This is a genomic window from Chromatium okenii (assembly GCF_002958735.1).
Classification (GTDB): domain Bacteria; phylum Pseudomonadota; class Gammaproteobacteria; order Chromatiales; family Chromatiaceae; genus Chromatium; species Chromatium okenii_A.
On sequence record NZ_PPGH01000035.1, the window covers coordinates 207,294 to 264,071 of the forward strand.

62 protein-coding genes, 1 other RNA gene and 5 pseudogenes (2 of these 68 running past the window's edge) are annotated in these 56,778 nt (G+C 50.9%); 44 read left to right on the forward strand and 24 right to left on the reverse strand.

Annotation, left to right across the window (positions count from 1 at the left end):
- The 15 genes and pseudogenes from CXB77_RS09225 to ffs all read left to right on the forward strand — a co-directional run.
- Positions 1-144, forward strand: partial view of an IS607 family transposase gene (locus CXB77_RS09225; protein ID WP_105073655.1) — the end only. Its footprint begins 471 nt before the window's first position; only the last 144 of its 615 coding nucleotides appear in the window; its start codon lies off the left edge, out of view; the stop codon is at positions 142-144.
- On the forward strand, positions 125-1,174 hold the full coding sequence (locus CXB77_RS09230; RefSeq protein ID WP_197711031.1) for an RNA-guided endonuclease InsQ/TnpB family protein: 1,050 nt from the start codon (positions 125-127) through the stop codon (positions 1,172-1,174). Before CXB77_RS09225 ends, CXB77_RS09230 begins: the two co-directional genes overlap by 20 nt.
- A 15-nt stretch (positions 1,175-1,189) precedes the next feature.
- On the forward strand, positions 1,190-1,954 hold the full coding sequence (locus CXB77_RS09235; RefSeq protein WP_105073656.1) for a class I SAM-dependent methyltransferase: 765 nt from the start codon (positions 1,190-1,192) through the stop codon (positions 1,952-1,954).
- A pseudogene (rnhA, locus tag CXB77_RS19225) lies at positions 1,947-2,369 on the forward strand (ribonuclease HI); the annotation flags it as partial. The gene CXB77_RS09235 and the pseudogene rnhA, both read left to right, overlap by 8 nt.
- A gap of 24 nt (positions 2,370-2,393) precedes the next feature.
- A pseudogene (dnaQ, locus tag CXB77_RS09245) lies at positions 2,394-3,046 on the forward strand (DNA polymerase III subunit epsilon).
- 90 nt (positions 3,047-3,136) lie between these two features.
- Positions 3,137-3,682, forward strand: a complete 546-nt coding sequence (locus CXB77_RS21720; protein ID WP_242445594.1) for a hypothetical protein — start codon at positions 3,137-3,139, stop codon at positions 3,680-3,682.
- Entirely contained in the window at positions 3,655-4,035 is a 381-nt protein-coding gene (locus CXB77_RS21725) for a hypothetical protein (RefSeq protein WP_242445595.1), read from the forward strand. The genes CXB77_RS21720 and CXB77_RS21725 overlap by 28 nt, the downstream gene beginning before the upstream one ends.
- Complete coding sequence (locus CXB77_RS21730; protein ID WP_242445596.1) at positions 3,929-4,315, forward strand: histidine kinase dimerization/phospho-acceptor domain-containing protein; 387 nt, start codon at positions 3,929-3,931, stop codon at positions 4,313-4,315. Before CXB77_RS21725 ends, CXB77_RS21730 begins: the two co-directional genes overlap by 107 nt.
- Positions 4,312-4,731 (forward strand): sensor histidine kinase, encoded by a 420-nt coding sequence (locus CXB77_RS21735; RefSeq protein WP_242445597.1) that lies wholly within the window; start codon positions 4,312-4,314, stop codon positions 4,729-4,731. Before CXB77_RS21730 ends, CXB77_RS21735 begins: the two co-directional genes overlap by 4 nt.
- Positions 4,728-4,898, forward strand: a complete 171-nt coding sequence (locus CXB77_RS19710; protein ID WP_172452611.1) for a response regulator — start codon at positions 4,728-4,730, stop codon at positions 4,896-4,898. Before CXB77_RS21735 ends, CXB77_RS19710 begins: the two co-directional genes overlap by 4 nt.
- Complete coding sequence (locus tag CXB77_RS19715; RefSeq protein ID WP_172452612.1) at positions 4,835-5,110, forward strand: response regulator; 276 nt, start codon at positions 4,835-4,837, stop codon at positions 5,108-5,110. The genes CXB77_RS19710 and CXB77_RS19715 overlap by 64 nt, the downstream gene beginning before the upstream one ends.
- Positions 5,097-5,711 carry a sigma-54 factor interaction domain-containing protein gene (locus CXB77_RS09255; protein WP_277949385.1) on the forward strand — a complete coding sequence of 205 codons (615 nt, stop codon included), beginning with the start codon at positions 5,097-5,099 and terminating at the stop codon, positions 5,709-5,711. The genes CXB77_RS19715 and CXB77_RS09255 overlap by 14 nt, the downstream gene beginning before the upstream one ends.
- Positions 5,647-5,919: a hypothetical protein gene (locus CXB77_RS23075; RefSeq protein WP_277949386.1), complete on the forward strand. Its 273-nt coding sequence runs from the start codon at positions 5,647-5,649 to the stop codon at positions 5,917-5,919. The genes CXB77_RS09255 and CXB77_RS23075 overlap by 65 nt, the downstream gene beginning before the upstream one ends.
- Positions 5,892-6,044 (forward strand): helix-turn-helix domain-containing protein, encoded by a 153-nt coding sequence (locus CXB77_RS21740; protein WP_242445660.1) that lies wholly within the window; start codon positions 5,892-5,894, stop codon positions 6,042-6,044. Before CXB77_RS23075 ends, CXB77_RS21740 begins: the two co-directional genes overlap by 28 nt.
- 33 nt (positions 6,045-6,077) lie before the next feature.
- Positions 6,078-6,173: signal recognition particle sRNA small type (gene ffs / locus CXB77_RS09260), an RNA gene on the forward strand.
- Between the two features lie 76 nt (positions 6,174-6,249).
- On the opposite strand, the gene CXB77_RS09265 is transcribed toward ffs, so the two are convergent.
- Positions 6,250-6,678, reverse strand: coding sequence for a hypothetical protein (locus tag CXB77_RS09265; protein ID WP_105073659.1), 429 nt, complete (start codon positions 6,676-6,678; stop codon positions 6,250-6,252).
- 207 nt (positions 6,679-6,885) lie between these two features.
- Between CXB77_RS09265 and CXB77_RS09270 the strand changes: the two genes are divergently transcribed.
- The 4 genes from CXB77_RS09270 (at position 6,886) to CXB77_RS09285 (ending at position 13,635) form a co-directional block, all read left to right on the forward strand.
- Positions 6,886-9,246, forward strand: a complete 2,361-nt coding sequence (locus CXB77_RS09270; protein WP_242445598.1) for a hypothetical protein — start codon at positions 6,886-6,888, stop codon at positions 9,244-9,246.
- A gap of 37 nt (positions 9,247-9,283) precedes the next feature.
- Positions 9,284-10,546, forward strand: a complete 1,263-nt coding sequence (locus CXB77_RS09275) for an HD-GYP domain-containing protein (RefSeq protein WP_105074015.1) — start codon at positions 9,284-9,286, stop codon at positions 10,544-10,546.
- Complete coding sequence (locus tag CXB77_RS09280; protein ID WP_105073661.1) at positions 10,543-13,002, forward strand: sensor domain-containing protein; 2,460 nt, start codon at positions 10,543-10,545, stop codon at positions 13,000-13,002. Before CXB77_RS09275 ends, CXB77_RS09280 begins: the two co-directional genes overlap by 4 nt.
- 120 nt (positions 13,003-13,122) lie before the next feature.
- Positions 13,123-13,635 (forward strand): retropepsin-like aspartic protease family protein, encoded by a 513-nt coding sequence (locus CXB77_RS09285; RefSeq protein WP_105074016.1) that lies wholly within the window; start codon positions 13,123-13,125, stop codon positions 13,633-13,635.
- On the opposite strand, the gene CXB77_RS09290 is transcribed toward CXB77_RS09285, so the two are convergent.
- Positions 13,622-14,929: a DUF3422 family protein gene (locus tag CXB77_RS09290; protein WP_105073662.1), complete on the reverse strand. Its 1,308-nt coding sequence runs from the start codon at positions 14,927-14,929 to the stop codon at positions 13,622-13,624. The genes CXB77_RS09285 and CXB77_RS09290 overlap by 14 nt on opposite strands.
- Positions 14,930-15,109: 180 nt before the next feature.
- A complete protein-coding gene (locus tag CXB77_RS09295; RefSeq protein ID WP_105073663.1) occupies positions 15,110-15,664 on the reverse strand; it encodes a glutathione peroxidase in 555 nt (184 codons plus the stop codon).
- Positions 15,665-15,813: 149 nt separating this feature from the next.
- Between CXB77_RS09295 and CXB77_RS09300 the strand changes: the two genes are divergently transcribed.
- Both CXB77_RS09300 and CXB77_RS09305 read left to right on the forward strand, forming a co-directional pair.
- Positions 15,814-16,557: a ferredoxin--NADP reductase gene (locus CXB77_RS09300; protein WP_105073664.1), complete on the forward strand. Its 744-nt coding sequence runs from the start codon at positions 15,814-15,816 to the stop codon at positions 16,555-16,557.
- Entirely contained in the window at positions 16,554-17,447 is an 894-nt protein-coding gene (locus tag CXB77_RS09305; protein ID WP_105073665.1) for a phosphoribosylaminoimidazolesuccinocarboxamide synthase, read from the forward strand. The genes CXB77_RS09300 and CXB77_RS09305 overlap by 4 nt, the downstream gene beginning before the upstream one ends.
- Positions 17,448-17,562: 115 nt before the next feature.
- Here the strand turns inward: CXB77_RS09305 and CXB77_RS09310 are convergent, their stop codons facing one another.
- Together CXB77_RS09310 and coaD are read right to left on the reverse strand one after the other, a co-directional pair.
- Positions 17,563-17,814 carry a YfhL family 4Fe-4S dicluster ferredoxin gene (locus tag CXB77_RS09310; RefSeq protein WP_105073666.1) on the reverse strand — a complete coding sequence of 84 codons (252 nt, stop codon included), beginning with the start codon at positions 17,812-17,814 and terminating at the stop codon, positions 17,563-17,565.
- A 49-nt stretch (positions 17,815-17,863) separates the two neighbouring features.
- Entirely contained in the window at positions 17,864-18,340 is a 477-nt protein-coding gene (coaD, locus tag CXB77_RS09315) for a pantetheine-phosphate adenylyltransferase (protein WP_105073667.1), read from the reverse strand.
- Positions 18,341-18,463: 123 nt separating this feature from the next.
- Here coaD and CXB77_RS09320 point away from each other — a divergent pair, with 123 nt between their 5' ends.
- The 8 genes from CXB77_RS09320 (at position 18,464) to CXB77_RS09355 (ending at position 24,013) form a co-directional block, all read left to right on the forward strand.
- Entirely contained in the window at positions 18,464-19,216 is a 753-nt protein-coding gene (locus CXB77_RS09320; RefSeq protein WP_105073668.1) for a Nif3-like dinuclear metal center hexameric protein, read from the forward strand.
- Positions 19,217-19,416: 200 nt separating this feature from the next.
- Complete coding sequence (petA, locus tag CXB77_RS09325; protein ID WP_105073669.1) at positions 19,417-20,013, forward strand: ubiquinol-cytochrome c reductase iron-sulfur subunit; 597 nt, start codon at positions 19,417-19,419, stop codon at positions 20,011-20,013.
- On the forward strand, positions 20,013-21,257 hold the full coding sequence (locus tag CXB77_RS09330) for a cytochrome b (RefSeq protein ID WP_105073670.1): 1,245 nt from the start codon (positions 20,013-20,015) through the stop codon (positions 21,255-21,257). Before petA ends, CXB77_RS09330 begins: the two co-directional genes overlap by 1 nt.
- Positions 21,254-21,985 (forward strand): cytochrome c1, encoded by a 732-nt coding sequence (locus tag CXB77_RS09335; protein WP_105073671.1) that lies wholly within the window; start codon positions 21,254-21,256, stop codon positions 21,983-21,985. Before CXB77_RS09330 ends, CXB77_RS09335 begins: the two co-directional genes overlap by 4 nt.
- Positions 21,986-22,250: 265 nt before the next feature.
- On the forward strand, positions 22,251-22,859 hold the full coding sequence (locus CXB77_RS09340; protein ID WP_105073672.1) for a glutathione S-transferase N-terminal domain-containing protein: 609 nt from the start codon (positions 22,251-22,253) through the stop codon (positions 22,857-22,859).
- Positions 22,856-23,317, forward strand: a complete 462-nt coding sequence (locus CXB77_RS09345; RefSeq protein ID WP_105073673.1) for a ClpXP protease specificity-enhancing factor — start codon at positions 22,856-22,858, stop codon at positions 23,315-23,317. The genes CXB77_RS09340 and CXB77_RS09345 overlap by 4 nt, the downstream gene beginning before the upstream one ends.
- Positions 23,318-23,326: 9 nt before the next feature.
- Positions 23,327-23,683 carry a hypothetical protein gene (locus tag CXB77_RS09350; protein WP_146108778.1) on the forward strand — a complete coding sequence of 119 codons (357 nt, stop codon included), beginning with the start codon at positions 23,327-23,329 and terminating at the stop codon, positions 23,681-23,683.
- A 3-nt stretch (positions 23,684-23,686) separates the two neighbouring features.
- On the forward strand, positions 23,687-24,013 hold the full coding sequence (locus CXB77_RS09355) for a DMT family transporter (protein WP_105073675.1): 327 nt from the start codon (positions 23,687-23,689) through the stop codon (positions 24,011-24,013).
- A gap of 8 nt (positions 24,014-24,021) precedes the next feature.
- Here CXB77_RS09355 and CXB77_RS09360 read toward each other — a convergent pair whose 3' ends face one another.
- The 5 genes from CXB77_RS09360 to CXB77_RS09380 all read right to left on the reverse strand — a co-directional run bounded on the left by CXB77_RS09360 (position 24,022) and on the right by CXB77_RS09380 (position 30,375).
- Positions 24,022-24,420, reverse strand: a complete 399-nt coding sequence (locus CXB77_RS09360) for a hypothetical protein (RefSeq protein WP_242445599.1) — start codon at positions 24,418-24,420, stop codon at positions 24,022-24,024.
- Positions 24,417-26,333 carry an ATP-dependent DNA helicase gene (locus CXB77_RS09365; RefSeq protein ID WP_105073677.1) on the reverse strand — a complete coding sequence of 639 codons (1,917 nt, stop codon included), beginning with the start codon at positions 26,331-26,333 and terminating at the stop codon, positions 24,417-24,419. Before CXB77_RS09365 ends, CXB77_RS09360 begins: the two co-directional genes overlap by 4 nt.
- Before the next feature lie 20 nt (positions 26,334-26,353).
- The gene (locus CXB77_RS09370; RefSeq protein ID WP_242445600.1) at positions 26,354-27,325 is read right to left on the reverse strand and encodes a tetratricopeptide repeat protein; all 972 of its coding nucleotides are present in this window, start codon (positions 27,323-27,325) and stop codon (positions 26,354-26,356) included.
- A 39-nt stretch (positions 27,326-27,364) separates the two neighbouring features.
- On the reverse strand, positions 27,365-29,818 hold the full coding sequence (gene mrcB / locus CXB77_RS09375; RefSeq protein WP_105073678.1) for a penicillin-binding protein 1B: 2,454 nt from the start codon (positions 29,816-29,818) through the stop codon (positions 27,365-27,367).
- A gap of 179 nt (positions 29,819-29,997) precedes the next feature.
- Complete coding sequence (locus CXB77_RS09380) at positions 29,998-30,375, reverse strand: VOC family protein (RefSeq protein WP_105073679.1); 378 nt, start codon at positions 30,373-30,375, stop codon at positions 29,998-30,000.
- Positions 30,376-30,632: 257 nt separating this feature from the next.
- Between CXB77_RS09380 and CXB77_RS09385 the strand changes: the two genes are divergently transcribed.
- Positions 30,633-30,980: a calcium-binding protein gene (locus tag CXB77_RS09385; protein WP_105073680.1), complete on the forward strand. Its 348-nt coding sequence runs from the start codon at positions 30,633-30,635 to the stop codon at positions 30,978-30,980.
- A gap of 292 nt (positions 30,981-31,272) precedes the next feature.
- On the opposite strand, the gene CXB77_RS09390 is transcribed toward CXB77_RS09385, so the two are convergent.
- Positions 31,273-32,583, reverse strand: a complete 1,311-nt coding sequence (locus tag CXB77_RS09390) for a hemolysin family protein (RefSeq protein WP_105073681.1) — start codon at positions 32,581-32,583, stop codon at positions 31,273-31,275.
- Positions 32,584-32,942: 359 nt separating this feature from the next.
- Here CXB77_RS09390 and dapC point away from each other — a divergent pair.
- The 7 genes and pseudogenes from dapC (at position 32,943) to lnt (ending at position 39,547) form a co-directional block, all read left to right on the forward strand.
- Positions 32,943-34,176: pseudogene (dapC, locus tag CXB77_RS09395) on the forward strand (succinyldiaminopimelate transaminase).
- A 5-nt stretch (positions 34,177-34,181) separates the two neighbouring features.
- Positions 34,182-34,538 (forward strand): GNAT family N-acetyltransferase, encoded by a 357-nt coding sequence (locus CXB77_RS20305; RefSeq protein ID WP_197711032.1) that lies wholly within the window; start codon positions 34,182-34,184, stop codon positions 34,536-34,538.
- A 244-nt stretch (positions 34,539-34,782) separates the two neighbouring features.
- Positions 34,783-35,603, forward strand: a pseudogene (gene dapD, locus CXB77_RS09405) (2,3,4,5-tetrahydropyridine-2,6-dicarboxylate N-succinyltransferase).
- Between the two features lie 54 nt (positions 35,604-35,657).
- Positions 35,658-37,229, forward strand: coding sequence for an ExeA family protein (locus CXB77_RS09410; RefSeq protein ID WP_242445601.1), 1,572 nt, complete (start codon positions 35,658-35,660; stop codon positions 37,227-37,229).
- Between the two features lie 61 nt (positions 37,230-37,290).
- The gene (locus CXB77_RS09415) at positions 37,291-37,530 is read left to right on the forward strand and encodes a hypothetical protein (RefSeq protein WP_105073682.1); all 240 of its coding nucleotides are present in this window, start codon (positions 37,291-37,293) and stop codon (positions 37,528-37,530) included.
- Between the two features lie 63 nt (positions 37,531-37,593).
- On the forward strand, positions 37,594-38,040 hold the full coding sequence (locus CXB77_RS09420) for a hypothetical protein (RefSeq protein ID WP_146108779.1): 447 nt from the start codon (positions 37,594-37,596) through the stop codon (positions 38,038-38,040).
- 7 nt (positions 38,041-38,047) lie between these two features.
- Positions 38,048-39,547: an apolipoprotein N-acyltransferase gene (gene lnt, locus CXB77_RS09425; RefSeq protein ID WP_105073684.1), complete on the forward strand. Its 1,500-nt coding sequence runs from the start codon at positions 38,048-38,050 to the stop codon at positions 39,545-39,547.
- A 1-nt stretch (position 39,548) separates the two neighbouring features.
- Here the strand turns inward: lnt and CXB77_RS09430 are convergent, their stop codons facing one another.
- From CXB77_RS09430 to CXB77_RS09485, 12 genes are all read right to left on the reverse strand, one after another.
- Positions 39,549-41,807 carry a hypothetical protein gene (locus CXB77_RS09430; RefSeq protein WP_172452613.1) on the reverse strand — a complete coding sequence of 753 codons (2,259 nt, stop codon included), beginning with the start codon at positions 41,805-41,807 and terminating at the stop codon, positions 39,549-39,551.
- Complete coding sequence (locus CXB77_RS09435; RefSeq protein WP_105073686.1) at positions 41,719-42,045, reverse strand: hypothetical protein; 327 nt, start codon at positions 42,043-42,045, stop codon at positions 41,719-41,721. Before CXB77_RS09435 ends, CXB77_RS09430 begins: the two co-directional genes overlap by 89 nt.
- The gene (locus CXB77_RS09440; RefSeq protein WP_172452614.1) at positions 42,042-42,437 is read right to left on the reverse strand and encodes a hypothetical protein; all 396 of its coding nucleotides are present in this window, start codon (positions 42,435-42,437) and stop codon (positions 42,042-42,044) included. The genes CXB77_RS09435 and CXB77_RS09440 overlap by 4 nt, the downstream gene beginning before the upstream one ends.
- Positions 42,376-42,624, reverse strand: coding sequence for a hypothetical protein (locus CXB77_RS09445; RefSeq protein WP_146108780.1), 249 nt, complete (start codon positions 42,622-42,624; stop codon positions 42,376-42,378). The genes CXB77_RS09440 and CXB77_RS09445 overlap by 62 nt, the downstream gene beginning before the upstream one ends.
- Positions 42,625-42,639: 15 nt before the next feature.
- A complete protein-coding gene (cysM, locus tag CXB77_RS09450) occupies positions 42,640-43,533 on the reverse strand; it encodes a cysteine synthase CysM (protein WP_105073689.1) in 894 nt (297 codons plus the stop codon).
- 27 nt (positions 43,534-43,560) lie between these two features.
- On the reverse strand, positions 43,561-44,097 hold the full coding sequence (locus CXB77_RS09455; RefSeq protein ID WP_172452615.1) for an Hpt domain-containing protein: 537 nt from the start codon (positions 44,095-44,097) through the stop codon (positions 43,561-43,563).
- A 23-nt stretch (positions 44,098-44,120) separates the two neighbouring features.
- On the reverse strand, positions 44,121-44,669 hold the full coding sequence (locus CXB77_RS09460) for a response regulator (protein ID WP_172452616.1): 549 nt from the start codon (positions 44,667-44,669) through the stop codon (positions 44,121-44,123).
- Positions 44,591-45,295 (reverse strand): ATP-binding protein, encoded by a 705-nt coding sequence (locus tag CXB77_RS09465; RefSeq protein WP_105073692.1) that lies wholly within the window; start codon positions 45,293-45,295, stop codon positions 44,591-44,593. The genes CXB77_RS09460 and CXB77_RS09465 overlap by 79 nt, the downstream gene beginning before the upstream one ends.
- A complete protein-coding gene (locus CXB77_RS09470) occupies positions 45,244-45,972 on the reverse strand; it encodes a sensor histidine kinase (protein WP_146108781.1) in 729 nt (242 codons plus the stop codon). The genes CXB77_RS09465 and CXB77_RS09470 overlap by 52 nt, the downstream gene beginning before the upstream one ends.
- 5 nt (positions 45,973-45,977) lie before the next feature.
- Entirely contained in the window at positions 45,978-47,651 is a 1,674-nt protein-coding gene (locus CXB77_RS09475; RefSeq protein ID WP_105073694.1) for a PAS domain S-box protein, read from the reverse strand.
- Positions 47,642-47,926 (reverse strand): hypothetical protein, encoded by a 285-nt coding sequence (locus CXB77_RS09480; RefSeq protein WP_146108782.1) that lies wholly within the window; start codon positions 47,924-47,926, stop codon positions 47,642-47,644. The genes CXB77_RS09475 and CXB77_RS09480 overlap by 10 nt, the downstream gene beginning before the upstream one ends.
- Before the next feature lie 73 nt (positions 47,927-47,999).
- The gene (locus CXB77_RS09485; protein ID WP_242445602.1) at positions 48,000-48,242 is read right to left on the reverse strand and encodes a hypothetical protein; all 243 of its coding nucleotides are present in this window, start codon (positions 48,240-48,242) and stop codon (positions 48,000-48,002) included.
- Positions 48,243-48,401: 159 nt separating this feature from the next.
- Between CXB77_RS09485 and CXB77_RS09490 the strand changes: the two genes are divergently transcribed.
- The 3 genes from CXB77_RS09490 (at position 48,402) to CXB77_RS09500 (ending at position 51,442) form a co-directional block, all read left to right on the forward strand.
- A complete protein-coding gene (locus CXB77_RS09490) occupies positions 48,402-49,631 on the forward strand; it encodes a nitrate- and nitrite sensing domain-containing protein (RefSeq protein WP_105073697.1) in 1,230 nt (409 codons plus the stop codon).
- A 307-nt stretch (positions 49,632-49,938) separates the two neighbouring features.
- Positions 49,939-50,967 carry a methyl-accepting chemotaxis protein gene (locus CXB77_RS19465; RefSeq protein WP_242445603.1) on the forward strand — a complete coding sequence of 343 codons (1,029 nt, stop codon included), beginning with the start codon at positions 49,939-49,941 and terminating at the stop codon, positions 50,965-50,967.
- 40 nt (positions 50,968-51,007) lie between these two features.
- Positions 51,008-51,442, forward strand: a complete 435-nt coding sequence (locus CXB77_RS09500; protein WP_105074018.1) for a flagellar basal body-associated FliL family protein — start codon at positions 51,008-51,010, stop codon at positions 51,440-51,442.
- Between the two features lie 90 nt (positions 51,443-51,532).
- On the opposite strand, the gene apbC is transcribed toward CXB77_RS09500, so the two are convergent.
- Entirely contained in the window at positions 51,533-52,624 is a 1,092-nt protein-coding gene (apbC, locus tag CXB77_RS09505; protein WP_105073699.1) for an iron-sulfur cluster carrier protein ApbC, read from the reverse strand.
- 192 nt (positions 52,625-52,816) lie between these two features.
- Between apbC and metG the strand changes: the two are divergent.
- The 4 genes and pseudogenes from metG to CXB77_RS09525 form a co-directional block, all read left to right on the forward strand.
- Positions 52,817-54,855, forward strand: a pseudogene (gene metG / locus CXB77_RS09510) (methionine--tRNA ligase).
- A 59-nt stretch (positions 54,856-54,914) separates the two neighbouring features.
- Complete coding sequence (locus CXB77_RS09515; RefSeq protein WP_242445604.1) at positions 54,915-55,850, forward strand: NapC/NirT family cytochrome c; 936 nt, start codon at positions 54,915-54,917, stop codon at positions 55,848-55,850.
- Positions 55,847-56,476: a cytochrome b/b6 domain-containing protein gene (locus tag CXB77_RS09520; RefSeq protein WP_105073700.1), complete on the forward strand. Its 630-nt coding sequence runs from the start codon at positions 55,847-55,849 to the stop codon at positions 56,474-56,476. Before CXB77_RS09515 ends, CXB77_RS09520 begins: the two co-directional genes overlap by 4 nt.
- Positions 56,473-56,778: the start of a multiheme c-type cytochrome gene (locus tag CXB77_RS09525; RefSeq protein ID WP_105073701.1), read on the forward strand. 1,830 nt of this gene lie beyond the right edge of the window; the window shows 306 of its 2,136 coding nt (coding positions 1-306); the start codon lies at positions 56,473-56,475; its stop codon lies beyond the right edge, outside the window. The genes CXB77_RS09520 and CXB77_RS09525 overlap by 4 nt, the downstream gene beginning before the upstream one ends.

Below are 56,778 nucleotides of genomic sequence, written 5' to 3' on the forward strand. Positions count from 1 at the left end.
GACTTGCTCAATATCCTACACGTCTTCAGTTGTAGAATGCCTGGACTTAGAAATTACAAAAAGCAAGTTGCTCAAGCTATATCCAACCGCGCAGAACAGAGCGCAATTCAAGCACTGGATGACAGTGAGCCGCTACGTTTATAACGCCACGATTGCCTTGTTACGCGATTATGAGGGAGCAAAGCCATCATGGATGGACATTAAAAAGATGTTCACCCGTTTATTGCCTGCATGGACAAAAGATACGCCTTTTCAAATTAAAGGCACTGCCATTAAAGATGCACACAACGCTTTTTGGAAAACGTGCAAAGCCAATAAAGGCAGTGGCAAGCCTGCGACCTTTCGCTTTCGTAGCCGCAAAGACCCGATACAATCCTGCTTTATTCCCAAAACTGCTATTAGCAATAAAGGTATTTACCCACAAGTCTCTGGCAAAGGTTTGGGTTATGCCGAATCTTTGCCAGAGTCTTTTCGTGACTCCCGGCTGGTATGGAAAGCTGGCAAATTTTACTTAGCCGTCCCCACAAAACACCTTGTACCTTATGGCGAGAACCAAGCCCTTGGTGTGGTAGCGATTGACCCCGGCGTAAGAACGTTTGCGACTTTCTATTCAACTGATTCATGTGGCTTGATTGGCAGTGGCGATTTTTCACGCATTCAACGCATGGCGCATTACCTTGATGATTTGCTTTCCCGTGCATCGAAAGCAGGGAAACAAAAAAAGAAAAGAATGTTGTTAGCGGGTTTACGAATGCGTCAAAAGGTGCAGAATCTCATTGATGAACTGCACCACAAAGCCGCGTTGTTTTTTGTAAAAAACTTTGATTGTATTCTGCTGCCCACTTTTGAAACTTCGCAAATGGTCGGTAGAGCAGGTAGAAAAATCAGAAGTAAAACCGTCCGCAATCTGTTGACCTTTGCCCATTATCGCTTTAAGCAGTTCTTGAAAAATAAAGCATTTGAGTATGGAAAAACAGTGTTAGATGTGTGTGAAGCGTATACCAGTAAGACTCACCCCAAAACGGGTGAAATAAAACAAATTGGTGGCGCAAAAAGAATACGATTACTCTCTGGAGATTGGGTTAATAGAGATGTTGTCGGAGCGCGTAATATCCTGTTACGCGCCTTGGTAGATATACCCCACGTTTTTAACGTGGCAGTTAACGAAAGTTAAGAAAAATGTATCGGTATGACGGTTTCTAACGACCACAAATCTCCATTCGCAGGTCTACAACACTGGTATCGCTCACCACTCGGGCGTCGAGTAGCGCAGCTTGAAGGTCTATGTGTGCGCCGCTTACTCAGCACCAGCTTTGGTTATTACTTGTTGCAAATCGGCTTAACGGAATTGTGGTGGGAAGCACTGGCAACCTGTCGGATTCGGCATCAGGTGTTACTGACTTCAGCGCCAGCAAATAGAAGTGCTGGGTTGACGATTGCGGGCGCGGAAACAGATTTACCGCTTGCTGCCGATAGCATCGACGCAGTGTTATTACCACACACGCTTGATTTCACGACTGATCCTCGGCGAGTGCTGTGCGAAGTCGAACGGGTGTTAATTCCAGAAGGACGCGTGATTGTGGTGGGTTTTAATGCGGTGAGCTTTTGGGGCTTGTGGCATTTGGCGCTGGGGTCTCAGCAGCAAATGCCTTGGTGCGGACGCTTTAGAACTGCCGCGCAGATTGAAAGCTGGCTTGAAAGCGCCGGATTTGTGGTTGAGGTTTGCGAACATCTGTTGTTTTGTCCACCGCTGCGTCAGGTTTACGGCGCTGGCTGTTCGCCATTGGAAGCACTAGGACAACGCTTGTGGCCATTCTTTGGCGGAGTGTATGTGATTCGCGCTGTCAAACGAGTCGCCACGCTCACGCCACTCAAACCAGCGTGGTCACGGCGTTGTCCAGTATTACCGGGCACTGCCGTGCGCCCCACCACTCGCGGTAACGATCATGGCTGATTGTGTTCAGGTATTCACCGACGGCGCCTGCAAAGGCAATCCCGGACCGGGCGGCTGGGGCGTGTTATGGCGTCGTGGCGCAGTGGAACAGGAACTTTATGGCGGCGAGCGGGACACGACGAATAACCGCATGGAGTTAATGGCGGTGATCGTGGCACTGGAAACGCTCGATCGCACTGCGCCGCTGGAAATCACCACCGATTCGCAATACGTCGCTCGCGGCGTGAATGAATGGATGCGGAAATGGAAACGCAATGGCTGGCGCACTGCGAATCGTGAGCCAGTGAAAAACCGCGATCTGTGGGAGCGTTTAGACGTTGCGCTCAAGGGTCATCAGGTGCGCTGGTGCTGGGTCAAAAGTCATGCCGGTCACGCCGATAACGAACGCGCTGATCGGTTAGCCAATCAAGGTGTTATTGGTCATCGCAAGGTCTCAAACATGCGTCAAATTGCCCTCGATACAGAAACGACTGGACTTTCTTTTGCTGCTGGTGATCGCGTGATTGAAATCGGTTGTGTGGAACTTATTGATCGCCAACTTACCGGCAACGAGTTTCACTGCTATTTGCAACCAGATCGCGCAGTTAATCCGAGGCGCTCAAAGTTCACGGTATCACCGACGCTTTTCTGGTGGGAAAACCGCGCTTTGCGGATATCGCCGAGGAGTTTTTGAATTACATCGGCGATGCCGAGTTAATTATTCACAACGCGCCATTTGATAGCGGTTTTCTTAATCACGAATTGCGTAAATGGCGAGCACAGACGCCGCTGCTACACGAGCGCGGCAGTGTGATTGACACGCTGGACATGGCAAGAAAGCGTCATCCCGGACAGCGCAATAATCTGGATGCGCTGTGCAAACGTTATGACGTGAACAACAGTCGGCGCGATGTGCATGGAGCGCTACTTGACGCAGGAATTCTCGCGGCGCTTTATCTCGCCATGACTGGCGGACAGGTGACGCTGCATCTCGGCAGTCAATCCTTAACGCCCAACGCTTCCAACGCGCTAGCCGCAGCGCGTCATCTCCTCAACAGATCGACCTCCGCTGCCGGTGATTCACGCCGATGCAGCCAGTTGCGCCGCACATGACGCCCGTCTCGCTGCCATTGCCGCCGTGAGCGGTGATAACTGTCTGTGGTTAAAAAATAATTCATAACCCGCAGTCGTATTGGTGACGCAGTGGACGCTGAAAGTGATGGTTTCACCGAGGTTCCATTGCGGCATTTACCGTCGCCGTGGCTCGGTCATCTGCTGGTGTTCGGATTGCTGTTTGCACTGGTTTTCGGCTGGTTTTTCGTGCAAACCCGCCAAGCGCAGCAGGTATTTTTGGAAGATGCCAGCGCCCGCGCCCGCCTGTTAACCGATGCAGTGATGCTGCACACCCGTGGAGCATTGCTGGCGGAGCGCGTCACCGCCGATATTTTGACCCGCTTTCTCGGCAATTCAGCGCGGTTTGTCGCCTATCTCGACGGCGTTGCGCCTTTCCGTGCTGATGAACTGAGCGCCTTTGCGGATGAAGCTGGACTGTCAGTGATTCGACTGATTCGCGCCGAAGGCATCGTGCAAGGCCCGCAGAATGGCAACCCGAGATTCCGCCGGATTGCGCCCAACTCGATCAACTCATTCGCCTGCCTGCCGTACACACTATTCTGTTTGGCGTTGCTGTTTCAGAATCAAGCGGTTGTGTGTTGGTCGGTTTGGATAGTCGCCACACTGAAGCGTTAGAAGCAGCGATTGGTTTGCCGAACGCGCTGGCAGCAGTTGCCAAATTACCGGGCGTGGTTGCAGTGCAACTGGACGGCGCGTTGCAACTGGAATCTGCCGCGCCAGCCGCGACCGCACTCCCGCAGATCGCCATGCGCAAACTGCCGGATGGACGCACCGTTGCCGCGCCAGCGCACCAATGGCGGGAGCGCAATTGCTGCTGGATTTGGATGCAGGGCCGTTGTTGTCGATGCGCGAACGGCTGTGGTGGCAATTTCTCGGTTTTATGCTGGCGCTGGGCAGCGCCGCCGCGATGGGCGGTTGGATTCTGTATCGTCACCAACGCGCTCACGAGCGCCAGCGATTGCGTATGAACGGCGGTTATCGCGCCAGCGCGAAGAAGCCGGTTTAGGACGCGCCGCCGCCGCCATCGCGCACGAAATCCGCAATCCACTCAATGCGATGGCGATGGGATTGCAGCGGCTGCAACTCGAAGCGGATGAATTACTGCCGGCGCATCGTCGCCTGCTGGACATCGTGTTTGCCGCCGTGGGGCGCACCAACAGCACCGTGACGGGTTTATTGGATTACGCCCGCCCGCTGCATCCTCGGCGCGAGCGGCTGGCACTGGATGCGTTGGTCAGTGAGCAATGAGTTTGTATCAACGGCAATTCGAGGCGAGCGGGCGGCAGTTGGTGCTGGCGCTGCAACCGCAGACGTGGATCAGCGGCGATCCCGATCTGTTGCGGCAAGTGCTGGATAATCTGTTGCGGAATGCGCTGGAGGCCAACGCGCCAGCGGGCTTGATTGACATTCGCGTGGAGCGCAGCGGTCAATTCGCGCAACTGCGGATTGCCAATGACGGGTTGGAGCTGGCAGCAGCGGACGTGATGCAGATTGTGGAGCCGTGGTTTACCACCAAAACGACGGGCACGGGCTTGGGTTTGGCGATTTCGCAGCGGATTATCACTGCGCACGCTGGGCAGTTGACGCTGCAGTGCCGCAGCCGGGGCGGTTACAAATCTGCGTTCAATTGCCAGTGCGTTTCACGGAGTGACGGAAACGAATGAAAATTTTGATTGCCGACGATGACGCGATGCAGCGCGAACTGCTGGCGGGATTTCTCGAAAAACAGGGTTATGCCGTGTGCACTGCCGCTGATGGATTGAGGCGATGGCAGTGTTTCGTCAAGAACCCATCGCGCTGGCGCTGCTCGATCATCGAATGCCGGGCTTGACTGGCGATCAAGTGCTGGCGCAGATGAAAGCCGAAAATCCGCTGCTGCGAGCGATGATGATGACGGCTTACGGCGCGGTGGACATGGCGGTCAAGGTGATGAAATTGGGCGCGGATGATTTCATCGAAAAGCCGATTAACTTGACGCAACTGCTGGAAAAAATTGAACAAATCGCCCAAACGCGAGCAGTCGCCGAGGATGTCGCAGAGTGACGGCAGCGGTCGAAACGGCGCGTTGCCGCTGGCGATCATCGGCGACAGTCCGGCGATGCGTGACACCTTGTCGCTGGTGCGGCGCGTTGCTGATAGTCCGTGGAATGTGCTGATTCAGGGCGAAACCGGCACGGGTAAAGAGTTGATTGCACGGCTGATTCATCTGCTCAGTCCGGCAGCCGAGGCGCCGTTTATCGAGGTGAACTGCGCGGCGATTCCCGAAAATCTGTTTGAAAGCGCGTTGTTTGGTCACGAAAAAGGCGCGTTTACCGGCGCGGAGCGTCAGCATCGCGGCTGCTTCGAGCGGGCGAGCGGCGGCACGTTATTTCTCGACGAAGTGGGCGAATTGCCGCTGGCGCTGCAAGCCAAATTGCTGCGGGCGTTGCAGGAAAAACGCATCCATCGCGTCGGCGGCGAGCGCGAGATTGTCGTCAACGTGCGCGTGGTGGCTGCAACCAATCGGGATTTGCGGGCGCTGGCGGAAGCCGGCAGTTTCCGCGAGATTTATTCTTTCGACTCAATGTGTTGGATATTGCGTGCCGCCGCTGCGTCGTCGCCGCGAGGACATTCCGGCGTTAATCGCGCATTTCATCGCTCGTGATGCGCGGCGTCCGCTTCAGCTCGCGCCGGACGCGCTGGATGCGCTGATTCGTTACGATTATCCGGGCAATGTGCGCGAGTTGGAACATCATTCAGCGCAGTTTGACGCTCACGCGGGGCAATCGGTGCAACCGAGCGATTTGCCTGCCGAAGTACGCCGTTCACCAGCGCCGAGCAAGGTTTGCTGCAAGAGCGTTTGGACACGTTAGAACGCGATTTACTGCGGGTGGCGTTGGAAAATGCGGAATGGATTCAAACTCGTGCTGCCGATCAACTCGGCATCAGCGAGCGGGTGCTGCGGTACAAAATGGGCAAATACGGATTGCGGCGTTAAACATTGGTCGTTATAGTCGCCCACGGTGATCGTCGTCGGTCCCCTCGCAACGCGAAACCGTGACCCGGTCAGGCCCGGAAGGGAGCAGCCGCAGCAGTTGAAGCGTGTGCCGGGGTGTGGCTGGCGACGATTACCATTTTTTTATCTGCAAGTGTTTCATTTTCTGCACGTTTTATCGCCATTCCACCACCCATTTCAACACCGCTCAGGGCTGCGCCAACTGCAAACCATGCCGGTGATACCAAGCACGATCCAGCGACCATTCCACTGATTTCACATCTGGCTCGGCCAGCATCAACGCAATCACATGACGTTCCTGTTGCTCGAAACGCGCACGAGCGGCTTCGACTGCTGGGTCTTGCGCTGTTTTCTCTTTTAAGCTGGGATCAAGCGTTTGCAAAAATGGCTCAAGCGGCATTTCTGAGGCATGAGGACTCGTCAGCGTCACAATCCCGTTAACAAACAACACTGCCTTAAACTGATAGGGATAATTGATCAGCACCGGGTCTTGCTCCAGCAGCGTATTGAGCTGCCAAATGCGCGGAGCCAAATCACGATTCCAGGCTAATGAAACAATTAACAGCACTAACAGCACCGTTGAAATGAGCATCGCGTTACGGGTTAAACGATCCATAGTGTTAACAACACCTGTGTTGTTGTGAGTTAGAAATGATGCCAGTCCGATATTTGTGACGTGCATCACCATCTGGAACGACTGACCACGCAGTGGTTCGTCAGTCTCTTATCGAAAGCATACAATTTCTACTTTATTCGCTGTCTGCTTTATTCCAGACCGCTCACAAGAATGAGAAGTATTTTGCGCAAAGACCTGTGGTTGAAAATGCCGCGACTCGACTTTTTACGTTTACGTCCTTACGGAGCGTCACTCGCAACTCCGGCTGTTCGCGTGTGGCTCGGCTTTGCCTGGGTCATCATCCTTTTGATGGCCAGCATCGAAGGCATCGTGTGGGGACTGGTAAGCGCATCCATCGTGCCCGACGCGATCAGGTGGCTACAACCCATTGCTGGGTTGTTCATGTTTGCATTGATGTTTTCGGTGATTTGGATCGTCGATGCGTCATTGATTATGTCCGAACGCCCAACGTTACGTTCTCGCCGCTGGAATCCGTTTATTAACCAAGGCTTTGGCGCAGTATTTCGCTGGTTTTTTGGATTACTGCTGCGGGTTGCGATCGTCGCCGTATCGCTCTATGTCACTGCGCCGTTTCTCGGCAAATTGATTCGCGCTGACGACATCAGCAGTTATCACCAGCGCCAAGTAGAACAGTATTACGCCCAGCGCGATGCCATGTTGCAGACGCATGTCCGCGAACGCGCCGCGCAAATTGAGGCGTTGTATCGGGAACGCACCCAGCCGCTGGAAGCGGAAATTGGGCGCATCAATCAGGCGCTGGCGCTGGAACGTGATCGTCGTCTGCAAATGGAAACTGAATACGCGCCGGAGCTGGCAATCCTGCGGCAGGATTTGGTCGCAGTGCGGGAACGGCTCGGCAATGAAGTGATGGGGCGCAAGGGTCGCCCGGAAGGTCGCGGTCCCGAAGCGCGTAAATGGGAAATCAACGCCCAACAGATTGCGAGTGTGCTGACGGCGAAACAAGCTGAAGTAGATAACCGTTTAAGCGCCGTGATCGCGCAAATCAAAGCGTTGGAAGATTCGTTGGCGACTACTTCTGAACGTCTCAATCAACTTCGGCAGGAACAACAAACGCGGCTTGATCAGGCAACAGCAGAATTGAGGGCGCAGCAAGTAGAAGCCTTGCCGCCGCGTCTTACCTTCGCTGCTCGCTCCAAAATCCTCCACGCGCTGCGCCAAAGTCCAGATGAAAATGGCGTTCCGCATTTTGAAACCGTTGAAGGTTTTTCGCAGGCAGCACTCGGTGTGCTGTTTTTCGCGTTGATTGCGCTCAAACTGTTTGAACCAGCGGCAGTGAGCGCGTATTTCAGCGAAACGATGCAGTTGCAATATCGCAAATATCTGGTTGGCGGTTTGGCGGACATTCCCGGATTTGAGACGTGGCAAGATGCAGATCAACAGCTTAATCCGTTGGAATTTGTGCGTTTGTGGCAACTTTATGAAAAAGACCCTGCGGCGTTTTATGCGGCGCGACAAGCCTTTTTAGAAGTGCGCGAACCGTTATTAAAATATCAAGCTGGTCAATCATTTGAGCAAGAATTACTCCAGTTGCGGCAGGAGAATTTGCAGCAAGAACATGAGTTTGTGAGTCGTCGCCGTGATCTGGAACTCGCTGCCTATGATCAGGAATTGAGTCTGCGCACAGCGCAGTTAAAGGCGCAGTTGGATGAGCAAACGCGGGCGCAATTGGATCAGCGGCGCGTGGAGCTGGCCAGTGAATTGCACAAAGCGCGAGCAGATTGGGCGCGGCAGCGGGCGATTGAAGAAGAAACTCTGCTCCAGCAACGTGAAGCCTTTGAACAGGCGCAGGAAGTTGCTCGCAATGAATTGCGTGCACGTCTGCATGATATTGAACGGCTGCGCGAGCAAACTTTGACCGATGTGCAGCAAACTGAAGCAGAACGGCGGCAGACGCATTTGCAGCAGTTGAGCGAACAAGCGGCCAATCGTCGCCGCGAGGCTTTTCAAATTCGTTTGACCGGCATCCGTTTTGAGCTCAACCGCCTGCGCGGATTGGATGCGAAACAGAGCGCCGATTTGCGCAATTTGCGGCAATCTGGGCGCAAACTGGAAGAAGAAATGGCTACCGTGAGCCAGCATCTGGAAACCGCCGAAGCTGCACAAACCACGCGCAATGTTGAAATTGAGCTGCTGAACCGTCGCCTCGCCGCTGCGAGTAAGGCAACAGCGAACACGCCAACGCGCATGAGTTTTTGGTTTGGACGCCGCGCCACCGATACGCAGTCAGTCAACGAATTGAAACGGGAGCTGAAAGCATTGCAAAAGCTCGCGCAGACTGAGGGCGAACGATTGGTGCGCTGGCGCGATGAATCCCGACGCCTTGAAGTGCGCAAACTCGCGCATGACAGCAGCGTTGCTGAAATCGCAGCACGTCTGGATGCCACGCAAGACCGCATTTTGTTTTATGAAGAAAGTCTTGGTCGCCTATTGTGTGCTCAGGCAGAAACGGATTTTGAGACCGAATTGCGCGACATTATGGCAACGCCAGATGCCGATCAAAACGCCAATCCCGTTGAAACAACATGATTTTCCACCGCTGTTGACTCGCTAATGGTTGCAAATGATGAGCGACTCCCAAGCGCAATTTATTGAAGTCGATGCCCTGCGTGTTGGCATGTATATCTATCTTGATTTGGGTTGGATTGGCCATCCTTTTGCGCTTAACAACTTCAAAATTATCTCTGCCAGTCAAATCGAAACTATTCGTGGCTTGGGGGTGCAGCGCCTGCGCTGGTCGCCGGAACGCAGCGATTTAGAACTCCCGACACCGTCGCCGCCGTCCGCTGCTGAGATCGAAGCAGAAGCTAAAAGCGCCGCACTGGCAGATCACCGTCAACGTTTGCTGGATCAACGGGCAACGTTGCAGCATTGCGAACGCGAGTTTTCCAACGCCACCCAAACTTTTCGCCATCTGCTCAAACAGGTGCAGCATCAGCCCACTGTCGCCGGTGAGCTGGCGGAAGAAATGGTCAGCGGTTTGGTCGGCAATCTGTTTGAGCAAAGCGAATCGTTCATCCGTTTGCTGTCTGAAAAAGCTGGCGAACATGCTTCATTGCATACCATCAATGTCACGGTGATTGCGTTATTGCTGGGCAAACGGCTGGGTTTGGATGCCACAGCACTCAAACCGCTGGGTTTGGGCGCTCTGCTGCACGACATTGGCAAAATAGCGTTGCCGGAGCGGTTGCGCTGGCGCGACAAAGGTTTGACTACTGCCGAACATCGCTTATTTCAGCAACATGCACTTTATGGGGCGGAAATGGCAACGCGCATGGGTTTAGATGACGCAGTGTGCGCAATCATTGCCCAGCATCACGAATACATGGATGGCAGTGGTTTTCCTGAGCAATTAGCCGGTGATGCGCTTTCACCAGCATCGCGGATTCTCAGTTTAGTGAATCATTACGATAATCTGTGTAATCCAACGAATCCGGTTACTGCGATGACACCGCATAAAGTGCTGGCGCTCATGTTTGCACACAATCAACACAAATTTGATAGCAATTATCTTGGTGTATTTATTCGCATGATGGGAGTTTATCCACCCGGCTCACTGGTGTTATTAACTGATAATCGCTACGCGCTAGTCGTCTCAGTTAATTCAGCGCGTCCATTAAAACCTCGCGTGTTAATTTATGATCCGCAATTGCCCAGTGAAGATGCACTAATCGTTGATTTGGAAATGGAATCTACATTAGGAATTCGTTTAAGTCTCAAACCGCTGCAATTACCACGAGCAGTATTTGATTATCTTTCACCTGGTCAACGTCTCTGCTATTTTTTTGAACGCGCCCGCAATTTAGTTGATACGCAGGAGGTGCGATGAATCAGCCACATCATTCTGCAGTGCACAGCGAAACCCCAGACACAACTAACTGCATCGCATTGTGGCAAGGGTTGATTGAAAGCATGATTGAAGCAGTCTGGATTGTGGAGCCATTGGAATTGCGCGTGGTTGCAGCAAATCAGGTTGCCGAAGAATTGTTAGGCATTTCACGCACAGCATTAATTGGTTGTCCGGTCATTGATTTTGCGTTTACGCCAGAGGACGTATTTTTTTGGGAGGATGTCGCCGCCGGTCGCGCTGATCATTTGTTATCAGAAACATTGTTATGCCGCGCTGATCACTCTTTAGTTACGGTGTTGCGGCGTGTCAGTCGGGCGCAGTGCGCTGATGGCGTGATGTTTTATGTCGTGACAGTAACCAACCAAAGCGAGCGCCGCGCAGTTGAAAATGAATTGGAAAAACTGGTTGCCGAGCTGCGGGCAACGTTGGAATCCACTGCGGATGGGATTCTTGTTACCGATTTGGATGGTGCAATTCGCGGTTTTAATCAAGGCTTTGCGGAGATGTGGAACCTCCCCAATAACCTGCTGACCGAACGCGATGATGTTGGCGTGTACGGGTGGATGGCGCGGTCAGTGATTGACGCGAGCGCCTACGCTGGGCGCATGACCGCAATTAGCTGCGATCCCCTGCTGGAAGCCTCTGATGTCTTGATGTTGCGCTGTGGGCAAGTGCTGGAGCGCGTGACCTTGCCGCAATATGCGCGAGGCAGTCCAATTGGGCGGGTGTACTCATTTCGGAATATCACGCGGCGGCTCGCGGATGAAAAACGGCTGATGCTGGCAGCGCGGGTCTTTGAAGCCAGTTTGGATGCAATTGTGGTCACTGATCCCAGTTTTCGCATCGTCGCAGTTAATCCAGCCGGTGAACGAATGACCGGAACTACGGCGGCTGAACTCGCCGATCAACATTTATCCCAATCGCTGCCATTGTGGGTTGGTAATCGTCCGCATCACGCGATTGAAGACGCACTGCATCGCCATGGCTTTTGGCAAGGCGAAATTGTCCAACATAAAAAAAACGGCGCAGCATTTCCGTGTTTAGTTGCATTGGTGCGCGTACTAGATTCCAACGGCGCTCCTTTTCATTACGTTGCTTTTATTAAAGACTTATCAGAAGCAGTCGCCGCTCGGCAGCGTATTGAACAACTTGCTTATACCGACGCGCTGACCGGTTTACCAAATCGTGTGCGTTTAACCGAACGCTTGGAATTTGCAATTAACCTCGCTCGCCGTGATCGCACCAATTTTGCCGTGTTATTTGTCGATCTCGACCGCTTCAAACAAATTAACGATTCGCTGGGACATGTATTCGGCGACCGCGTATTGATCGAAGTAGCACAACGGCTGGTCGATTGTTTGCGCCAAGTAGATACGATTGCGCGACTTGGCGGTGATGAATTTGTATTGCTATTGCATGAGATTGACGCGCTGGGCGCAGAGCAAACTGCCCGTCGTCTGCTGGCAAGTATGACCACACCATTTATTATTGATGAAATGAAGTTTTCATTAACCTTTAGCATTGGTATTGCGCTCTATCCTGAAGATGGTGAAACGCTGGATGATTTAATTAAAAATGCCGACAGCGCGATGTATCACGTTAAAGAGCGTGGACGCGGTGATTTTCGTTTTTATCAGCGCCAGATGAATGTTGATTTATTAACCCGCATGAAAATTGATCACGCGATGCGTGAGGCGCTGGTACAGCAGCATTTTCGCCTTGCCTATCAACCGCAGGTGGATTTACGCAGCGGCACGTTAATTGGCAGCGAGGCACTCATTCGCTGGAAAGATCAAGAGCTTGGGGAATTATCGCCCGGTCAATTTATTCCCATCGCTGAAGAAACTGGCTTTATTGTTGCGCTGGGCGATTGGGTATTGCGCGAAGCAATTCGTCAAGCCGAAAGCTGGCAGGCCTTGGGAATTGATTTAACGATGTCAGTCAATGTCTCAGCAGTGCAATTTCAGCAAAGCAATTTTGTAGAATCAGTGGCGCAATTATTAGCTGAAAGCAGTTTAGCGCCGGGGCGTTTAGAATTGGAATTAACCGAATCTATTCTCGTGCAAAATGTCGATGAAGCATTGATTCGTCTTGATGCGCTGGTTAATCTTGGAGTGCAATTGGCCATTGATGATTTTGGCACGGGTTATTCAAGTTTGGCCTACCTCAAACGTTTTCCAATTCACCGCTTGAAAATTGATCAATCCTTTGTACGTGATATTCCTGATGATGACAGCGATACGGCAATTGCTACAGCGGTGATTAATTTGGCGCATTCTCTGCGTTTGCGTGTCATCGCTGAAGGAGTGGAAAACGATGTGCAACGACAATTTCTTCTTGAAGCAGGTTGTGATGAATTTCAGGGTTATTTATGCGCTCCAGCACTTACCCCTGCTGATTTTATCGCATTATTTCAACGAATCAATCTGGCTTAAAAGCAGGGATTTTTAAACCGTTTTCAGCGTTGTATTTTCACAGCAGCATTATCTTTTTATTCAGTAAAGGTGACGACATTGAACACTTCAAAGCGCAAACAAATAGAACGGATCACGCAAATGTTTTGGCTCAAACAAGCCAGCGGTGGTGTGGTTTTTGCAGTGATGACGCTGCTGTCTATTCTGTTAGCGCATTGGCTACATCAAGAAACCAATGACAATCCTAATCCCAATCCAGTGGCGTATTTAGGCGCATCTGGAGTGATGCAGGTGGTATTGCGTCCGAATGATGTTAATCAATACGTCACTGGCGGGCGAATTAATGGCGAACCCGTGGAGTTTTTAGTTGATACCGGTTCAGTCGATGTGGCGTTGCCGTATGCGCTGGCGCAGCGATTAAAACTGCAATTGACGCCGGGCGGAATGAGTATGACCGGCAATGGCGATGTCCCGACGTGGTCAGCATGGCTTGATCAAGTCGAAGTTGGTGGATTGGTCGCCTCGCAAATTAAGGCGACGATATTGCCGAACATGCAGAGCGAACGGGTGTTACTCGGCATGTCTTATCTCAAATACATGGAATTGTTATTAGCCAATGGTCAATTGACATTGCGCCCGGCTAATTTTCAGTAGCGTCTTCATTTTCTAATAGCCGTTCTTTCATGCGCCGAATGCCCAGCCATGCCACAAGGACAATGAGCGGCGCAGCAAGCCCAGTCACGTAAGTGGCATGAATGAGCCAGCCGTGCGCTTCTAATCCTTTGAGTAAATAACCGACTAAACCCACGCCGTAATAACCAATGGCAATCACCGATAATCCTTCGACAGTTTCCTGTAACCGCAATTGCAATTGTGCTCGCCGATCCATTGATTCTAATAGACTGCGGTTTTGTTCTTGTAATCGCACTTCTACTCGCGCTCGCAGCAGACTCGTTAATCGCGCAGCGCGTTCGGCTAAATCCTGTTGACGTTTAGAAGTTGAATTGCAAGTGGCAATTGCTGGCGCAAGTCGTGCATCCAGAAATTCAGTGAACGTTTGCAAACCTTCAATTCGACGTTGACGCAATTGATCGAGACGTTGCACGACCACGCCATAATAAGCGCGAGACGCTTCAAAACGAGAACTGGTGCGTGCTGCAACTGCTTCAATTTCCGCCGCCAGTGCAGTTAATTCCGCCAGCAATTCAGCATCGGGAACGCCGCGCCCCAATTCAGCATCAGTCATTCGCGCTGCAACGTTTACTAAACGCCGATCTGCATTGCTCAGACACAGATTTACTTCTCGCGCTTCTGGTAAACCGAGAATTGCCATTGCGCGATACGCATTAATTTCTAAAAAACGTTTTACTAATCGTCCGGCTTGATTGGAAGATAAACCCTGATCGCGCAATAAAATACGGGACACTCCATCGACATCAATACGCAAATCCGACCACGCTCGCGCTATTCCGCCAACGACTTCCGAGCCAATTAGTGCATTGCCTGCGAATAAAGTGCTCAATTCTTCAGTACTGCGTTCGGGCATCGTGGGCGCATCCAATGCTAGCGCGACGACCGTGACCACCTCGCCGGGCAATTCGCGCAGCCAGTCTTCGGGCAATTCAGAAAGCACTGTTGAATCAAACGGATGATCATATTCGCCCTGCTTGCTAAAGGTATAGGTAACGAATTCAGTATGGCGTTCCCAGCGCATTTGAATGTCGCCAAGCATGGCAAAATAATGTTGCTCCACCATTTCCGGTTGCGGCACACCGTAATGTTCCAGCAATTTGAATAGGTGTTTGAGATTGCGTCCGCTACCTTTTTCACCGCAAATCGTCGCAATATGTGACACTCGCGCTGGCGCTTGCAATGGTTCATAAGTGCGTGCATGTAATTCTGCAACACCTTGATAACGTAAAGGATGTTCTTTAAAAGGCAGTGCCATATATTGATTCCTAAAGCTGAGTTGAAATGATAATTACTTGATACAGTTAAACACAGTGATTTGAACGTTGCGTGACGCTATTTGAATTCACATCGAATAGATTCGTGTGCCCAAACATCACAGATTAAAAGAAAAAAGATGGGTATGGTTAAACGCCCATCTTTTTACGCATTGATTGCATTAGGGCGCAGTTAATAATTCCTCAATTTTTTTCATTATCTTCGCACTGTCTGGTGCTGTTGTGCTGATGTAATAATCAACAAAATTGCCATGACGATCAATCAGATATTTATAAAAGTTCCATTTCGGATAGGGTGCGCCAGCCGCAGCAAGACGTTCAAAAATTGGCGCAGCAGTACCATTTTTGACGCTTACTTTTTCAAACATCGGAAATTCAACTGAATAGGTCAAACGACAAAACTGTTGAATCTCTGCCTCCGATCCAGGGTCTTGATTGGCAAAGTCATTTGATGGAAAACCCAGCACAACCAATCCGCGATCTTTGTATTTGTGATAAAGCGCCTCCAGCCCAGCATATTGCGGCGTAAATCCACATTTGCTGGCGGTATTGACAATCAAAAGCACTTTTCCTGCATAGGCTTGGCAGAGATTAACGGCCTCGTCACTCGCAAGATGCCGCACCTCAAGATCAAGCAGCGATGAACAAGGTTTAGAATCAGCAGCCAATGCTGGCGTGATTGCCGTTAAACTCAATGCTAACAGGGTGTTTTTCATGGCGTATCGTTTCCAATATGATGATGGCTGTTAAGTTGAGTAACCGCAGCGAGATTGCAATAGCGGACAGCGCACCGATTTTAGGTAATCACCATGCACCGCTGCGTAATTGTGGCAATACATAATAACGAACCATTTAGGAATTAATAATGAGCGATTGGGTAAAAGGGCAAGTGGTCGGTAAACAGCAATGGGCAGAAGGTTTGTATAGTTTACAATTCGATGCGCCTATTCACGCTTTTAAAGCCGGTCAATATATTAAAGTTGCGCTTGATATTGCTGGTGAACGCATTGGACGACCTTATTCATTAGTGAATGCGCCGCAGGAGCGTCCGCTAGAAATCTTTTTTAATGAAGTGAATGGCGGATCGCTCACTGCGCCGCTATCAGCATTAAATATCGGCGATCCCGTGTGGTTAACCGCCGCTGCGGGCGGTATTTTTACACTAGAAACAGTCGCGCCAGCCGAAACATTGTGGCTGCTGGCAACCGGCACTGGGCTGGGTGTTTATCTGTCGATTCTGCGCAGCGCCGAGCCGTGGGAGCGGTTTCAGCGGGTGATTCTCGTTCACGGTGTACGCCAAGTTGCTGATTTAGCTTATCAAGACCTGTTGGCGGAAATCAGTGAACGTCACGGCGAACGGTTCCGCATGATTGCCGCAGTCAGTCGAGAAACGGGCGCTCATCTGCTAAACGGTCGCATTACCGATTTGTTGACCAATGGCGAATTGGAAACGATTGCTGGCGCGACCATCGACCCGGCAACCAGTCACGTCATGCTGTGCGGCAATTCAGCGATGATTAAAGATGCCAAAATCATTCTTGAAGCGCGGGGGCTGGTGCGTCATCGCCGCCAAGCGCCCGGCCATTACACTACGGAGCAATACCATTGAAATCAGCTACTTCGGCGCTTTACGAATCCACGTTATCCAGTCTGCCGCTGCTCGGACGTGGCAAGGTGCGTGATCTTTATCAGGTTGGCGTCGATCATTTGCTGGTGGTCGCCAGCGACCGACTGTCGGCATTCGATGTCGTGTTACCGCAACCGATTCCCAGCAAAGGCGAAGTGCTCACCCGTGTAGCCAATTTTTGGTTCGCTCGCACTGCGCATTTGGTACCGAATCATCTGGCACAAATTCCCGTGACTGCCGTGATTACCGATGTGAGCGAATTGGCGCAATTGGGTGATCGTGCGGTCGTGGTGCGCCGTCTCCAGCCACTGCCGATTGAAGCGATTGTGCGCGGCTATCTCATTGGTTCTGGATGGAAAGATTATCAGCGCCGCGGCGCAGTGTGCGGAATTGCGCTGCCTTCGGGATTGCAGCAAGCGCAGCAATTACCGGAACCGATTTACACGCCGTCAACCAAAGCTGAACTCGGCAGCCATGATGAAAATGTTGATTTTGCACAAACGGTTAAGCTGCTTGGCGCTGAATTAGCGGAACAGGTGCGGGCGCTGAGTGTGGCGATTTATACCGATTGCGCTGCCTACGCTGCCGAGCGCGGCATTATTATTGCGGATACCAAATTTGAATTCGGTCTTGATGATCACGGCAAGCTGCATTTAATTGATGAAGTTTTAACACCAGATTCATCGCGGTTTTGGCCAGCCGATCAATATCAATTGGGCAGCAGTCCACCAAGTTTTGATAAGCAATTTGTGCGCGATTATTTGGAAACTCTGAATTGGGATAAGACACCGCCCGGTCCGCAATTGCCGCAAGAAATCATTGACCGCACGGCAGAGAAATATCGTGAAGCAGAACGACGGTTAACGGCTTAACTGATCCGCGTATCGCACGGCGTAAAAACGGCATTTTTTTGTTCTTGAATGCCAGAAAATAAGAAGCCCCAATAACGGGGCTTCTTGTTGTCAAATCATTCGAAATGGAAATGATTTAACCTGCGTTAGAAATGCGCTCGTATTTGGCGCGTAATTCTTCCTCAGTCTCGTTGTGCTTAGGGTCTTTAATAATGCAATCAACTGGGCAAACCTCAACGCATTGCGAGGTTTCATAATGACCAACGCACTCGGTGCACAGATCAGGGTTAATAACGTAGGTGGAGTCACCTTGTGAAATTGCACCATTCGGGCACTCTGGTTCGCACACGTCACAGTTAATACATTCATCAGTCATCATTAAGGCCATTGGAAAACTCCTAACGTTCGGTTGTGGGTGAAATTAAGACCGGCGGATATTATCGAAACTGCCTGTTTAATGCAGCTTGAACTGCCGGGGTGACGAAGGTCGAAACATCTCCGCCGAGACGGGCAATTTCCCGCACCAGCGATGATGAAATATAGGCATATTGTTCGGCTGGCGTTAAAAATACCGTTTCAATTTCAGGAGCCATGCGCCGATTCATCCCAGCCAATTGAAATTCATATTCAAAATCTGACACTGCTCGCAGTCCGCGCATGATCACCGTCAGGTCAAGCTCACGAACAAACCGTACCAGCAAACCTTGAAAGGACACCACTTCGACATTGGCATGACCGTTAATACTCGCTTGTACCAACGCCATGCGCTCCTCGGTGGAAAATAGCGGTGTTTTACCGGTGTCGGCAGCCACTGCGACCACCACGCGATCAAATAATTGGGCGGCACGATGAATCAAATCCACATGACCGTTGGTGATGGGATCGAAAGTTCCGGGATAGACCACGCTGCGCAATCGTTACATCCTGTTGTTGGCGCTGGTGCGCATTTCGCACAAGTTTGACAGCTCATTTGCAGCATGAAAAGCCAAGCGTTGTGGTAGCCCCGCCCACAATTTCTTATTTCAGGAACCTGATCCATGATCGAAGCCCGCGTTTTAGTTGCGTATTGTGACGAACTGCTCAGTACTGCGTCGTTTGCCGATTACGCGCCGAATGGTTTACAGGTTGAAGGCGATCGCCCGATTCAGCGGCTGGTTAGCGGCGTGACTGCGAGTGCGGCATTGTTGGAAGCAGCGCTGGCGCTGGAAGCCGATGCCATTGTGGTGCATCACGGTTGGTTCTGGAATCACGAAAATCCCTGTTTGATCGGCATCAAAGGGCGACGTGCAAGGACATTACTCAAAGCGGGCGCGAGTTTGATCGCCTATCATCTGCCGCTCGATGCGCATCCGCTGCTGGGCAATAACGCGATGCTGGGTCAGCGGCTCGGTTTCTGTGATCGGGAACCAACGACGCTGGGAAAAGGTCTGGTGTGGGTCGGTCGGCTGGCGCTGCCCGTGTTGCCCGCCACACTGGCGGAGCAGGTTTTCCAGCAATTGGGGCGAGCGGTTACGTTGGTAGACGGTAAACACGGAATGCTCGAACGAATCGCGTGGTGCAGTGGCGGCGGTCAGAACCATTTAGAACAAGCCGCTGCGCTGGGTGTAGATGCGTTTTTAAGTGGCGAAATCAGTGAGCAAACCACGCATTTGGCGCGTGAATACGGCATCTGTTATTTGGCTGCCGGTCATCACGCCACTGAACGCTACGGAATTCAGGCACTGGGTGCGCATCTTGCCGAGCAGTTTGGGCTGTGGCATCAGTTCATTGAGATCGACAATCCGGCATAGACGAGAGTGACTGAAAATCGCGGCTAAACCGTTATTTACTCGCTTTTCCTTGACCTTTTTCACGGGAATCGCAGACAATGCGCGGTCGATTTTATAGATAATCGTCATATTCTTATTTTCCACCTGAACGTTTCATCCAAGCTGCGTAGGAGTTGCCGAGAGCACTTGCGGTCTCTGAACCAGCCGGGGGATATTGGCTTATGAGCGCGGAAGGCGTGAACAAAATGAGGCGACGACTGCTCGTCGCTGCAACCAGCATAGTCGGTGCTGTCGGTACCGGTTATGCACTTGTCCCGTTCGTCGCATCGATGAACCCTAGCGCACGCGCTCGGGCTGCCGGTGCACCGGTCGAGGCAGATGTGAGTAAGTTAGAACCCGGTGCATTGCTTCGGGTCAAGTGGCGCGGTAAGCCAGTCTGGGTTGTGCATCGCACTCCCGAAATGATTGCGGCGTTGGCCAGCAACGATTCCAAATTGGTTGATCCCAAATCCGAAGTTGATCATCAGCCGCCGTATTGCCAAAATCCGACGCGATCGATTAAACCGGAATACTTGGTGGCGATTGGGATTTGCACCCATTTGGGCTGTTCGCCAACCTATCGTCCTGAATTTGGAACGGAAGACCTTGGTGCGGATTGGAAGGGCGGTTTCCATTGTCCGTGTCATGGTTCACGCTTTGACCTCGCAGCGCGGGTATTCAAAAACGTGCCAGCGCCAACCAATCTTTACATTCCCAAGCACACCTATCTCAACGCCACCACCATTCTGGTCGGTGAAGATCGGGGAGGAGCGGCCTGATGAGTGCGGAAAAAAACGAAAACGCCAGTTGGATTGATAAACGCTTCCCACTGACTGAAACTTGGAAGGCACATCTCGCCGAATACTATGCTCCTAAAAACCTGAATTTCTGGTCATTTTTCGGTTCATTAGCGATTTTGACGCTGGTCATTCAGATCGTCACCGGCATTTGGCTGGCGATGAATTACAAACCGGATGCAGCACTGGCGTTTGCTTCCGTCGAATACATCATGCGTGATGTCGATTGGGGTTGGCTCATTCGCTACATGCACTCCACCGGTGCCTCGATGTTCTTCATCGTGATTTATCTGCACATGTTCCGCGCCCTACTTTGGGGTTCGTACCGCAAACCGCGTGAATTGCTGTGGATTCTCGGCGTAGTGATCTATTTGGCGATGATGGCAACGGCATTCTTTGGCTACCTGCTGCCTTGGGGTCAAATGTCGTACTGGGGCGCACAGGTGATCGTGAACCTATTTGCCGCAGTGCCAGTCGTCGGTGATGATCTGTCAGTGTGGGTGCGCGGCGATTATGTGATTTCCGACGTGACGCTCAACCGCTTCTTTGCCTTCCATTTCTTACTGCCGTTCGTATTGGCAGCACTGGTGTTTATTCACATTGTCGCGCTGCATCATGTTGGCTCGAACAATCCTGATGGCATCGAAATCAAAGATGGTCCGAAAGGCAATCGTTGGAGCGACAAAGCGCCAGCAGACGGAATTCCATTCCATCCGTATTACACGGTGAAGGATTTCATGGGCGTAGTGGTGTTCCTCGCACTGTTCAGTTGGATCATGTTTTATGCGCCAACGATGGGCGGCATCTTTTTGGAAGCGCCAAACTTCCAGCCAGCAAATCCGATGTTGACTCCGCCGCACATTGCACCGGTGTGGTATTTCACGCCGTATTACGCGATGTTACGGGCAGTGCCGCCGCTGTGGGGTTCGCAATTCCCCGGCGTGGTTGTGATGTTCGGCGCGATTTTGATTTTCTTCGTGCTGCCGTGGCTGGATCGCAGTCCAGTGAAGTCGATTCGTTATAAAGGCCCGATCTTCAAAGTGGCATTAGCGATCTTTGCCGTGTCCTTCGTGGTTCTGGCGTGGTTGGGAATGCAGCCAGCATCGGATTTATCCACGTTGCTGTCGCAAATTTTCACGGTGTTGTATTTCGCCTTTTTCCTGTTGATGCCGATTTACAGCTCACTGGATAAGACCAAGCCCGTTCCAGAGAGGGTCACCGCATGAGAAAGCTGATTATTGCTGCCCTGTTGCTGCTGTCGCCAACCGTGCTGTTAGCCAACGCTGAAGGGCCGGCGCTGCAAAGTTCTAACATCGACCTGCACGATCAAGCGTCGTTGCAGCGCGGTGCGAAATACTTCGTCAACTACTGCCTGGGTTGTCATTCGCTGCAATACATGCGCTACAACCGTTTGGCGAAAGACCTTGGCATTGATGAAGTGACGCTGCGGGAAAATTTGCTGTTTGGTGATGCCAAGCCGGGCGCTCTGATGGAAAACGCCATGCGTGCCGATGATCAGCTCAAATGGTTTGGCGTGGTGGTTCCAGATTTGACACTGGTCACACGCTGGCGCTCGCCGGATTGGGTGTATACCTATCTCAAGAGCTTCTACGTTGATTCGACCCGTCCTTACGGCGTTAACAACCTCATGTTCCCATTGGTTGCCATGCCGCATGGTTTGAGCAATTTGCAGGGCGTTCAGGAGCCGGTATTTGATCATCACCAAGCGGGTGCAACACCGGTGGTTGTCGGCGTCAAACTGGTGAAGGAAGGTCTGTTGTCACCAAAGGAATATGACAACATGGTGCGGGACATCACGGCGTTTTTAACTTACGCCGGTGAGCCAATCCAATTGGAGCGTCAACGGCTTGGCGTTTATGTATTGTTATTTCTCGGCTTCCTTTTCATTCTGGCTTACCTGATGAAAAAGGAATACTGGAAAGACATTCATTAAGCGTTGAATAAAATGACCCGCGTGTTTAACGCGGGTCATCGCTGGTTTTTTGATGTACTATTTACTATCTGCATCGCTTATCTACTGCAATAATATATCCGCTTTATTTCGCAGCTTGAGCGCGTCATTATCAGGACAATCAAATCTTTTCGCATCTTAAAGTCGCTAACTAGAAATGGTTAGCAATCTGTCTTTATCGAGTCTGCCATACAATTCCAATCTTGGAACTCTCAATCTGGCAATGACCGCAATCGGATGAATTGTAATGATGTTATTTTCCGACCCCATTTGTCCTTATTGTCACCGCGTTAGAATGGTGCTTGCCGAAAAAGGTATTACGGTCGAAGTGGTGAATGTTGATGCCCACAATTTGCCCCGTGAAGTATTGGAAGTGAATCCTTACGGCACTGTGCCGACCTTCGTTGATCGTGATCTGCGTCTATACGAATCGCGGATCATCATGGAATACCTCGACGAACGTTTTCCGCATCCGCCATTGCTGCCGGTTGATCCGGTTTCCCGCGCCAGCGCCCGTTTGTTTATGTATCGAATAGATCAGGATTGGTATTCTTTAATGCGGCGCATTTTAAAAGGTAAACACGATGATGCGAATAAAGCGCGTAAAGAACTGCGTGAGAGTTTAATTGTCACTGCGCCAGTATTTGCTGCGCACAAATTCTTTATGAGCGATGAGTTTTCATTAGTAGATTGCTGCGTTGCGCCGCTGTTATATCGTTTGCCATTATTGGGAATTGAACTTCCGCAGCAAGCCAACGCGATTAACGTGTATAAAAAACGCATCTTCGCTTGGGAAGCCTTTCGTTTAAGTCTCACCGAGGCGGAAAAGGAGATGATTGCGGATATTGGACGATGAATGCACAGGTGGAAGCTGCCATGACCTCCAGCAAACCCTATCTCATTCGTGCACTTTATGAGTGGATTTTGGATAATCAAATGACACCGCATCTCGCTGTAGATGCCAATTATCCTGCAACTCAGGTGCCGTTGGAGTTCGTCACCGCCGGTCAAATTGTGCTGAATATCACGCCCAGCGCAGTGCATGGTTTGGTGATTGGCAACGACTGGATCGCGTTTAACGCCCGCTTTGGCGGTATTGCCCGCGAGATTATGGTACCGACCGAAGCAGTGCTCGGCATTTTCACCCGTGAAAACAATCAAGGAATGATGTTTCCTGATCCGATTTATCCCGACGCACCAGACACGCCGCCAGCAGGTCCAACGCTCAAATCAGTGGGCAGCGGTGGCTCGCCAACTCCGCCCGATAAACCGAAAGGCAAGGGCAAAGCGCCCAGCCTCAAAATCATCAAGTAACCACTCATCATGCGTCGAATTGTAAGTATTTTCATCGTGTTGCCGCTGCTTTGTGCCTGTTCCATGCCGCCTTCTGCATCGTCATTTTTCGAGACTGCGCAACAGTGGTGGCAGAGCTTCACGCTGACATTGGAACGATTCATTGCGCCAGACAAAGTTGCAAAACTTGAAGCAACTCAACACCTTGAAGTTGCAACCGTACTGATTGAAGCACTGAGAGAGCATCTGGCTGAAGATCAACTCGATCAAGCGCGTGCTGCGTTGGAGCAATTGCTGCCATTAACGGCTTCACTTCCAGTTGATCTTCAACAAGAAATTGCGCGGCTGGAGGCGATGCTTGCCGATCAACCGCAGCAGGACATCTGAGCGATGGATTGGCTGTTGCTACTGATCGCCGGATTGTTTGAATGGGGCTGGCCAGTCGGTCTCAAATTCGGGATGACCGACGACGGTTTGCACTGGGGTTGGATTGCGTTCGCAGTGTTCTGCATGTTCGCCAGCGGCACGTTGCTGTTGATCGCGCAGAAAACAATTCCGATGGGCACTGCCTACGCGGTGTGGACAGGAATCGGTGCAACTGGTGCGTTCATTCTCGGCTTATTACTGTTTGCGGAACCGGCAACTCTGTCGCGGTTCTTCTTTGTCGGTTTAATTTTGATGGGAATCATCGGCTTAAAACTCACCGCTGCATCCTGATACTGCGTTTACCGCGTCTCAAATTTTGGCAATCCAGACTGTAAAAACCACGCATGATGGGCAGCGTCCCAGCGCCAGCGTTGTTGGTCAGTCAGTTGCTTGACCACCTGCCGATCTTCGTACAGATATTCAATCGACACCGTTTGCAGCGCCGTTGCTTTGTCCGGCATCCGCAGCGACTGCATCACGTCATAACCCGTCAAACGCAACCCTTTGAAATTGATTGTCGGCGGCGGCGTTTGCGGATCGAGAAACGCCAGCGCCGTGTCGTAATAGCCCCAGCGCAGCGCCGCTTGATAACCATTCGTTGCTGCCTGTAACGCATTGGCGCGTTTATCTTTTTCTACCGTGCTGCAACCCGCTAACAGCAGCGCGGCAATGCCGAGGCACGTCAGCAGTATTTTCACGCCCCACCGCCGAAAAATGTCTTCACATCTTCAATTTGGCGCGTCCGTGCCATTGGCGGCAAACTTGCTAAAAAGGTGTGACCGTAAGATTTTGATAATAAACGCGGATCGCACACCACCAACACGCCACGATCCGCGCTGTCTCGAATCAGCCGCCCCGCGCCCTGCTTCAGCGCAATCACCGCTTGCGGCAACTGATAATCGGTAAACGGATTACCGCCGCGCTGACGCAGCGCATCAATTCGCGCCGCCAGCACCGGATCGCCGGGCGCAGCAAACGGCAAGCGATCAATCAACACGCACGACAGCGCCTCGCCGCGCACATCCACGCCTTCCCAAAAACTGGACGTGCCGAGCAAAACTGCGTTGCCGAGTTCGCGGAAACGTTCCAGCAATTCGGCGCGGGGCGCAGTGCCTTGAATTAACAGCGGATAATCAATTTTTCCGTCTAAACCAATGGCGATTTCACGCAGCGCCCGATGACTGGTGAACAGCAGAAAAGCGCGTCCTCGGCTGTAACCGATGATCTCCTGCGCCAGCGCAATCACCTCTTGGTTATATTTCGACTCCGATGGCTGCGGCAGCCCACGCGGGACGAACCACAGCGCCTGTTTTGAATAATCAAATGGACTGTCCCAGCGGGCGGTGAGCGCCTTTTCAATGCCGAGTTGGTGGGAAAAATGATCGAAGTTGTCGCCGACCGCGAGCGTTGCGGAAGTGAAAATCCACGCCGTTCCAGTTTGACCGATTTGTTTACGAAACACGTCGGCGACCGACAGCGGCGTTTGATTGAGGCGAAAACCGGTGCGCCCCAGCGTCTCAAACCAGCGCACTGCATCTGGCGGTTCCATCGCCAGCAAAATACGCAGACGCGCCAGCAAATCCATCGTTCGTGCCTGACACGCATCCAATTCTTTGCTGCGACCAGCAAGCACTTTGAGCGCCTCGGCGAGCGTTTGCAGTTTGTGCTCCAGTGCATTTAACGCCCGTTTCACGCCAACATCTTCCGCCAACTCACGCCACGGAGCACGGCGCTCGGTTTCACCCAAACTGATGCGTACATCCGCCGTTGCTTTCTGCAACGCCTTGGTGTGCTTGGGCAATGCGCTCAATCCCTTGGCGCTGCGATAAAATTCAAGCTCGCTATCGGTGGCGAGATCAAGCAACTGGCGGCTACTGAGCGACAGCCCGAAAAAGTTGGAGGCGGTTTCTGGAAGCTGATGCGCTTCGTCAATCACGAAACAATCTGCGCCCGGCAAAATCTCGCCAAACCCTTCATCTTTCAGCGCCAAATCAGCGCAGAGCAGATGATGATTGACCACCACAATTTCCGCCGTTTGCGCCTCGCGCCGCGCTGCAACCAGATGACAGCGTGACCATTCGCTACATTCCTGACCGAGACAGTTCTCGGTGGTGGAAGTGACTTCCGGCCAAATCGGCGCATCTTCAGGCAGCGGCAATTCCGCAATATCACCGCGCTGGGTCGTCTGCGCCCAATTGCGCACCAGCGTCAACTGCTCGCGCAGCTCGACCGGCACATGCTCCAGCGCATCTTGAATCTGCGCCAGCCGCAGCCGACACAGATAATTGGCGCGACCCTTGAGCAACGCAGCCGACACCGGTCGCCCCAGCGCCGTGCGAATCAGCGGCAAATCGCGGTGAAACAGTTGATCTTGCAAATTGCGCGTTCCGGTAGAAATCAACACCTTGCGCTGCGACAACAGGGCTGGCACCAGATACGCAAAGGTTTTACCCGTGCCCGTGCCCGCTTCACAAATCAACACGCCACCTTTTGCCATCACTGCCGCGATGCGTTCAGCCATCAGTTGCTGTTGATCGCGGTGGCGAAAACCGGGCAACTGCGCTGCCAAGCGTCCCTTTGCGCCAAAAATCGAAGATAAATTGTTTTTCATTCAACAAGTTGCCGTGGCATTTAATTAGCATCTGCCCGCTGTTGCGCGGCATTAGCGGCGGCATTGTCCCCGGCTTGACGTTTGGAGTGCGCGATGATGCGCCAGTTGTCTTGTTTCACCGCTGCGTTTTGACCCGACAAATCGTTGGCGCGAGAGGCGAGATTTCCCGCTTGATGCGTTTGTCCCTGTTCCATGCGCACTCGCGCCAGCCGGTTCCACAAATAAGCCTCGCGGGGCGCAATGCGCAACGAACGTTCCAATGACGCAGCAGCGCCGGTGTAATCACCCGCTTTGCGTTGTTGTTCGGCCTGCGCGGCTAACGACTGCGCGGCAGGCGGCAGTGGTGGCACGGGAATTGGTGGCGCAGGAGGTGGCGGTGGTGGCGCAACGTGAACGACTCGCGGCGCTGGCGTTGGAGCTGGCGGTGGCGCAGATTTTGGTGCTGCGACTGGCGGCACAAGACGCTGCGGTTCAGCTTTAGCGATCACGATTGGCGCTGGAGGTGGTGCGGCAATCGCTTTCTTGGCAATTTCCACTGAAGGAGTGCGACTTGGAGCAATTGGCGCTGGCGCAGCAGTCACCGTTTGAGATGGGGTTGCTGGCGCAGCATTTGTTGTTGACGGCGCAGCGTTTGATTCCACAGCTTCCGCTGGCGCAACCGATTCTGCTTCTGCCGCTGGCGCAGTGGCTTGTGCATCCGGTGCGATGCTCGGATCGTGATAAACGTACACCTTGGTTTTGGGTTTTACTGGAGCGACTGTTTTGGAAGGTGTCACCCGTTCACCAGCGGAAGCGGTGTCCTCGACTGGAACCGGTCGCGGTTTGACCGCCGAATGTGCTTTTTTATGCGCCGGGGTGATTTGCACCACTGGCGCGGGCGGACCTTCACGGGGTTGCAGCGCACAGGCGTACAAACCCGTGACAGCGATCAAGATAACTGGAAGCCGAATCGTCGATGCTGCTTGATTTTTAATCATAAATGGCTGGTTCATAGCTCGTTATTTCCCAGCGTGAAGATGGTGTTATTCACGCTAAAAATCGCTCATAAAGGTGTTGTTTTCCTCTACCTGCGGTTTTGGCTTGGGTTTCGGTTTTGGTGGAGGCGCTGGTTCAGGCGCAGCAACGGATTCAGCAACTGGTTCTGCGTCAGCATCGGCAGATTCAGGACTCGATTCGCCATTCTCATTGCGCCGCGCAGTACGCCGTTTAATCGGTTCATCGCCATTGTTATCACTGCTGCCGCAATTTTGGGAACGTGGCGCACTGCCGATGTACGGAATTTTAGTGCGCCCACACGCATCCGCGATCACGACACCTTCTGGTGGAAATTCTGACAATGGCTCATTTGCCAGCGCCAGCATGAATTCTGCCCACACCCGCAACGCACCAGTGCCGCCAGTCAAGCCCATCGGTTTGTAATCATCGCGCCCCAGCCACACGACCGCGACCTTATCGCCGCTGAATCCGGCAAACCAGCTATCCCGCATGTCATCGGTCGTGCCGGTTTTGCCCGCCATCGTCATTCCGTCTGGCAACTGTTCGCCGAGCCATTTGGCAGTACCACGTTTGACCACGCCTTGCATCGCCCAGCCCGTGAGATAAGCGGCTTTCGGATCAATCACTGCTTCAATTGCCAGCGGATAACGGTTAAGCGGTTGACCTTTAGCATCCACAACTTCGCGGATGGCCCGCAGCGGAGCGCGATAGCCGTTTGCCGCTAACGTTTGATACATCTGCGCAACTTCCAGCGGCGACATCGACACTGAACCGAGCAGCAGTGAGGGCACGATGCGAATTTTACGTTGTATGCCAAGCTGATACAGCGTTTCTGCGACCTTTTTCACGCCCACGCTGAGGCCAAGATTGACCGTTGCCAGATTCAGCGACCGCGCCAGCGCATCCGCTAATCGCACCGTGCCGTTCACGCGCCGATCGTAATTCTTTGGTTCCCAGCGTTTATCGCCATCCGCCAAACTGACTGGCGAATCTGAAATGCCGCTGGTCAGGGTGTAACGCTCCGGCTGCGCCAGCGCCGTGAGATAGACCGCCGGCTTCACCAGCGAACCGATGGAGCGCACGGTATCAAGCGCCCGATTAAATCCGGCATAACCCGGTTTGCGCCCACCGACCAGCGCCAGCACTTCGCCTTGATCGACCGAGGTCACTACAGCGGCAGATTCGAGGGTTTCCGGCTTCATCTGATGGGATTTTTCTAACGCGCTCAATTGTTTAGGTACAGCACGTTCTACCGTCGCCTGCACCAGCGGATCAAGCGTGGTGAAGATATTCAGACCTTCGGAGCGCAGGTCTTCGTCGTGGTAATCGCGCTGCAACTGGCGTCTAACCAGCGAAATAAAATCGGGATAACTGCCAACTGGTCGCCCGCCACCTTCCGCAATGCCGAGCGGCATCGTTTTCGCCTGCGCAGCGTCTTTCGCGGAAATCACGTTGTCGCGCACCATCAAATCAAGCACAAGATTGCGGCGCGTGGTGGCAGCTTCAGGATGACGACGCGGATCAAGATTGGAAGGCGCTTGCACCATGCCGATGAGCAGCGCAGTTTCAGGAATACCGATTTCGTTCAGTGACTTATTGAAAAAGAAACTGCTGGCGAGTGCGAACCCGTGAATCGCTCGCCGTCCGTCCTGACCGAGATAAATCTCGTTGGCGTAGGCTTCGAGAATCTCGTTTTTGCTGTAGCGCAGTTCCAACAACAGCGACATGTACGCTTCTTTCAATTTGCGTTGAAAAGTGCGGTCGGCGTTGAGATAGAAATTCTTGACCAACTGCTGCGTCAGCGTACTTGCGCCTTCCACGACGGCTCCAGCCTGAAAGTTGCTGTATGCAGCACGCAAAATGCCACGCGGATCGACGCCGAAATGGTTATGAAAATTGCGATCCTCGACTGCGATCAACGTGTTCACCAGCAGATCGGGAAGGTCTTCGCGCCGCACGAGAATGCGGTCTTCGTTATGCGTCGGATAAATGCTGGCGATCAACATCGCGTCGAGTCGCACCAGTGCTGGGTCTGCGCCGCCGTCTGCATCGGTCAACCGGGCAACACGTCCGTCAACCAGCTGCACATCCAAATGACGCGCTGGTTCTTGACCGTCCCAAAACTGAAACGTGCGCGTTTTCAGTAAAAAGTGATCGCCTACACGCTGATAAGTACCGGAACTGGGCAGCTCGGCGTTTTCTACTTGATGGTAATTCAGGCGATCTAATTCGGCTTGAAACTGCTCTGGGTCAAGCGGGCGACTGGCATAAAGTTCTAACGGACGAGCGTACACCCGCGCCGGTAATGCCCAGCGTTGTCCTTCAAATTTGCCGCGCACCACGCGATCAAGTTGTACGCCATAAAACACGCCGGCCACGCTGACTCCAGCAGTAATAATCCACAGCCAGCGCCAGAGAAAACCACCGACTCGCGCTGCGGTGCTAGGACGACGGCGGCGCGTGGGACGACGGTGCTGCGCATCGGTCATGGGTAAATACCCGCAGCGATGTCCGCCAAAGTGAGCGGTAAATCAAACAGATGAATCAGCATGTAAAACATCAAAAAATCCGTTGGTTAAATGCAAAAGTGCTGGCGTAGATCGTCCCATTTACGGCGCGTGGTCACAACCTTGTGCAGTTATTTAATAAGGTGACTCCAGCAACCGCTCTAGGTTTTTTCTTCAATAAACTCCAACGCATTGCCATCGGGATCGCGGCAAAACAGTGCGTGACGACCGGAGCGACTGAGCGTGTACGGACACTGCGCTGCATCCAAGCGCACAATCAAATCGCGCACTGAAATAACCCGCAGTGCCAGATGACGATCTCGTCCACCGTGCGCTGGTCGCCCACTAATAGGATCGGGATTGGGTAGTTCTAGCAGATGAATTTGCTGCGTTCCTGCCACCAGCCACGCGCCCGCAAAACCAAGTGCTGGACGCGTATCCAGTACTTTTAAACCGAGAACGCCCGCATAAAATTCGAGCGCCACGCTGGTGTCGGCAACAATTAGGCTAACGTGATGAATATCTTGGATAATTGACATGAAATGTTGTTCCCGTGAGGTTAATGCCGATCAGCTGAATATACGCAGAATGTCAATTCCATCCTACTGGTTTGTAATGATGCTGGCGCAGCTGCTGGCAATAAAAAGGTTAATTCGATTTCTTGACTTAAATTGAGACCCAGCACACACCATGATAGGCTTAAAAATATTATTCTATTTTTTGAGTAAAACAATTTTTATATTTAGCCTGTCAGAAAATTCAGCGTATTCATCACTCACTCAGGAAAACATTGATCATGGCTATTAAAAAAGCAACACCAACCGCCGATAAAATCAACGGCAGCAATGGTAACGACATCATTGATGGGCTGGGCGGTGATGATACGCTCAGTGGCGCAGTTGGTAATGATTCACTGTTAGGCGGAATTGGGAAAGATAAACTCGATGGTGGAACGGGCAATGACACGCTGCTCGGTGGCATTGGCAATGATAATCTGCTGGGCGGTTCTGGTGATGACAAATTAAATGGTGAGGCGGGTAATGATACGCTGGAAGGAAACACTGGCAAAGATATTTTGGATGGTGGCACTGGTGACGATCGTTTAGTCGGTGGTGCAGGCAATGATATAGTTGATCTAAAGTAAATTTACCGCATTTAATCTTTGTAAAAAAATGTTATAGTTATTTTCGTATCATTTTACGCTGGATAGACTAAGCAGTAGCGATGGGGTAATTTAATTGGTCTTGCAGATGCTGCTGAGATTAACACTGCGTCATTGATTTGATGTTTTAATCAACCGGCTATTCACTGACCTGACGCAGACATCTTCGATTAACTCAATGCGTCAAAGTAGCGCAGAGCTCTTTTGGTATGTTGCGAAGTTAAAAAACCGTCATCTGCTATAAAAGTAGATGACGGTTTTTATCAGATATTGGCTACATTTTGTTGGTGTTTTCTTGCGGGTAAATGCGCACCAGCATAATACGTGGACCACTCATTTTTTTAACCACAACATCAAACTTTTCAAAACTGATGCGTTGTCCTTCTTCTGGTAAATCACCCAATTGCTGCAAAATCAAACCACCTACAGAATCCGCAGTAGTTTCCTCAATATCAATGCCCAGTGCTCGCTCTAATGTAAACACCGATAGGCTACCTTTTCCAATCAGCGTGTCATCATCTAATTTCATCCATTCGTTTTGTGACTGGCGGAATTCATCCCGAATTTCTCCTACCAATGCTCCCAATAAATTATCCAAGGTGATAAAGCCTAATGGATGTTTTTCTTGATATGCAATGACCGCAAAATGTGGTGCACCTTGACGAAAGCGCCGCAATAAGTCACTCGCAGGTAAACTCGGCGATACGATAAGCACCGGACGTGCTAATCCATCTAAAGTAGTTAAGCATTCTTTTTGGCGCAGCGCAAAAAAGATGTCTTTCAAATGGATGACTGCTTCAACTTGTCCTTGTTCGTTGACATAGGGATAACGGCTATAGCGATGTTGTACCACGCGCTCTAAATTTGTTTCCAGATTATTGGTTTTTAATAGCACAATCGCTTCCCGAAAAGGTCGCATTAAATCCGCCACTTCGAGATTCCGAAAATCAAGTGCCTGCGCTAGTGCTCGCCATTCGTCGCTGGTGTAACGATCATCTGCCCGTGATGCGCGTAAAATGACCTTGAGTTCTTCTGTCGAATAATAGGTCTCATGATGCTGCGCATTATCTAATTTAATGGTTTTTAACAACCAGTTTGAGCTGTGATTAAGAATCCAAATTAACGGATACATTAACCAATAAAAAGCATATAGCGGGGCAGCGGTTAATACGCCAACTCGATCTGGAAATCGAATAGCGATGGATTTTGGTGCTAGCTCTCCCACGACAATATGCAAATATGAAATCATAAAAAAGGCGATTGAAAACGCAATCGTATGGATCAACTGTTCACTTTCAACGCCGACTAGGATGAGTAGCGGGTGCAACAGTTGCGCAAATGCTGGTTCACCAATCCAACCCAATCCTAATGACGCTAGTGTGATTCCCAATTGACAGGCAGAAAGATAAGTATCCAATTGCTGATGTACTTGAATGAGCACTCGTCCGCGCCAGCCGTTGGTTTTAGCAATCGCTTTTACTCGCGTTTGCCGTAATTTCACCAAGCCAAATTCTGCTGCAACAAAAAAACCATTCAGCAATACCAGTAAAAAAGCTACGGTAATTAATAAAAAATTATGTTCCATTGATTCCACTTTTACGAGTGATGTGTGGATTTATTCCACACACATCAAAACGCGCAAAAATCATACTGAATTGTCTACGCCTTTGTGTCAAGCTGCGCAGGTTGGTTATATTTCTCAGCGCCGTCACGTCCATTTGAATCGTCACCTCCGCATCATTTTTTAATAAAAATTAAAGCTCCAAAGATTATCTGTAAGCTATTTCATAAACTCAAATAGGCAATTTTAGTCAAAAAGAATCGGCAATTCAGCAACCAAATAACAACGCTACGTCACCTCAATCATTCAAAATATCAGAATTGAGCACCGCATTTTTCTGAACATAGAACCAACGCCAGCCTTGCTTTATACTCACCCACTTTATTTGCCGCGCCGGCGCTAAATCCAATGAACCCGATCTCGACCGTTTGCAGTCTTATCCCTTTGAAAAGCTCGCGGCGCTCAAAGCTGACCTCACACCGTCGCCCGATCGCACTCCGTTGGCGCTCTACATTGGCGAACCAAAACACCCGACTCCCGCTTTAATTACTGACGCGCTGACCGCGCATTTGCGCCAGTTGGCGGTGTATCCGACCACGCGGGACGCCGGAACTGCGCACCGCAATTGCCGGTTGGTTGAGTCGGCGCTTTCAGTTGAGCAACGGCGCTCAACTCGGCATCGACCCCGAACGGCAAATTTTGCCGGTCAATGGAACCCGCGAGGCGCTGTTTGCCATCGCGCAGGCGGTAATTGATCGCCGCAGTGCGCCGTTGGTGCTGATGCCAATCCGTTTTATCAAATTTACGAAGGCGCGGCGTGCTGGCGGGTGCAGAACCGCGTTATTTGCCGTGTTTAGCAGAAAATGGATTTATTCCTGATTTTGCAGCGTCGATGCAGCAACGTGGGAACGCTGCCAATTGCTGTATATTTGTTCACCGGGCAATCCAACTGGCGCAGTATTTAATACTGCAACTTTTGCGTTGTTAATTGCATTAGCGCAGCGCCATAATTTTATCATTGTTTCCGATGAATGCTATTCAGAAATTTATCAAGATGAGAATTCGCCGCCGCTGGGTTTATTACAAGTCGCAGCGGCAATCGGTAATAACGACTTTAAGCAGTGTTTAGTATTTCATAGCCTATCAAAACGCTCAAATGCACCGGGTTTGCGTTCTGGTTTTGTCGCTGGCGATGCAGAAGTGATCGCGCAATTTTTCGCGTATCGGACTTATCACGGTTGCGCCATGGCATTGCCGGTGCAATACGCGAGCGCAGCAGCTTGGAATGATGAGGCGCATGTGCGCACGAATCGGCAGTTATATCGAGAGAAATTTACTGCCGTATTGGAAATTTTGAATGATATTTTGCCAGTGACGCAGCCCGCAGCGGGTTTTTATTTATGGCCAGAAACGCCAATTGCAAATACTGATTTTACGCGGCGTTTATTTGCGCAGGAAAATGTAACCGTATTGCCGGGCAGTTTTTTAGCGCGAGAAGTGGATGGCGTCAATCCGGGAGCGCAACGAATACGCTTGGCGCTCGTGCCGCCGCTCGCTGAATGTATTGAAGCAGCGCAGCGGATTCGGCGTTGTGTTGAATTACAATTTGAGAATTAAACAATATGCAAATTCGAGCATCGGTAGATTCTGAAATACCCGCAATTAGCAAATTAATCGAAATTGCATTTGGAGCAGATCAGGGTTTAGAAATAGCGCAATTGACCGTTGCTTTGCTTCAAGATGCGAGTGCATATCCGCTATTATCATTGGTCGCAACGCAACCATCGCCCACAGATCAAACTGATATTATTATCGGCTATATTTTACTAACCAAAGCGGAGATTGCTAATGTAAAATTACAGGTTAATGCCGCAATTTTAGCGCCACTTGCCGTGCATCCGGCATATCAAGCGCAGGGAATTGGGACACAATTGATTGCACAAGCACTCATGCAACAGCGCACGCTGGCGTTGATTTAATTTTTGTTCTCGGTTATCCGAGTTATTACACAAAACAGGGATTTACACCGGCTGGACAATATGGATTCACTGCGCCTTATTTGATTCCTGTAGAACATGCTGATGCGTGGATGCTGCAGGCGCTTAAACCGGAAATCATTGGACAATTTCAAGGGCAGGTGATATGCGCGAATGCACTGAATGATCCCCGCCATTGGCATGAATAAACGTTCATATTAATCAGTAATTTTAGGAATTAAACACGATGACTGAACAACAAACGATCATTTTGGATGCTTTTGAGCGCCGCGCTGAAATTACACCACGCAATGTCGAAACGCATGTCCGCGATGCAGTGCAGGATACGATTGAGCGACTTGATCGTGGTGAATTGCGTGTCGCAGAAAAACGCGATGGCGATTGGGTCGTGCACGAATGGATTAAAAAAGCTGTACTGCTGTCATTTCGTATTGAAGACAATTGGTGCATGAAAGGCGGCTTTACGAATTATTATGACAAAGTTGCTTCTAAATACGCCGATACTAATTCGCGTGAATTCCGTGATGGTGGAGTGCGTATTGTGCCGCCAGCCTCGGCGCGAAAGGTGCTTATATTGCGCCAAGCTGCGTGTTAATGCCGTCTTATGTCAATATCGGCGCTTATGTCGATTCCGGCACAATGGTGGATACTTGGGCAACGGTTGGTTCCTGTGCGCAGATTGGAAAGAATGTGCATTTATCTGGTGGCGTCGGAATTGGTGGCGTATTAGAACCCGTGCAAGCAGCGCCGACGATTATTGAAGACAATTGCTTTATTGGTGCACGCTCGGAGATTGTGGAAGGCGTGATTGTCGGTGAAGGCGCAGTGATTTCAATGGGCGTGTATATTGGGCAAAGCACCAAGATTTATAATCGCATGACTGGCGAAGTGAGTTATGGACGTGTGCCTGCTGGCGCAGTCGTGGTGTCTGGTAATTTACCCGCTGCCGACGGTTCACACAGCCTGTATTGCGCCGTCATCATTAAACAAGTTGATGCAAAAACTCGTAGCAAAGTGGGTATTAACGAATTGCTGCGGGATATTTAAATCCCCTCAGCCCCCCTTTTTCAAAGGGGGGCTTTTTGCTAATAACTATTCGCTGTGTATCCCAATCATTTCGGTTTGAAAGCACCAGTATTTTCTATTGCACCTGATCCGCAATATCTCTTTTTGAGTGAGCAGCATCGGGAGGCACTCGCGCATCTGCTATATGGCGCTGAGGATAACGGCGGTTTTGTGTTGCTCACCGGCGAAGTCGGCACGGGCAAAACTACCGTCTGCCGCGCTTTTTTGGAGCAATTGCCGCCGGGCGTGGAAGTCGCGCTGATTCTCAATCCAACTCAAACCGCTGAAGAGCTGTTGCTGACGCTGTGCGCCGAATTTGCCATTCCGGTCGTTGGCAGCGAGCACACGCTGCGAGCGCTGGTGGACTATCTCAATCAATATCTGCTGACCGCTCATGCCGCAGGTCGCCGTCCGCTGCTGGTGATTGACGAGGCGCAAAACCTCAAACCCGAAGTGCTGGAGCAGATTCGCCTGCTCACCAATTTGGAAACCACCCAGCACAAGTTGCTGCAAATTTTCCTGATTGGGCAACCGGAATTGCGGCGACTGTTGGAAAGCGAGCAATTGCGCCAGCTCAATCAGCGCATCACGGCGCGTTTTCATCTCACGCCATTTAACCGCCACGACACCAGCAATTACATTCGTCATCGCCTCGCCGTCGCTGGCATCGAGCGCCAGCTTTTCACTGCTCGCGCTCTCCGCGACATCCATCGTTATTCCGGCGGCATTCCGCGTCTGATTAACATTTTGTGCGAACGGGCGTTGCTCGGTGCCAGCGTCACGCGCCGTAAACAAGTCACGCCGCAGATCGTCATCAAAGCGATGACCGAAATACGCGGCGATTCGCGTCCGACGCAGCGATTCGTGCATCCGCTGCTGCTGGCGACGGCATTATTTACGCTGTCACTCGGCGCAGGCTGGCTTGCTTATCAATGGGTTAACACGCATTTTGGCAATCCGTTTCATCTTTTGCGGGCGCAATTCACACCGGCGGCTGCGCCACCGATTGCGCCGGTCGTCGCGCCAGCGCCGTTAAACACTGAAATTGCGCTGAATTTGGAGCAACTCGCGCTGCCGGAAGCTGCGGCTTTTCGGCTGCTGCTGCGGCAATGGGGGCAAATGGTCGCTGATTTTGGCGCAGATGACCCGTGCACTCGCGTGATCGCGCTGGGGCTGAGTTGTGCGCTGGAAACCGGAACGCTCGCCAATCTGCGTTATTTCGATTTACCGGCGCTGCTGCGCGTGACGCATCCAGACGGTCGCCGCGAATTTCTCGTGTTGATCGCGCTCACCGACAACGACGCGACGCTGGCGCTGGAAACCGGCACGGCGCAGCTTTCGGTTGCGGCGCTGGAGCGATTGTGGACAGGAAATTACACCCTGATTTGGCAACCACCGCCGGGTGGCGCAGTGCTAATTGCTGCCGGTTCCGCGCCGGAAAATATCCGCTGGCTGCGGCGGCGACTGGCGCAAGTGGCTGATTTACCAAGTTTGGCGGAGATTGCGACTGATGCGCCGATATTTGATGCTGCGCTGGCAGCGGCAGTGCGCACCTTTCAAACCGCGCGGGGTTTGAAGCCGATGGCGTGGCGGGAGCGCGGACGCTGATGCAGCTCAATCGCGCCGCTGCGCTGCCGGGAACGCCGCGCTTAACGGCGACACCAGCGCCATGAGCTACATTCTCGATGCGTTGCGGCAATCGCAGCAGGCGCGGGAACGCGGGCAGACACCGCGTCTGCATCAGATTCATCAGTTTGATGACCATCGTGTGCCGTTTGGTTATTGGGGAATGCTGCTGGCGCTGGGCGTAGCGAGTTTGGCTTTGGTGATTGCGCTGTTGGCGACGCTGCGCCCGGCGGAGAAATCCCCCCCCCCCCCTTTTGCAAAGGGGGGAGGAAGCGACGGTTAATCCTTCTGTGCAAATTAACCCTTCGTTACCCATTAGCCCCCCGATGCCAGAAGTCAGCGCCCCGTGCAAAAGGAATCATCGAAAAGCCCCCCTTTGCAAAAGGGGGGTTGGGGGGATTTGATCGCGCCACCGCCGCCGAAACTGCGTCCTAAATCCCCCCCTGCCCCCCTTTTGCAAAGGGGGGAGAACAGCGCAGTTCCAGTTGCAAAATCTGTTCAACCGCCAGCCAAAAAAATTGCGCCACTGCCGCCGCGCCGTGAACGCACGAGAGCGCCAGACGATTTAACCAAGTTCGATTATCCCGATCCCAATCTCAGCGCAGCGCAGGAGCGTGAGTTGCAACGTCTGCTCGACGGCGAATCACTGCCCGTTGACGATGCAGAAATTGCTGCGCCAGCCCGTTTTGCTCCACCCAAATCTTCGCCCATTCCGCGCGATCTGATTGATGACATCGAAGCCTTCAAACAGCAGATCAAGCGCGAACAGGGCGCAAAATCTCATCACGAGTAAAGCAGTTATGTCGTTATTTTTACAGCAGTTACGGCGATTTTTACCAGAGGCGCTGGCGCTGGCGAGCGGGGCGCTGATGGTGTTGGGATTTGCGCCCTTTGGCTGGTTTGCGGTCGCCGTGCTAGCGTTCGCTGGTTTCAATCAAAGTTTAATCGATGCCTCGCCACGCGCAGGATTTTGGCGCGGCTGGCTATTCGGCATTGGGCTATTTGGCGTGGGCGTATTTTGGATTCGGATTAGCCTCAATCAATTCGGCAATCTCGATGCGTGGTTGGCGTATTTATTAACTGCGTTATTTATCGCGTTAATGGCGTTATATTCCGGCGTGGTTGGCTGGCTGGTGCGCCGTTTATCTTTTAACCTTCCTTTGCAAAATTTATCTCTTCACCCCCCTTTACAAAAGGGGGGCAGGGGGGATTTCATCGCGCCGCTGCTGCTATTACCCGGCAGTTATGTTTTATTGGAATGGATACGCGGCTGGCTATTCACTGGTTTTCCGTGGCTCAATCTCGGTTATACCCAGCTTGATGGACCGCTGGCGGGATACGCGCCCATTGGCGGTATTTATAGCGTCAGTCTATTGACCGCATTCACTGGCGGATTGCTGTGGGGCGTATTGAATTGGATAGGACGGCAACGATTGATTGCAGCGAGCGGAATTGGGGCGCTGCTGCTCGGCGGTTTGGGTTTACAACACATCGAATGGACGCAGGCAATTGGCGCACCATTTCGCGCCAGCGTGGTACAGGCTAATATCCCGCAGGAATTGAAATGGACGCCAGAGGCCGAGGAGCAAATCGTGCAGGCTTATTTGGAATTGACGCGGGAGCATTTCGGCAGTGCGTTAATTGTGTGGCCAGAAACCGCGCTGCCGGCATTTCTCCACGACATCCGCGCTCCATTGCTCACGCCGCTGGCAGCGCGGGCGCAGTCCGAAGGCGCAGAAATCGTGCTCGGTGTGCCGGTGTTGAATACTGAAACTGGTCAGTATTACAACGGGTTAGTGAGTATCGGCAGCGGTGAAGACCTGTACACCAAACGCCATTTAGTGCCGTTTGGCGAGTTCATGCCGCTGCACGATTGGCTGACGCCGCTGATTGATTTATTTGAAATTCCGATGGCGGATTTCAGTCGCGGTGACAGCGCCCGTCCGTTGCTGAAGGTCGGCGCATGGCAAGTTGGCGTGTCGATTTGTTACGAGGACGTGTTTGCCAACGAGGTGGCGCAGGCGCTGCCGGAGGCGCAATTTCTGATTAACGTCAGCAATGATGCGTGGTTTGGCGATTCGTTTGCGCCGCATCAACATTTGCAAATGGCACGCTTTCGGGCACTCGAAACTGGGCGTTTTTTGCTCCGCGCTACCAATACTGGGATTTCCGCAATTATTGACGAGCGCGGGCGAGTGATTGCTGACGTGCCGACTTTCGTGCGCGGCGGTGCGACTGCGACGGTGCAGCCTCGGCAGGGCGCAACGCCGTTTGTCAGGGTGATGCGGTGGTTAAATTGAATTAAAACGCGGATGGCGATTTAAGAAAACGTTCAATTGGCAATGCGGGATACTCTGGAAATCCAGCTGCTTTGCGTTCTTTATAAATAAAATTACCATCTTCATAACCGGTATTTTGTTTAGAAATAATCAGATTGCCGAACAAATCAACCGATGTTTTGTCATTACCAAGATGCAGCAAACGATTTGATTCAGTTCGTTCCAGAAAAATGATATTGCCGCGTAAAATGACGCGATGATTTGATTGCCGATTTTTTTCTAAGGCGAAACCAACTGCATCAAGATTGCTGGAGTTTGGGCCCTTGGCTAGCAGGCTATCTTCAACAACTAATGTGCCACCATTTGATATATCAATTAAACGGCTATCCACACCAGTGAGCGACGCAATAATGCTGCGTTTAATTGTAGTAATTTGCGCCCGGCTTTTAATTTCGTGACCCTCACTTTTTGAAGCAAGAAACAAACTATCTTCAATATGTAATTCACCGCCACCGATATAAATTGCGTGAGCAAGACCATTCAAACCAAGTTGTTGAAAACGACTGTCACGAATACGCACAATTCCCGGATCAGCACCAGTGAGAATACCTTGATCGGAATCGTGGAAATACACATGTTCAACTGACAGATTCGTGCCTTCCAACCGAATACACGCACCATTGCCATCGGAAACAGAAATCAAACGACATTCAAGATTTTTTATCTGAACATTGTTGCCTTGAATCAACATATTTCCTTTATCTTTTGCTGTGCCCTTCTCTAATATGACATGACCGTGTCCGCGAATAGTGACGTTGTCTATTTCAATGACTAAAGGTGTGTCGTAAACCCCAGCGCCAATATCAAGCGTGTCCCCAGATTTAAGCGCAGAAGCTGCTTCCTGCATGGAATAAAAAGTACGCATTCCAATTCGCAGCGATTGCGCATCTGGAGCAAAATGAGATGTCGGTAATGGTTGCCATTCTGGGAATAATTGCCCAATTGGAATGGCGGGTGATGGTGCAGGCGTCAGCGCCTCATTCAGCCACGGCCAATCAATGTCTGCCCGCTTCAGCGCCAGTCGCACCAACTCTGGTGGCGACAATTTTTGCGTCAGAAATGTATGCGCGACTACGACTATACCCAATGCGGGCACTGTCAAAATTGCCGTCTTTACCAGTTTCGCCCAAGGTAAGAATGCTGCCGTTGAGGACGCAAGCTCTAGCGTCGCGGGGCTGATGGCTGCAAATAGCAATAAAAAGAACAACAGCGCAATTCGCGGGTCGTCGATCAGCGTGTCGAAAGCGCCGAGAATCAAAAAGCCGCTTAACGCGATTAACAGCACCAGCGCCCAGCGATCGCCGTGCTCTATCCTGTTAAATAGCCGATTGAAGGCAATCAACAGCACCAGCACGAATGCTGCTAAACCAATCAACCCGGTTTCAAACCAAACGTGCAGAAAAATGTTCTTGGCGTGCCACAGCAAATGGTCGCCGGGATTAAACAGCCAGTGGTCAAAATTGGTTTCAAAATCGCCGTTGGCAAGCAGGTTCGTGCCATCCGGCGCAGTTAAACGGACATCGTCAATATCAACTGCGCCAGTCAGTCCGCGATTAAGCAGCATTAAATCCACTGGGCGCGAGAATCCCAAAAGACTTCTACCAAAATTGATTAAATCAACCGATTTGCTGTATTCCGCCCATTCACCAGCTTTTGCGGCATCAAGTGTGATGCCGAGCCATTGGCATTCGGATTTAGACCGCAAAATGTTCATTTCGCACAATTCAATCAACAGCTTATCGGGCGGCGTGGTCTGTCCGCGCATTCGCAGCGATAAGGTTGCCTCGTGGTGCCCCGGCAGTAGGCGCTGGCGCAGAAATAGTGAGCCATTTGAATCACTCGCCGAAAAACGCACAAAACGGTTGCCCGGTTCGCGCAACACATTGAATTGTGCAAGATATTGATGGCGCTTGTTGATTTCTTCGTCCTGAAACACTCGCGGAAAACTGCCGACGCCTCTGCCGAATAGAATGTCCGTGACGGAATCATCCAACGCATCAAAGACCCGACTCGAATGCACAAAACCGCCGCCGAGAATCGGCACTGCAATCGCTGTAATCATTAACGTGCCGAGCAACGTCCATTTCAGCGTTTGCGTGGGACGCGCTGCTTTCCCTCGCCGCACCACATAATCACCGGCGATGGCCAGCGCAGTCATTCCCGCAAATGCCAAATAATTCGCTCGGCTGAAGGTCACGAGAAAGGCGTACAGCGCCAGCATGAACAAACAATCCGCCGATTTGTAGCAGGCGTCCGCGAGCAACCATGAATAGCGCCGCAATAAACGGCAGCGTCAGTGCCAGAAATCCGTCAATGGATGCGCCGCCGAGGTGCATCGCGCTAAATAATCCGGTCGCCCGATACGACTGACTGAAATCGAACGGGCCGGTGAACATCAGCCGTTCCCAAATAATGCTCAAACCCGCCAGCAGCAGCCCCAGCACCAAGCCAATGCTCAATAACAGCGCGACCGGACGTTGTTGCTGGCGCGATTGTTCGACATGGCAAACAGCAGCAGTGCAGCAAATAATCCTTTTGCAACGCGCAAGCTATTGAACGGACTGAAATAATGTGCGTATTCGGCGGTGAGTTCCGCTGCGCCAGCGTGAAATTCTAGGATGATGCCCAGCATGTTGGCGGCGATGAACACGCCCAGCGCCGGATAAAATCCGCGCACGTTCAACGGTGATCGCTGGCTTAACACGCCGCGCAGCAAACCAAGCGCCAGCGTCAATGCCACGAACAGATCGTATTCGCCAAAATACAAGCGTCCCGTCCACGGCGTGAGATCAAGCACCGGCAGCAGTGCCGGTAAAATCACCAGCCATGCTGCGGGATAACGCCATAACACGATGAAATATAACGCAAGTCCGCCAGCAATCCACAGGAGCGACCGGCTGATCGCGCAGCACCCACGCGATGACGATGAGCAGCATCGTGCCGAGTAAGCGTTGCGCCAACAAACCCAGTCGAGTTTGCCAACGCAGTGCGGCGGTTTTGGGAACGGTCGTCAGTGGCGGCATCGGTTTTATGTTCATCGCGCTAAGTTCAGGTTAAGCCGCAGGAAATACGCCGGTTGACAAATAACGGTCGCCCCGGTCGCAGATGATGACGACGATCACTGCGTCATGTACTTCGGCAGATAAACGCAATGCTGCGGCAATCGCTCCGCCGGAAGATACGCCAGCAAAAATGCCCTCCTGTGCTGCCAGCGCCCGCGTCGTTTGTTCGGCATCGGTTTGACTGACATCGAAAATGCGATCAACGCCAGCCGGATCGTAAATGCGCGGTAAATACGCCGCTGGCCAACGGCGAATGCCGGGAATGCTGGAACCGTCTTCAGGCTGTACGCCGATAATTTGCACCGCTGGATTTTGTTCACGCAGATAGCGCCCGGTGCCCATGATGGTTCCCGTCGTGCCCATCGCACTGACGAAATGCGTGATCTGCCCGGCGGTATCGCGCCAGATTTCTGGGCCAGTCGTCAGATAATGCGCTGCCGGATTATCGGGATTTGAAAACTGATCAAGACGAATGCCCTCGCCTCGCGCCTCCATCGCACTGGCTAAATCAATCGCAGCTTCCATTCCGCCCGCTTGCGGCGTCAGCACAATTTCTGCGCCAAAACTCGCCATTGCCCCGCGCCGCTCGGCGCTCATGTGCTCCGGCATAATCAAGCGCATTCGATAACCTTTGATCGCTGCTGCCAGCGCCAGCGCAATGCCGGTATTCCCGCTAGTTGCTTCAATCAGCGTATCGCCGGGGCGAATCGTTCCGCGTTCCTCGGCACAGCGAATCATGTTGAGCGCCGGACGATCCTTCACCGAACCGGCGGGATTATTGCCTTCCAATTTCGCCAGCAGCAGGTTATCGGTCGCGCCGGGCAGTCGCTGCAACCGCACCAGCGGCGTATTGCCAACGCAGTGTTCAAGTGTTTGATAACGCATTCAATCATCTCGCGGTGAGTGGTTTGGTCACGTCAGGCTGCGCAGCGTCGCCAGCGCCTGAAGGTAGTCGTAATTTTGAATCTGTTTGTCCAAGCGGCGAGCGTCGTCACCAAAGGCAGCAAACAGCAATGCCCGTTGTGCTTCAAATAAAATGTTGGCTTCGGTGTCGTCACGTTCGAGCAGCTGCGCGAGTTGTTCGACTACCTGTTGCAGCGCAGCGGGATCGACGGATGGCGCAGGCACAATGGGCGCTTCTGCCAATAACGGGCGCAATTGGGTGGCGATGTGCGCGAGCGCCTCGGCAAGCGCAGTCAGCGATGACTTGCACAGTTTAAGTGGGAACTGCGCGGTCGCGGTTTTGGCGCAGCGTTCGAGAGTGGCGGCGAGTTCGGCGACGCGAGTAATGCCCAAGGTTGCAGCAACGCCTTTGAGCGCGTGGGCGCTGTGAATGACGGCGTTGATTTCGCCAGCATTGATTTGTTCGGCGATGCGCTGCGCGTCATCCGCGTGATTGTCGAGAAATTGCGCCAGCAATTGCCGTAACCGTGCCTCGTCACCGCACAAACTGCGTAAACCCAGCGCGAGATTTAATCCTTCAATGTGGGCAAGCGTGGCAAAACGCAGTTCGGGTGTGAATGACGGAGTTTTAGCGTGGTGTGCTGTCTCGGTATTGATCCGGGGTGAGCCAGCGCACCAAACTTTGATACAGCAGTCCGGCACCAGCGGTTTAGCACATGATCGTTCATGCCCACTTCCAAACAGCGTTGACGATCTTCTTCAAAAGCGTTGGCCGTCATCGCCAAAATTGGGATTTCGCGGCAGGCGGGCAATGCTCGAATGGCGCGGGTTGCGGTCAAGCCGTCCATCACTGGCATTTGAATATCCATGAAAATCAAATCGTAACGCGCAGATTGCACCATTTCCAACGCGATTTGACCGTTGTCGGCGAGACTGACCTGCATTCCCACCGCTTCGAGCAATTGACGGGTCACTTCCTGATTGATCACGTTGTCTTCCACCAGCAGCAGCCGCGCTCCTTTGCGCTGCGCCAATTCGCTCACCAACGACGCGGGCAACGCAGTGGCATTGCCCGCCGTGTGACGCTGTAGTGCTGCGACCAGTGCGTCATGCAGCACTGATGGCGTGATTGGTTTACTGAGAATTTGGGTGATGCCAGCGCGTGCTGCTTCATCTGCGGGAAATGATCGCCGTAAGCCGTGACCATTAAAAATTCTGGTGATTCGTGCAGCATCAGCGATTTAAGACGCAGGACGGTGTCAATGCCGTCTACTTCCGGCATTTTCCAGTCCACCATCAACAGCCGATAGGGATCGCCAGCTTGATCGGCGTGAGTCACTGCGACCAAACCTTCTTCGCCACTCGCCGCAGCATCGACGCGCATTCCCAGCTCCAGCAGCAGACTGACGAGAATGTCCCGCGCATCCTCATGATCGTCGATCACCAGCACCCGCATTCCGCGAAAAGAGGCTAATTGCAACTGCTGCGGACGTGGCGCAGCGATGGCAAACGGAATTTCCACCCAGAACACACTGCCTTGTTCGGGCTGACTGGTTGCGCCGATCTGTCCGCCCATCAATTCGGTCAAGCGTTTGCTGATGGCTAAACCTAGTCCGGTGCCACCAAAGCGCCGCGTGGTGGATTCATCTGCCTGTTCAAACGCACGAAACAGCCGCTGTAGCTGCGCTTCGGTCATGCCGATGCCGGAATCCTGTACTTCAAGGCGGAGGAGAAATCCCCCCAACCCCCCTTTTTCAAAGTGGGGCTTTTCGCTTTCTCCTGCCTTGGCATCAGGAAAAACTTCGCTTTCTCCCCCCTTTGTAAAAGGGGGGGCGGGGGGATTTGAGATTTCACTCGCGCCCGAATCGACACGCCGCCCATATTGGTGAACTTGACGGCATTACTCACTAAATTGAGCAAAATCTGCCCTAAACGGTTGCCATCGCCGTGTAGCAGCGGCGGCACTTGATCCAAATCAACCAACATATTCAGGTTTTTGCTGGTGACGCTTTCGGCGAGCAGTTGGCACACATGGTCAATCACCCGCGTTAATTCAAAATCCTGCATTTCCAGCGTCATTTTGCTGGCTTCAATTTTTGATAAGTCAAGAATATCGTTGATAATTTGTAATAAATGACGCGCCGAAGCAGCGAGTTTGTCTAATTGATCTTGCTGGCGCGGGGTCAGCGGATCGCGCCGCAGCAGATGCGCGTAGCCAACGACGGCATTCATCGGCGTGCGAATTTCGTGGCTCATGTTGGATAAAAACGCACTTTTCGCTTGATTCGCTGCTTCTGCCGCAGCTTTGGCGGTTTCTAATTCCGCAGTGCGCGAAGCGACCAATTCTTCCAAATGCAACCGGTAATCTTCCAACTCGCGGGCAGTGGCGACGCGCTCAGTAATATCCTGAACAATTCCCATGCCAATCAAGCGTTACCATTGGCATCGAATTCTAATTCAGCGCGTTCTTCAACCCAGCGCGTGGTGTTGCCGACCACAATTCGATGAGTGACGCGATACGGTTCGCCAGCAAGCGCCCGATTCCAACTCTCCGCCACCAGAGCGCGATCCGCAGGATGCAGACAATTGAAAAACACTTTTAAATTTATCGGTGTATCTGGTGGCAAACCAAAAATCCGATAGGTTTCATCCGACCACAGCAGTTGATCCTGCGCGATGTCCAGTCGCCAATGACCGGTTTGTGATACCGCCTGCGCTCGATTCAAAAATAGCTCGCTCTGGCGCAATGCCCGCACCACTTTTAATCGCTCCCGATGCAGCAACACCATTCCGAGTTGATCGGCGACCTGACAACCAAACACGATTTCATCTTCACTCCAGCGATAGGCTTGCCCAACGTGCTCAAAACAAATCATGCCACGCGGTTGATTGCTCGATAAAATGCAGCAATCCAGCATTGAAGTAATGCCTAATGGTTTGAGATAACTTTCGACATAACCGGCAGTGCGCGGATCAGTTAATGCGTCGCTGGCATCCACATAACGCTGGCGTATTAAACAATCGAATTCATGGCGATACATTGCTGTTTCTAATTTTATTTCAGCAGCATGAATGCCTGTGTTTAAGTCGTATAAATCAACGCAGTGAAGCGTGCTTAAATCGCTATTAAATCGCCATACAGAAACCCGCGTTATTTTAAGAATTTGCGCCAAGCGTTCAGTGATTTCCTGCGCAAATAGTTCCAATTCACCATTGATTCCCGAATCTAAACTGCTAATTTCACGAATTAATTGCGTATGTAATTGCAGCCGCGCAGTGCGGGCGAGATGTTCGGACTCACGAGCTTTTTGTTCGCTGATGTCGCGCCATACCGCAGAAATCAGGGTACGACCGCTGTGATTAACGAGACGGAAAGTAATTTCAACATCTTGAATTTGACCATCTTTAGCGCGATGCCGCGTTTCAAAACCAGAAATTTTTCCGTCAAAAATGGCCTGCGTATTGCTTTCAATGTCAATGACTGAATGATCCGCTTGAATATCCGCAACCGACAGTTGAGAAAATTCCTTACGGCTATAGCCAAGCCTTTGATGTGCGGCAGTATTGAATTGCACAAAACGACTGTTCGATGGATCAATCAGCAAAATCGCATCAGTGGTTTGACCAAACAGCGTTTCCTGCTCGCGGAGAATGTGAACCGCCCGCCGCCGACTGAGAATGCCGGATAAACGACTGATCACCATCTCCATCAGTGCAATTTTTTCAGGCAAAAACAACGGCTCATCGCGTTGACGCGGTGGTGCGCTGCGATACCCCAATTGCAAACACAATGGATCAAGTCGATTTGTAAAATCATCAACGCTGCGCATCCACGGCGTAATTGTGAAATCTGGCGTCATCACGTTATAAACACCCCAATCAATTCGCGCAATCATTAATTCAGGCTCTTGTTGACTGATAATAAGTTGTTCTAAAACGTTGTGCATCAGCGGTTCTAAGGGCATTTCTAAATCTTCGGAAAGCCGAAAGACTTCGTATAAGCAACGCTGTTCTTTAACGCGCTCGGCGAGTAAATAGCGCTCGCGGTTTAATTGCTCTTCAGCACGGCGGAGATCAGTAATATCACGAATTATTGCCACGCATCCCTCGCCTCCTGCAAGGCGATAAAGTCGCGCATCAAAATCACCGCGTCCCGTTGGGAGCGGCAAACTGTATTCAAACAGCACCAGTTCATCAGTGCGCAATGCAACGCGAACTTATTAGCAAATAATGCTGCAACTTCTGGTGGCAACACTTCATTAAAACGTTTACCAAGAAATACCTCCGGTGGCACATATAACGAGCTGTAACGACGAGCCCGAAAATCTAATAATGTGCCATCGTGATCAATTAAAAAAAACAAATCTGGAATCATTAAAATAGATTCCATAATGTATGGCTGTAATGCGCGCGACGAGCGGTAATTTCAGTCGATACGCTATTCATTTCTATTCAACCACACCATTACGCTGCAAAACGCGATGAATCTTCCACCCACTTTTTGCTAACTGTGATAAATCCGCCAAACTTGGCTGTTCGCCCTGCATTAACCGCTGTTCCCAAGTATCAAGTTCCGTTGCTAAAAACTCCAACAATTTCATCGAACAACCTTGACAATTGCCATTACAATGCTGCGCAGCTGGCTGATCGAATGGTAATGCAGACCGTATTTGTGCAATTAAAATGTGCATTGCAGTTGCCGTGTCGGGTTTGCGTGGCGAGTGTGGTAATGCGTTAGAGAGCGGTATCATTGCGATCCTTTTTCAGCAGTGGCATTCTCACCAACATCCTGAGTACAGAATGATAAAGTCCAGACATGAGGTACGTTTTGTGTATAAGAGTTGTAAATTATGTTAAATAAATTAAGCATTAAGGCAAAATTACTCCTGCTTGCGGGCGTGCCCATTACGGCATTGGTCTGTATGACGCTGTTGCTGACCATGAACATGGTGCAGGACCTGCGAGATGTGCAGCGCAGTCAGATGTTAGGCGAATTGGTGGTTAAAATCGGTGAAGTTGCCCACGAATTACAAAAAGAACGCGGAATGTCTGCCGGTTTTTTATCGAGCAAGGGTAGCAAGTTCGCCGATCGCCTGCCTATCCAACGCGAAGCCAGCGACGTTGCGATTGATCAGTTACAACAAAATATCGTACACGTTAAAACCACTTATTTAGGGGAGCATTACCGCAGCCGTCTTGAAGAATTACAAAACTTATTTATTGCGTTACAAAATTGGCGTCCACTCATTACTGAATTAAAAATGCAACCTCCGGCTTCATTTCGCTTATACAGCGACTTGATTGGCAATTTATTAGAAATTGCTGCTCGCACTGGAAATCAATTACAAGATGCAGCAATTGCACGTCTTACCCATGCAAAAACTGGATTGTTATTTCTAAAAGAACGTAATGGTCAAGAACGTGCTGTATTGTCGGGCGCATTTGGTGCTGGGCGTATTAGTTCTGATGATTACGACGTTTTTCTGGGTTTACTCATCGATCAATCTAATTACATCCGCATTACTGATACGTTTGCTACACCTGAACAAAGAACACTGCTCACTACCCAATTGAACCAGCCGATTGTAAAAGAAATCGAAAAAATTGAGCAAATGGTTAAAACTGCTGGTGCTGGCGCAGCATTAAATTATCCGGCGGTAACGTGGTTTGATCAAATTACCGCAAAAATTGATCTATTGCATACAGTCGAACAACGCTTTTCTCAAGACATTATTGATACCAATAATGCTCAATCAGAGTCGGCGCAAACGACGCTCACGATTTCGCTTACAGTCATTGGAATGATATTGTTTTTAACGCTGTGGTTGGGAATACGCATCGTAGGCGGCATTGTGGCACAAATCGGCGGTGAACCTGCATTTGCGGCACAAATTGCCCATGCAATTGCTGAGGGTAAACTTGATAATATCATTCCGGTGCGTACCGGCGACCAACAGAGTTTATTGCGTCAATGCACAATATGCAAAACCAATTGCGTGAGCGTATTAACGCAGATCGGCAAATTGCGACTGAAAGTTTGCGCATTCAAAATGCACTGGATAAAGCATCAACAAATGTGATGGTTGCCGATAACGACGGACAAATTATCTATATGAATGTTGCGATGACGCAAATGATGCACAATTGCGAAGCGCGTTACAAAATGTATTACCAGAATTCAAGCAAGTGAGTTACTCGGTAAGAATTTTGATTCTTTTACGTAACCCTCGCGGCAAAAGAACTTTTTAGCACAACTCACTAAAGAATATACCTCTGAACTTAGTATTGCTGGTTATACTTCGGCTTTATTTTTAATCCGGTTATCAATGCGCAAGGCGAACGCTTGGTTCAATCGTCGAATGGAGTGATATTACGAATCAAGTCCAAGTGCAGCGCGAATTGGCTGCATTATTGGATGCTGTCGTGCAAGGCGATTTTGGGCAGCGGTTAGCCTTGGCAGATAAAGAAGGATTTTTCAAGCAAATGAGTGAGGGAATGAATCGCTTGGTGGATATCGTTTCCGCCGGATTATCTGATGTAGCGCGTGTACTCAATAGTATTGCACATGGCGATTTAACCCAGCGCATTACCGCAGACTATGCTGGCACTTTTGGGCAATTAAAAAATGATACCAATGCGACAGTCACTCAATTGCGTGAAGTGGTCGGACGTATTCAAAAAACGACGCTGGCGATCAATAACGCAGTAGAAGATATTACCGCTGGCAATGTCAATTTATCTGCTCGCAGTAAAGTACAAGCTGGTGCACTTGAAGAAACTGCAACCACGATGGCGCAATTAAATACTACGGTGCAGCAAAATGCGCGTGATGCTAGTCAAGCGAATGAATTAGCCAATGCGGCGCATACGCTTATTCAGCATAGCGGCGAAATAGTGCAGGCATTGGTAACGACAATGGGCGCAATTCAAATATCCAGTCATAAAATTGCTGACATCATTGGCGTTATTGATATGATTGCGTTTCAAACCAATATCTTGGCGCTCAATGCAGCAGTAGAAGCAGCACGTGCTGGTGAGCAGGGTCGCGGGTTCGCAGTGGTCGCAGCCGAAGTGCGAACGCTTGCGCAACGCAGTGCGCAATCTGCAAAGGAAATCAAGATGTTAATTGCAGATTCGATGCACACAGTGGAGAGCGGTGCCAAGCTCGCGCAAACTGCTGGGAGCGCAACGGCGGAAGTGATCAATAGTTTCCAACAGGTTGCTACGCTCATTACTAAAATTGCGGGCGCAAATCGTGAACAATCGAATGGAATTGCACAGGTCACGCAGGCAGTAACGCAAATTGATGAAATGACGCAGCAGAATGCGGCATTGGTGGAAGCAGCAACAACAGCAATTGATAGTCTCGAAGAGCAAGCGCATCAACTCGCGCAGGCCGTTTCAGCATTTAGCTGAAATTTCTTTTTTCTTTTTAGTTTGAAGGATGATTGAAACAATGAATATCCGCAGCATAAAATCTATTGCGCTTATCGGTGCACTCTGTATTGTACCGCTGTTATCAATCTCACCGAGTTGGGCTCATGGCGGCGGTGGTAAAGAAGATGCAGCGGCTTATCCAGGTTATATGGAATTAAAACCGCCATTAGTGGTTAATCTTGCGAGCAGTGGGCGCACCCGTTATCTCAAAATGGATTTACAGTTTTATCTCAGCACCAGTCATGACGCGGAATTAGTAACGCAACACATGCCGCTGCTGCGCGATCGGATGATTACAATGCTTGGTGGTCGTCAACCAGAACAATTGAGTTCAATGGAAGATCGAGAAAAATTGCGTGCGGAGTTATTGGAAAGTCTTCGTGAAACGATGACACATCAAACGGGTGTTCCGGCAATTACTGCGATTTATTTCACTGGTTTTATTATTCAATAAGACTTTTCAATGTGATGCAGGCAATAAAAAATCGGCGGTATTCATAATTGAACGCCGCCGATTTTTTTAACGCAGTAAATGTTGCTGCGTTTAATTGTTTTGAATCACGATGCGCGGGAATTTTGCCGCATAATCCTTGGCTTGCAGTGATAATTTCGCCGCAGTTTTGCGGGCAATTTCGCGGTAAATCTCAGCAGCACGAGAATTGGGTTGTGCAATCACTGTCGGTTTGCCGCTATCGGTTTCTTCGCGGATATGTAATTCCAACGGCAATGATCCCAATAAGTCGACGCCGTATTGATCAGACATGCTTTGACCGCCGCCAGTGCCGAAAATCGGCTCCTCGTGACCGCACTTCGAGCAGATGTGTGTGCTCATATTCTCGACGATTCCAAGCACTGGCACTTCAACTTTCTGGAACATTTTCAAGCCTTTCCGCGCATCGAGCAGCGCGATGTCTTGCGGCGTGGTGACGATGATCGCGCCAGATACTGGCACTTTCTGCGCCAGCGTCAACTGGGTATCGCCCGTGCCCGGCGGCAAATCAATCACTAAATAATCGAGATCAGACCAATTCGTATCGTTCAACAACTGCTCCAGCGCCTGCGTCACCATCGGACCGCGCCAGATCATCGGCGTTTCTTCGTCGATCAGAAACCCAATCGACATCGCTTGCAGGTGATAACTCGTCATCGGTTCCAGACTTTTGCCGTCAGTTGACTCCGGTTTGCCGGTGATGCCGAGCATTCGCGGCTGCGACGGGCCATAGATATCGGCGTCGAGAATGCCGACCGTTGCACCTTCAGCAGACAGCGCCAGCGCCAAATTGACCGCAGTTGTAGATTTACCAACGCCACCTTTGCCAGATGCCACAGCGATGATATTCTTAATGTTATCAATCGGTTTGAGCGATTTTTGCACCGAATGTGCTTTAATCTCCCAAGTCACCGTAACCTCAACGTTGCCCACGCCAGCCACGCCCATGACTTTCTCTTTGACTGCTTCGGCAATCGCAGCCTGTATGGTCTTCGCCGGAAAACCCAGCACCACCTTCACCTGCACCTGATCGCCATCAATCACAATATCTTTGATCGCGTGCGCGGCAATCAAATCACGACCCAAATGCGGCTCGCGGTATTCCTTGATCGCGGTTTCAATGGCGTTTTTCGTCAGTTCAGACATTAGATACTCCAATTTGAATAGAAAAGTGAGTCAAACACGCCACAACGATTGCGACGGTAAAACTTGCTGATAACGTGGTAGCAACGCAGCTTAATTCAACCACAGTTGCGCAATTGTCGTTTATTTGCCGTCGTCCATGCGATACTTTCAACCATATTATTGAACGCTTTAAACTGACTGAGACCTCTATCCATGACCTTACCCCGCGATATTCTGATCACCAGCGCCCTGCCGTATGCCAACGGTCCAATTCACATCGGTCATCTTGTTGAATACATTCAAACCGATATTTGGGCGCGTTTTCAAAAGATGCGCGGACACAATTGCTGGTACGTTTGCGCCGATGATGCGCATGGCACACCAATTATGCTCCGCGCTCGGCAAGAAGGCATTACCCCTGAAACGTTAATTGCACGAATTGCCACTGAACATCAGGCGGATTTCGCCGCATTTCGGATTGGTTTTGACAATTATCATTCCACGCATTCACCAGAAAATCAGCACTTTTCTAATCTGATTTATACTCGCAACCGCGATGCCGGTCATATTGTTTGCCGCACCATTACCCAAGCCTACGATCCTATTGAGCAAATGTTTTTACCGGATCGGTTTATTAAAGGTGAATGTCCAAAATGCGGCGCAGCAGATCAATATGGCGACAATTGCGAAGTCTGCGGCGCGAGTTATTCACCGGCTGAATTAAAAATCCACGTTCAGCAGTCTCTGGCGCAGTACCCGAACAGCGTGAATCTGAGCATTATTTTTTCCGGCTGGCTGACTTTGAAACACTGCTCCGTGAATGGACACGCAGCGGCAGTTTACAAAAAGAAGTGGCGAACAAACTTGATGAATGGTTCACCGCTGGCTTGCAGCAATGGGATATTTCTCGTGATGCACCTTATTTCGGTTTTGAAATTCCCGATCATCCGAACAAATTCTTTTATGTGTGGTTGGATGCGCCAATTGGTTATTTAGCCAGCTTTCAAAACCTGTGCGACCGAACTGAAGGATTGAATTTCGAACAGTTTTGGGCAAAAGATTCCATTGCCGAGCTGTATCATTTCATTGGAAAAGACATCATCTATTTCCACGCACTATTCTTTCCGGCAATGCTGCACGGCGCAGGTTTTCGGATTCCCAGCGCCATCTTTGCACACGGCTTTCTCACCGTCGATGGACAAAAGATGTCGAAATCACGCGGCACTTTTATTAAAGCGCGAACCTATCTCGATCATCTCAATCCCGAATATCTGCGCTATTATTTCGCTGCTAAACTCGGCTCTGGTGTCGATGACATTGATTTGAATTTGGAAGATTTCACTGCTCGCGTGAATGCGGATTTGGTTGGCAAGGTGGTTAATATCGCCAGCCGCTGCGCCGGTTTTATTCACAAACAATTCACTGGAAAATTGGCGAATGAATTGGCGCATCCAGCATTATTTGCAGAGTTCATTGCTGCCGGAGACAGCATTGCTGCGGCGTATGAACAGCGCGAATTCAATCGCGCAGTGCGTGAAATCATGGCGCTCGCAGATCGTGCCAATCAATACATTGATGAAAAAGCGCCGTGGGTCATTGCGAAGCAGCCCGAACGTGAAAGTGAATTGCAAGCAGTGTGTTCAATGGGCATCAATCTATTTCGTGTGTTAATTGGTTATTTGCGCCCAATTTTGCCGGGCACCGCTGTCGATTCAGAAGCGTTTTTACAAATTGCGCCGCTCACTTGGTCGGCACTCGCCACGCCATTATTGGCACATAAAATCGCGCCATTTAAACCGCTGATGGTTCGCGTTGATCCCGCACAAATTGCAGCGATGTTGGAGGAATCAAAAGAGGATTTGAGCGCAACTGTAGCGCCAGCGCCCACTGCTAACAATCCGCATTTAATCCGCGATCCAATCGCAGCGCCAATTGATTACGACACATTTGCAAAAACCGATTTACGCATTGCATTAATTCGTGAAGCGAAATTAGTTGCAGGTGCAGATAAATTACTGCAATTAACGCTTGATCTCGGCGGTGAAACGCGCAATGTATTCGCTGGCATTCGTTCAGCGTATGATCCCAAAGAATTAGAAGGACGCTTGACGGTCATGGTCGCTAATCTCGCCCCACGCAAAATGCGTTTTGGCGTTTCCGAGGGAATGGTATTAGCTGCCGGACCGGGTGGTAAAGAATTGTTTATCTTGAGTCCTGATAGCGGTGCAGAGCCGGGGATGAAAGTAAAATAATCCACTTCAAACCCCTTTTTATAAAGGGGTTTCACATCGCTTATTTGGCGGTAAATGGAATGAGATCACAACCGTTTTTTATTAAATTGAATGCTATTCAACAACTGCTCACGGTGTTGATCATTGCTGCGGTGAATCCAGCAATGGCAAATGAATCACCCGCAAAAGATCACAATGCTTGCTTACGGTGTCATGCTATGACAACGTTGGCTTACCGCGATCTTGATCGCAATAAGATCATTAATTTATCCATTGATTCGCAGGCACTCGCGCATTCGGTGCATGGTAAATTATCTTGTGTAGAATGCCATGATGGAGAATTTGATCGCTATCCACACCAAGTTGATGCGCAAAATCCGCCGTTATCCTGTGTTAGTTGCCATGAAGAAAAGGATGATGCAGCGGATCGCCATTATCGGTTTACGACGATTGAAGCCGAATACAAACAGAGCGTCCACGCCACTTCTGATGCACCAGAAGCTGAAGGTTTTAATTGCCATTCTTGCCACAATCCGCATCAATTCCGCGCTTCTCAAGTTGGTGAGCCATTAGCAAACATCATTCACGCTGATAATCAGTTGTGTTTGTCATGTCACGAATTGGCGCGAGCGCGTCATGCTTGGCTACCAAATCAAGAAAAACATTGGCAAGCAGTGCGCTGTCTCGATTGTCATACGCCACTCTCTGAAAACGGTCAGACGGTTTCGCATCAAATCCTGAAAGCCGAAGCTAGCAATCATGATTGCGTGAATTGCCATTCCAAAGATTCCCGCTTGCTCAATCGATTATATCAATACCGTGCTGCGACCAATTTAGAGCATCACGGCTGGATCAATACGGCAGTATTTAATGAGGCTTACGTCGTTGGTATGAGCCGCAGCCCACTACTCGATCGCTTGGCACTGGGCGTGATTGGTCTAACGTTATTGGTATTGCTTGCACACGGCATTGGACGTTATAAAGCATATCAAAAGGTCACGAGGAATCGGACATGATTGCACTCTATCTTTATCCACGCTGGGTGCGCATTTGGCATTGGTTCAATGCGTTGTTATTTGCAGTGATGATGTGGTCTGGGGCGAGTTTACATTTTGCCGGCAGCAGTTGGTTATTAGATTTTTCTGTTGCCAGACCAATGCACAACATCACTGGAATCCTACTGACATTCGGTTGGATTGGTTTCGTGATTGGCAATGTAATGACAGACAACGGTCGGCATTATCGCGTGCACTGGCGCGGTTTTATTGAACGGTTAATCACGCAAGGACGTTATTATGCGGTCGGCATTTTTAATAACGAACCACATCCATTTCATCCTAGCATCGAAGTGAAATTGAACACGTTGCAGCAAACGAGTTATTTGGCGGTAATGTATGGGCTCATGCCGTTGCTTATTCTCAGTGGCGGTGCATTTTTGTTTTCAATGTATTTACCAGAAACACTGTTTGGCTTAGGCAGCGTCTGGGTAGTGGCAATGGCGCATCTTACCGTTGCGTATTGCTTGGCGTTATTCGTTGTGGTGCATCTTTACATCATTACAACTGGCGAAACGGTGACAACCAATTTGCGAGCGATGATCAGCGGTTGGCATCGTGAAACGGAGCAGGAGATAGCAGAATGAAACCGCACATCATGCGCCGCTTCATCGTGATTGTATTGGCTTTATTGACGTTGATATTGATTTACAAAGTTGTTTATCCGCTGGTATTTGAGGCTTACGTCGGCAAAGTGAATGCGCCATTAACCTATTCCAGTAGTCGAGAATTAACGCCAGCAGAATTCGAGATTTTAGCCAAAGAACTCAGCACTGAGGCTCGTCAGCGTAAAGCAGCAGCAATTGTTGCTACGGATCAAACGCCATTGGCGCGGCAAGTGAAAATTGACATGCTGATGAATACGCCATCGGCGATTCGTAATAGTGAA

Bases quoted from the DNA above. Each gene is read 5' to 3' on its own strand.
- CXB77_RS09285 (WP_105074016.1), top strand. From the start codon at position 13,123: ATGTTTTGGCTCAAACAAGCCAGCGGTGGTGTGGTTTTTGCAGTGATG.
- CXB77_RS09340 (WP_105073672.1), top strand. From the start codon at position 22,251: ATGATGTTATTTTCCGACCCCATTTGTCCTTATTGTCACCGCGTTAGA.
- CXB77_RS09485 (WP_242445602.1), bottom strand. From the start codon at position 48,242: ATGCACATTTTAATTGCACAAATACGGTCTGCATTACCATTCGATCAG.
- CXB77_RS09270 (WP_242445598.1), top strand. From the start codon at position 6,886: ATGCCGCGACTCGACTTTTTACGTTTACGTCCTTACGGAGCGTCACTC.
- CXB77_RS09350 (WP_146108778.1), top strand. From the start codon at position 23,327: ATGCGTCGAATTGTAAGTATTTTCATCGTGTTGCCGCTGCTTTGTGCC.
- CXB77_RS09520 (WP_105073700.1), top strand. From the start codon at position 55,847: ATGATTGCACTCTATCTTTATCCACGCTGGGTGCGCATTTGGCATTGG.
- CXB77_RS21735 (WP_242445597.1), top strand. From the start codon at position 4,312: ATGAGTTTGTATCAACGGCAATTCGAGGCGAGCGGGCGGCAGTTGGTG.
- cysM (WP_105073689.1), bottom strand. From the start codon at position 43,533: ATGCGTTATCAAACACTTGAACACTGCGTTGGCAATACGCCGCTGGTG.
- CXB77_RS09265 (WP_105073659.1), bottom strand. From the start codon at position 6,678: ATGGATCGTTTAACCCGTAACGCGATGCTCATTTCAACGGTGCTGTTA.
- CXB77_RS09300 (WP_105073664.1), top strand. From the start codon at position 15,814: ATGAGCGATTGGGTAAAAGGGCAAGTGGTCGGTAAACAGCAATGGGCA.
- CXB77_RS09280 (WP_105073661.1), top strand. From the start codon at position 10,543: ATGAATCAGCCACATCATTCTGCAGTGCACAGCGAAACCCCAGACACA.
- CXB77_RS09445 (WP_146108780.1), bottom strand. From the start codon at position 42,624: ATGAACATAAAACCGATGCCGCCACTGACGACCGTTCCCAAAACCGCC.
- CXB77_RS09320 (WP_105073668.1), top strand. From the start codon at position 18,464: ATGATCGAAGCCCGCGTTTTAGTTGCGTATTGTGACGAACTGCTCAGT.
- CXB77_RS19715 (WP_172452612.1), top strand. From the start codon at position 4,835: ATGGCAGTGTTTCGTCAAGAACCCATCGCGCTGGCGCTGCTCGATCAT.
- CXB77_RS09470 (WP_146108781.1), bottom strand. From the start codon at position 45,972: ATGGGAATTGTTCAGGATATTACTGAGCGCGTCGCCACTGCCCGCGAG.
- CXB77_RS09345 (WP_105073673.1), top strand. From the start codon at position 22,856: ATGAATGCACAGGTGGAAGCTGCCATGACCTCCAGCAAACCCTATCTC.
- CXB77_RS09355 (WP_105073675.1), top strand. From the start codon at position 23,687: ATGGATTGGCTGTTGCTACTGATCGCCGGATTGTTTGAATGGGGCTGG.
- CXB77_RS09385 (WP_105073680.1), top strand. From the start codon at position 30,633: ATGGCTATTAAAAAAGCAACACCAACCGCCGATAAAATCAACGGCAGC.
- CXB77_RS09480 (WP_146108782.1), bottom strand. From the start codon at position 47,926: ATGATTCCAGATTTGTTTTTTTTAATTGATCACGATGGCACATTATTA.
- CXB77_RS09415 (WP_105073682.1), top strand. From the start codon at position 37,291: ATGAGCTACATTCTCGATGCGTTGCGGCAATCGCAGCAGGCGCGGGAA.
- CXB77_RS09275 (WP_105074015.1), top strand. From the start codon at position 9,284: ATGAGCGACTCCCAAGCGCAATTTATTGAAGTCGATGCCCTGCGTGTT.
- CXB77_RS19710 (WP_172452611.1), top strand. From the start codon at position 4,728: ATGAAAATTTTGATTGCCGACGATGACGCGATGCAGCGCGAACTGCTG.
- CXB77_RS09380 (WP_105073679.1), bottom strand. From the start codon at position 30,375: ATGTCAATTATCCAAGATATTCATCACGTTAGCCTAATTGTTGCCGAC.
- CXB77_RS09330 (WP_105073670.1), top strand. From the start codon at position 20,013: ATGAGTGCGGAAAAAAACGAAAACGCCAGTTGGATTGATAAACGCTTC.
- CXB77_RS09255 (WP_277949385.1), top strand. From the start codon at position 5,097: ATGTCGCAGAGTGACGGCAGCGGTCGAAACGGCGCGTTGCCGCTGGCG.
- petA (WP_105073669.1), top strand. From the start codon at position 19,417: ATGAGCGCGGAAGGCGTGAACAAAATGAGGCGACGACTGCTCGTCGCT.
- CXB77_RS09390 (WP_105073681.1), bottom strand. From the start codon at position 32,583: ATGGAACATAATTTTTTATTAATTACCGTAGCTTTTTTACTGGTATTG.
- CXB77_RS09365 (WP_105073677.1), bottom strand. From the start codon at position 26,333: ATGAAAAACAATTTATCTTCGATTTTTGGCGCAAAGGGACGCTTGGCA.
- mrcB (WP_105073678.1), bottom strand. From the start codon at position 29,818: ATGACCGATGCGCAGCACCGTCGTCCCACGCGCCGCCGTCGTCCTAGC.
- CXB77_RS09500 (WP_105074018.1), top strand. From the start codon at position 51,008: ATGAATATCCGCAGCATAAAATCTATTGCGCTTATCGGTGCACTCTGT.
- CXB77_RS09310 (WP_105073666.1), bottom strand. From the start codon at position 17,814: ATGGCCTTAATGATGACTGATGAATGTATTAACTGTGACGTGTGCGAA.
- CXB77_RS09290 (WP_105073662.1), bottom strand. From the start codon at position 14,929: ATGGCACTGCCTTTTAAAGAACATCCTTTACGTTATCAAGGTGTTGCA.
- CXB77_RS09295 (WP_105073663.1), bottom strand. From the start codon at position 15,664: ATGAAAAACACCCTGTTAGCATTGAGTTTAACGGCAATCACGCCAGCA.
- lnt (WP_105073684.1), top strand. From the start codon at position 38,048: ATGTCGTTATTTTTACAGCAGTTACGGCGATTTTTACCAGAGGCGCTG.
- CXB77_RS09335 (WP_105073671.1), top strand. From the start codon at position 21,254: ATGAGAAAGCTGATTATTGCTGCCCTGTTGCTGCTGTCGCCAACCGTG.
- CXB77_RS09370 (WP_242445600.1), bottom strand. From the start codon at position 27,325: ATGAACCAGCCATTTATGATTAAAAATCAAGCAGCATCGACGATTCGG.
- apbC (WP_105073699.1), bottom strand. From the start codon at position 52,624: ATGTCTGAACTGACGAAAAACGCCATTGAAACCGCGATCAAGGAATAC.
- CXB77_RS09515 (WP_242445604.1), top strand. From the start codon at position 54,915: ATGAGATCACAACCGTTTTTTATTAAATTGAATGCTATTCAACAACTG.
- CXB77_RS20305 (WP_197711032.1), top strand. From the start codon at position 34,182: ATGCAAATTCGAGCATCGGTAGATTCTGAAATACCCGCAATTAGCAAA.
- CXB77_RS09490 (WP_105073697.1), top strand. From the start codon at position 48,402: ATGTTAAATAAATTAAGCATTAAGGCAAAATTACTCCTGCTTGCGGGC.
- CXB77_RS09430 (WP_172452613.1), bottom strand. From the start codon at position 41,807: ATGCTGGCGCTGTACGCCTTTCTCGTGACCTTCAGCCGAGCGAATTAT.
- CXB77_RS09235 (WP_105073656.1), top strand. From the start codon at position 1,190: ATGACGGTTTCTAACGACCACAAATCTCCATTCGCAGGTCTACAACAC.